General features: G+C 39.7%; 49 protein-coding genes and 6 tRNA genes (2 of these 55 cut by a window edge). 4 read left to right on the top strand and 51 right to left on the bottom strand.

All coding sequences use genetic code 11. From position 1 onward, the window contains the following. The 34 genes from rfbD to rpsU form a co-directional block, all read right to left on the bottom strand. Positions 1-288 carry the 5' portion of a dTDP-4-dehydrorhamnose reductase gene (gene rfbD / locus ACFQZX_RS15150; RefSeq protein ID WP_377116877.1) on the bottom strand. The gene continues 567 nt to the left of window position 1, outside the view, so only the first 288 of its 855 coding nucleotides appear in the window; the start codon lies at positions 286-288; its stop codon lies off the left edge, out of view. Positions 289-377: 89 nt separating this feature from the next. After that, on the bottom strand, positions 378-1,778 hold the full coding sequence (locus ACFQZX_RS15145) for a UDP-glucose 6-dehydrogenase (protein ID WP_377116875.1): 1,401 nt from the start codon (positions 1,776-1,778) through the stop codon (positions 378-380). Between the two features lie 73 nt (positions 1,779-1,851). Then, positions 1,852-2,796 carry a GDP-L-fucose synthase gene (gene fcl, locus ACFQZX_RS15140; RefSeq protein ID WP_377116873.1) on the bottom strand — a complete coding sequence of 315 codons (945 nt, stop codon included), beginning with the start codon at positions 2,794-2,796 and terminating at the stop codon, positions 1,852-1,854. Between the two features lie 674 nt (positions 2,797-3,470). After that, positions 3,471-4,631 carry a glycoside hydrolase family 26 protein gene (locus tag ACFQZX_RS15135; protein ID WP_377116871.1) on the bottom strand — a complete coding sequence of 387 codons (1,161 nt, stop codon included), beginning with the start codon at positions 4,629-4,631 and terminating at the stop codon, positions 3,471-3,473. After that, entirely contained in the window at positions 4,612-5,412 is an 801-nt protein-coding gene (locus ACFQZX_RS15130; RefSeq protein WP_377116869.1) for a WecB/TagA/CpsF family glycosyltransferase, read from the bottom strand. The genes ACFQZX_RS15135 and ACFQZX_RS15130 overlap by 20 nt, the downstream gene beginning before the upstream one ends. Before the next feature lie 11 nt (positions 5,413-5,423). Continuing rightward, positions 5,424-6,533: a glycosyltransferase family 4 protein gene (locus ACFQZX_RS15125; RefSeq protein WP_377116867.1), complete on the bottom strand. Its 1,110-nt coding sequence runs from the start codon at positions 6,531-6,533 to the stop codon at positions 5,424-5,426. Between the two features lie 47 nt (positions 6,534-6,580). Beyond that, the gene (locus ACFQZX_RS15120) at positions 6,581-7,633 is read right to left on the bottom strand and encodes an NAD-dependent epimerase (protein WP_377116865.1); all 1,053 of its coding nucleotides are present in this window, start codon (positions 7,631-7,633) and stop codon (positions 6,581-6,583) included. A gap of 52 nt (positions 7,634-7,685) precedes the next feature. Beyond that, positions 7,686-8,687, bottom strand: a complete 1,002-nt coding sequence (locus tag ACFQZX_RS15115; protein ID WP_377116863.1) for an acyltransferase family protein — start codon at positions 8,685-8,687, stop codon at positions 7,686-7,688. A gap of 37 nt (positions 8,688-8,724) precedes the next feature. Next, positions 8,725-9,231 (bottom strand): serine O-acetyltransferase, encoded by a 507-nt coding sequence (locus ACFQZX_RS15110; RefSeq protein ID WP_377116861.1) that lies wholly within the window; start codon positions 9,229-9,231, stop codon positions 8,725-8,727. Between the two features lie 13 nt (positions 9,232-9,244). Further along, positions 9,245-10,477: an O-antigen ligase family protein gene (locus tag ACFQZX_RS15105; RefSeq protein WP_377116859.1), complete on the bottom strand. Its 1,233-nt coding sequence runs from the start codon at positions 10,475-10,477 to the stop codon at positions 9,245-9,247. Positions 10,478-10,526: 49 nt separating this feature from the next. Next, a complete protein-coding gene (locus ACFQZX_RS15100) occupies positions 10,527-11,444 on the bottom strand; it encodes a glycosyltransferase family 2 protein (RefSeq protein ID WP_377116857.1) in 918 nt (305 codons plus the stop codon). 4 nt (positions 11,445-11,448) lie between these two features. After that, entirely contained in the window at positions 11,449-12,603 is a 1,155-nt protein-coding gene (locus tag ACFQZX_RS15095) for a polysaccharide pyruvyl transferase family protein (RefSeq protein ID WP_377116855.1), read from the bottom strand. Between the two features lie 5 nt (positions 12,604-12,608). Then, positions 12,609-13,667, bottom strand: coding sequence for a nitroreductase family protein (locus tag ACFQZX_RS15090; RefSeq protein WP_377116853.1), 1,059 nt, complete (start codon positions 13,665-13,667; stop codon positions 12,609-12,611). 1 nt (position 13,668) lies between these two features. Beyond that, on the bottom strand, positions 13,669-15,120 hold the full coding sequence (locus tag ACFQZX_RS15085) for a lipopolysaccharide biosynthesis protein (protein ID WP_377116851.1): 1,452 nt from the start codon (positions 15,118-15,120) through the stop codon (positions 13,669-13,671). A 158-nt stretch (positions 15,121-15,278) separates the two neighbouring features. After that, on the bottom strand, positions 15,279-17,675 hold the full coding sequence (locus tag ACFQZX_RS15080) for a GumC family protein (RefSeq protein ID WP_377116848.1): 2,397 nt from the start codon (positions 17,673-17,675) through the stop codon (positions 15,279-15,281). 8 nt (positions 17,676-17,683) lie between these two features. Continuing rightward, positions 17,684-18,508 (bottom strand): polysaccharide biosynthesis/export family protein, encoded by an 825-nt coding sequence (locus ACFQZX_RS15075; RefSeq protein WP_377116846.1) that lies wholly within the window; start codon positions 18,506-18,508, stop codon positions 17,684-17,686. 267 nt (positions 18,509-18,775) lie between these two features. Next, positions 18,776-19,087, bottom strand: a complete 312-nt coding sequence (locus ACFQZX_RS15070) for a DUF3467 domain-containing protein (protein WP_377116844.1) — start codon at positions 19,085-19,087, stop codon at positions 18,776-18,778. Positions 19,088-19,157: 70 nt separating this feature from the next. Continuing rightward, complete coding sequence (gene rpoC, locus ACFQZX_RS15065) at positions 19,158-23,447, bottom strand: DNA-directed RNA polymerase subunit beta' (protein WP_377116842.1); 4,290 nt, start codon at positions 23,445-23,447, stop codon at positions 19,158-19,160. A gap of 98 nt (positions 23,448-23,545) precedes the next feature. After that, positions 23,546-27,349: a DNA-directed RNA polymerase subunit beta gene (gene rpoB / locus ACFQZX_RS15060; RefSeq protein ID WP_377116840.1), complete on the bottom strand. Its 3,804-nt coding sequence runs from the start codon at positions 27,347-27,349 to the stop codon at positions 23,546-23,548. A 216-nt stretch (positions 27,350-27,565) separates the two neighbouring features. Continuing rightward, positions 27,566-27,949 carry a 50S ribosomal protein L7/L12 gene (rplL, locus tag ACFQZX_RS15055; RefSeq protein ID WP_095703543.1) on the bottom strand — a complete coding sequence of 128 codons (384 nt, stop codon included), beginning with the start codon at positions 27,947-27,949 and terminating at the stop codon, positions 27,566-27,568. 67 nt (positions 27,950-28,016) lie between these two features. Beyond that, the gene (gene rplJ, locus ACFQZX_RS15050; RefSeq protein ID WP_377116837.1) at positions 28,017-28,535 is read right to left on the bottom strand and encodes a 50S ribosomal protein L10; all 519 of its coding nucleotides are present in this window, start codon (positions 28,533-28,535) and stop codon (positions 28,017-28,019) included. Positions 28,536-28,537: 2 nt separating this feature from the next. Next, a complete protein-coding gene (rplA, locus tag ACFQZX_RS15045; protein WP_377116835.1) occupies positions 28,538-29,236 on the bottom strand; it encodes a 50S ribosomal protein L1 in 699 nt (232 codons plus the stop codon). A 23-nt stretch (positions 29,237-29,259) separates the two neighbouring features. Next, the gene (rplK, locus tag ACFQZX_RS15040; protein WP_377116833.1) at positions 29,260-29,703 is read right to left on the bottom strand and encodes a 50S ribosomal protein L11; all 444 of its coding nucleotides are present in this window, start codon (positions 29,701-29,703) and stop codon (positions 29,260-29,262) included. 170 nt (positions 29,704-29,873) lie between these two features. Beyond that, positions 29,874-30,416, bottom strand: coding sequence for a transcription termination/antitermination protein NusG (gene nusG / locus ACFQZX_RS15035; protein ID WP_377116831.1), 543 nt, complete (start codon positions 30,414-30,416; stop codon positions 29,874-29,876). Positions 30,417-30,429: 13 nt separating this feature from the next. Continuing rightward, complete coding sequence (gene secE, locus ACFQZX_RS15030) at positions 30,430-30,624, bottom strand: preprotein translocase subunit SecE (protein WP_377116829.1); 195 nt, start codon at positions 30,622-30,624, stop codon at positions 30,430-30,432. A 21-nt stretch (positions 30,625-30,645) separates the two neighbouring features. Next, positions 30,646-30,716 (bottom strand) — tRNA-Trp (locus ACFQZX_RS15025). Positions 30,717-30,837: 121 nt separating this feature from the next. After that, positions 30,838-32,025, bottom strand: coding sequence for an elongation factor Tu (tuf, locus tag ACFQZX_RS15020; RefSeq protein WP_377116827.1), 1,188 nt, complete (start codon positions 32,023-32,025; stop codon positions 30,838-30,840). A 62-nt stretch (positions 32,026-32,087) separates the two neighbouring features. Continuing rightward, a tRNA-Thr gene (locus ACFQZX_RS15015) sits at positions 32,088-32,159 on the bottom strand. 99 nt (positions 32,160-32,258) lie between these two features. Beyond that, positions 32,259-32,331 (bottom strand) — tRNA-Gly (locus ACFQZX_RS15010). Between the two features lie 82 nt (positions 32,332-32,413). Next, positions 32,414-32,494: transfer RNA gene (locus ACFQZX_RS15005), tRNA-Tyr, on the bottom strand. Between the two features lie 63 nt (positions 32,495-32,557). Continuing rightward, positions 32,558-32,630 (bottom strand) — tRNA-Thr (locus ACFQZX_RS15000). A 237-nt stretch (positions 32,631-32,867) separates the two neighbouring features. Next, positions 32,868-33,215, bottom strand: coding sequence for a ribosome hibernation-promoting factor, HPF/YfiA family (hpf, locus tag ACFQZX_RS14995; protein WP_377116825.1), 348 nt, complete (start codon positions 33,213-33,215; stop codon positions 32,868-32,870). Positions 33,216-33,227: 12 nt separating this feature from the next. Then, a complete protein-coding gene (locus ACFQZX_RS14990) occupies positions 33,228-34,142 on the bottom strand; it encodes a tyrosine-type recombinase/integrase (protein WP_377116823.1) in 915 nt (304 codons plus the stop codon). 94 nt (positions 34,143-34,236) lie between these two features. Further along, entirely contained in the window at positions 34,237-34,428 is a 192-nt protein-coding gene (rpsU, locus tag ACFQZX_RS14985; RefSeq protein WP_095703533.1) for a 30S ribosomal protein S21, read from the bottom strand. Positions 34,429-34,570: 142 nt separating this feature from the next. Here rpsU and ACFQZX_RS14980 point away from each other — a divergent pair, with 142 nt between their 5' ends. After that, on the top strand, positions 34,571-35,872 hold the full coding sequence (locus ACFQZX_RS14980) for a sensor histidine kinase (RefSeq protein WP_377116820.1): 1,302 nt from the start codon (positions 34,571-34,573) through the stop codon (positions 35,870-35,872). Here ACFQZX_RS14980 and ACFQZX_RS14975 read toward each other — a convergent pair. The 9 genes from ACFQZX_RS14975 to ACFQZX_RS14935 all read right to left on the bottom strand — a co-directional run bounded on the left by ACFQZX_RS14975 (position 35,869) and on the right by ACFQZX_RS14935 (position 44,509). Beyond that, the gene (locus tag ACFQZX_RS14975) at positions 35,869-36,549 is read right to left on the bottom strand and encodes a carboxypeptidase-like regulatory domain-containing protein (RefSeq protein WP_377116818.1); all 681 of its coding nucleotides are present in this window, start codon (positions 36,547-36,549) and stop codon (positions 35,869-35,871) included. The genes ACFQZX_RS14980 and ACFQZX_RS14975 overlap by 4 nt on opposite strands. A 108-nt stretch (positions 36,550-36,657) precedes the next feature. Then, complete coding sequence (locus ACFQZX_RS14970; RefSeq protein ID WP_377116816.1) at positions 36,658-38,625, bottom strand: M1 family metallopeptidase; 1,968 nt, start codon at positions 38,623-38,625, stop codon at positions 36,658-36,660. 139 nt (positions 38,626-38,764) lie between these two features. Beyond that, positions 38,765-39,109, bottom strand: coding sequence for a Spx/MgsR family RNA polymerase-binding regulatory protein (locus tag ACFQZX_RS14965; protein WP_377116814.1), 345 nt, complete (start codon positions 39,107-39,109; stop codon positions 38,765-38,767). A 12-nt stretch (positions 39,110-39,121) separates the two neighbouring features. Continuing rightward, positions 39,122-41,518 carry a TonB-dependent receptor domain-containing protein gene (locus ACFQZX_RS14960; RefSeq protein ID WP_377116812.1) on the bottom strand — a complete coding sequence of 799 codons (2,397 nt, stop codon included), beginning with the start codon at positions 41,516-41,518 and terminating at the stop codon, positions 39,122-39,124. Positions 41,519-41,606: 88 nt separating this feature from the next. Continuing rightward, positions 41,607-42,167, bottom strand: a complete 561-nt coding sequence (gene pth / locus ACFQZX_RS14955) for an aminoacyl-tRNA hydrolase (RefSeq protein ID WP_377116810.1) — start codon at positions 42,165-42,167, stop codon at positions 41,607-41,609. Positions 42,168-42,217: 50 nt separating this feature from the next. Next, positions 42,218-42,613 carry a four helix bundle protein gene (locus ACFQZX_RS14950; protein WP_377116808.1) on the bottom strand — a complete coding sequence of 132 codons (396 nt, stop codon included), beginning with the start codon at positions 42,611-42,613 and terminating at the stop codon, positions 42,218-42,220. A 61-nt stretch (positions 42,614-42,674) separates the two neighbouring features. After that, entirely contained in the window at positions 42,675-43,253 is a 579-nt protein-coding gene (locus ACFQZX_RS14945) for a 50S ribosomal protein L25/general stress protein Ctc (protein WP_377116806.1), read from the bottom strand. Between the two features lie 95 nt (positions 43,254-43,348). Further along, entirely contained in the window at positions 43,349-44,293 is a 945-nt protein-coding gene (locus tag ACFQZX_RS14940; protein WP_377116804.1) for a ribose-phosphate pyrophosphokinase, read from the bottom strand. A 145-nt stretch (positions 44,294-44,438) separates the two neighbouring features. Further along, positions 44,439-44,509, bottom strand: a tRNA-Gln gene (locus ACFQZX_RS14935). A 226-nt stretch (positions 44,510-44,735) separates the two neighbouring features. Here ACFQZX_RS14935 and ACFQZX_RS14930 point away from each other — a divergent pair. Together ACFQZX_RS14930 and ACFQZX_RS14925 are read left to right on the top strand one after the other, a co-directional pair. Beyond that, positions 44,736-47,885 carry a protein O-mannosyl-transferase family gene (locus ACFQZX_RS14930; protein ID WP_377116802.1) on the top strand — a complete coding sequence of 1,050 codons (3,150 nt, stop codon included), beginning with the start codon at positions 44,736-44,738 and terminating at the stop codon, positions 47,883-47,885. Positions 47,886-47,981: 96 nt separating this feature from the next. Then, positions 47,982-49,358, top strand: a complete 1,377-nt coding sequence (locus tag ACFQZX_RS14925; RefSeq protein ID WP_377116800.1) for a serine hydrolase — start codon at positions 47,982-47,984, stop codon at positions 49,356-49,358. 92 nt (positions 49,359-49,450) lie between these two features. Here ACFQZX_RS14925 and ACFQZX_RS14920 read toward each other — a convergent pair whose 3' ends face one another. The 8 genes from ACFQZX_RS14920 to ACFQZX_RS14885 all read right to left on the bottom strand — a co-directional run bounded on the left by ACFQZX_RS14920 (position 49,451) and on the right by ACFQZX_RS14885 (position 57,090). Beyond that, complete coding sequence (locus tag ACFQZX_RS14920) at positions 49,451-50,407, bottom strand: acetyl-CoA carboxylase carboxyltransferase subunit alpha (RefSeq protein ID WP_377116798.1); 957 nt, start codon at positions 50,405-50,407, stop codon at positions 49,451-49,453. Between the two features lie 74 nt (positions 50,408-50,481). Further along, complete coding sequence (locus tag ACFQZX_RS14915) at positions 50,482-50,619, bottom strand: hypothetical protein (RefSeq protein ID WP_377116796.1); 138 nt, start codon at positions 50,617-50,619, stop codon at positions 50,482-50,484. Positions 50,620-50,915: 296 nt separating this feature from the next. After that, positions 50,916-52,373, bottom strand: coding sequence for a glycoside hydrolase family 30 protein (locus ACFQZX_RS14910; protein ID WP_377116794.1), 1,458 nt, complete (start codon positions 52,371-52,373; stop codon positions 50,916-50,918). A gap of 32 nt (positions 52,374-52,405) precedes the next feature. After that, the gene (locus ACFQZX_RS14905; RefSeq protein WP_377116792.1) at positions 52,406-53,146 is read right to left on the bottom strand and encodes a ThuA domain-containing protein; all 741 of its coding nucleotides are present in this window, start codon (positions 53,144-53,146) and stop codon (positions 52,406-52,408) included. A gap of 159 nt (positions 53,147-53,305) precedes the next feature. Next, positions 53,306-53,695, bottom strand: a complete 390-nt coding sequence (locus ACFQZX_RS14900) for a DUF3037 domain-containing protein (RefSeq protein ID WP_377116790.1) — start codon at positions 53,693-53,695, stop codon at positions 53,306-53,308. Then, on the bottom strand, positions 53,673-54,467 hold the full coding sequence (locus ACFQZX_RS14895; RefSeq protein WP_377116788.1) for a HipA family kinase: 795 nt from the start codon (positions 54,465-54,467) through the stop codon (positions 53,673-53,675). The genes ACFQZX_RS14900 and ACFQZX_RS14895 overlap by 23 nt, the downstream gene beginning before the upstream one ends. Before the next feature lie 68 nt (positions 54,468-54,535). Further along, positions 54,536-56,722, bottom strand: coding sequence for a TonB-dependent receptor (locus ACFQZX_RS14890; RefSeq protein WP_377116786.1), 2,187 nt, complete (start codon positions 56,720-56,722; stop codon positions 54,536-54,538). Between the two features lie 50 nt (positions 56,723-56,772). Continuing rightward, positions 56,773-57,090: a hypothetical protein gene (locus ACFQZX_RS14885; RefSeq protein WP_377116784.1), complete on the bottom strand. Its 318-nt coding sequence runs from the start codon at positions 57,088-57,090 to the stop codon at positions 56,773-56,775. A 138-nt stretch (positions 57,091-57,228) separates the two neighbouring features. Here ACFQZX_RS14885 and ACFQZX_RS14880 point away from each other — a divergent pair, with 138 nt between their 5' ends. Beyond that, on the top strand, positions 57,229-57,671 hold the 5' end (the start) of the coding sequence (locus ACFQZX_RS14880; protein WP_377116782.1) for an AsmA family protein. 1,981 nt of this gene lie beyond the right edge of the window; 443 of the gene's 2,424 nt are visible here — the first part of the coding sequence; it begins with the start codon at positions 57,229-57,231; its stop codon lies off the right edge, out of view.

Here is a 57,671-nt window from a genome sequence, read left to right as displayed (position 1 = left end):
AACATCATAAGAATTGCAAAGCGCAGCAAGGTTTTCCACCCCCGTTTTATTAACCGCATAAGCCGCGTCTTTTTCGCTTTCAGCCTTATCTACCGCGGTATAGGCTGCGCAATTGATACAATAAGCAGGATTATATTTAATAAAAAGCTTTTCAATAGCTTCAGTATCTATTATGTTTGCCTCAGCCTTCTCAGGGAATATATAACCGCTAAGGTTATCTTCTCCTACTACTTTTTTTAAACATTGGCCCAATTGACCCGAAGCGCCGAAAACTATTTTATTACTCATAAATCCTATTAAAGTTACAAACAAAAATAGCACCCATATGCATAAATACATTAATGGGTGCTATTTTGTGTTAGGCAAGTAATTAAAAACTACTCCCTGCCTATGGTATAAACCTTAAAGCCAATTTCTCTAAGTTGTTTAACGTTAAGTAAGGTTCTGCCATCAAATACAAATGCAGGCTTTTTCATATTGTCGAAAATACGTTGCCAGTCGTAATCTTTAAACTCATCCCACTCGGTAAGTATAGCAATAGCATGTGCATCTTTACAAGCCTCATACGGATCTGTAATAACAGTTACCAGTTGCTTGTTTATATCACCTGGCCTTGAATTCAGATAATTCAAATCTTCATAAACCTGGCTTTCCGGAACCTTTGGATCATAAACCGCTATACCAGCCTGCTCGTGCAGCAGGTCATCGGCAACATAAATAGCTGCAGATTCACGGGTGTCATTAGTGTCTTTTTTGAAAGCCCATCCTAAAAACGCGATCTTTTTACCAGATACGGTGTTATATAAGGTCTTTACAATCTTATTGGCAAATCTGCGCTTTTGGTGATCATTCATAATGATCACTTGCTCCCAGTAATCGGCAACTTCGCGCAGGCCGTATGACCTGGCTATATAAACCAAATTCAAAATGTCTTTTTGGAAACAAGAACCCCCAAAACCTACCGAAGATTTTAAGAATTTAGGGCCGATGCGGCTATCGGTACCAATTGAGCGGGCTACCTCAGATACATCAGCACCAGTATGCTCACATAATTCAGACAGTGAATTTATTGATGATACCCTTTGTGCCAAAAATGCATTCGCTGTTAATTTAGAAAGCTCTGAAGACCAAAGGTTGGTAGTAAGGATTCTCTCTCTTGGAACCCATCTTGCATACACATCTACTAAAGCCTGAATAGCTTCTTGCCCTTCTTCGGTAGTATCACCCCCGATAAGTACACGGTCTGGAGCATGCAGGTCTTCTATCGCTGTGCCCTCCGCTAAAAACTCAGGATTTGAAAGTATCTGGTAATTGACACCATTACCGGTGTTCAGTAAAATGCTTTTTACGGCTTCAGCAGTTCTAACTGGTAAAGTTGATTTTTCAACAACTATTTTATCGGTTTTAGAAACACGAGCAATCTGGCGTGCACAAAGCTCAATATATTTAAGGTCTGCCGCCATACCCTTGCCAGAACCATAAGTTTTTGTAGGTGTGTTAACAGAGATAAAAATCATCTCGGCCTCATCAATAGCCTTATCAACATCGGTTGAAAAGAACAGGTTCCTTCCACGGGCTTCGGCTACAACTTTATCTAATCCTGGCTCATATACTGGTATATTTTCAGTATCAGGATCATTCCAGGCATCAATACGGGCCTGGTTTAAATCTACTACAGTTACTTTTATGTCTGGGCATTTCTGTGCAATTACAGACATGGTTGGTCCACCAACGTAGCCAGCGCCGATACAGCAAATATTGGTAATCTTTTTAGTCATAAAATAAATGGTATTTCTTGTTGATATTTTGTACTATTTTTTGGTAACCTTAACCTGTTACAAAGAAAGTTAGTTAGTTAGTGTTGTATACGCTTGTTTTACTTAGAAAATCCTGATAAGCTAAAGCAATCCCTTCAGTTAGTTCAATCTTATGTGTCCACCCCTTACTATGCAGTTTAGTTACATCCATAAGTTTGCGTGGTGTGCCATCTGGCTTAGAGGTATCAAATAATATGTCCCCTTCAAAGCCAACGATGCCTTTAACAAGTTGGGCAAGCTCTTTTATTGATATGTCTTTCCCAGTCCCGACATTGATCAAACCCGGTTCGTTATAATCCTGCATCAGATATACGCAAGCCTCTGCCAAATCATCTGCAAATAAAAACTCCCTGAGCGGAGAACCGCTACCCCAAATGGTAACATTTGGAAGCCCTTGTTCTTTAGCTTCATGAAACCTTCGGATTAATGCAGGTAAAACATGTGAGTTTTGGGGGTGATAATTATCGTTATAGCCATACAGGTTGGTTGGCATTACTGAAATAAAATTACACCCATACTGATCGCGGTAAGCATCGCACATTTTGATGCCCGCAATTTTTGCTATCGCATAAAATTCGTTGGTAGATTCAAGTGGCCCTGTTAACAAGTATTCTTCTTTCAATGGTTGAGGTGCCATTTTTGGGTAAATGCAACTTGACCCTAAAAACATTAATTTTTTTACTCCAGTTAGATAGGAGTTATGGATTATATTATTCTGTATTTGTAAATTATCATATAAAAACTCTGCCCGGTAAGTATCATTAGCAATTATACCTCCAACCTTGGCCGCTGCCAAAAAAACATACTCAGGCTTTTCTTCCGCAAAGAAACTTGCTACTCCCTCTTGGTTACGAAGATCAAGCTCCTTAGACGTTTTTGTAATAAGGTTATTGAATCCTTCCCTCTGCAATTCACGATATATGGCAGATCCCACCATCCCACGATGGCCCGCAATATATATTTTTGAGTTTTTTTCCATCCAATTTTAAGTGAATTTCAATAATAACCTCTACACTTAATTAACAACTTAAGTATTTCTACTGTTTAATTATTGCATACAATAATAACAATTAAATCACGCTTATACTTATTACCTTACTTACAAATTAAATTAATATCTAAATAATTCTAATTGTAAGTTGCTTTAATACTATTATCTTACAATCAATATTTGACTAACCAATTATCTGTTTTAATGGAGATACTGAAAGTGTTAAACTTGCTTTCCGGGTATCCATTAATTGCCATTGTATAGTAAGATTTGTTTCTGAAAAAAAAATTGTTTTCTTTCAGAGTACAGCATAACTCCATATTGATAGTTTACTACTTAGCTGCAAATCATGTTATACAAATACTTGAGTTACTTTGATACTGCTGGCCAAAAGCCCCACAAAATATCTACTCCCCTGGCGATAATATCCAACCCAATATGAGTTGTAAGCACTGTTAAAATGATATCCTTTTCAAACCATCTAAGGAGGGGATATAAGACAAAACCTGATAACTATTTTTTAATCATTGCAAGTACTTCTTTCTAAGCAATTTGCAATAATAATAAAAAACACCCTAAAATATTGTATTATTTTTTACAAAGCAATAGACAACTTCAAACCTTCGTAAAAAAGTTAACAATTTGTTAAAAACAATTAAAATTTACTGCTTTTTTTGATAAAGTTTTAATTTGGAAACGGTGTTTTGAAAGATGACATCCTGATCCTGATAGAAACGCTTAAAATCATCAGCACTTACCTGACCTTTATATACGCCCCAAAAGCTTGTCGCGCTATAATTTCCCCATAAAAAGATATAAGACAGTCCAGAGTTCTTAACAAGAGGGAGTAGCGTTTGCGTCCACCAGTTTCTTGAAGGTACTGCTTTAAATCCAACTTCAGTAAGTGCATACGGCTTATTTTTATTTACCCCAATATTTTTTAACATGGTTATCATCGGTAAAGCCCGCTTTTTGAAATTACTGCTTGAAATTGCGCTGCTGGCATCATCTTCAATACCAGTTTTACTTTCCTGCTGATATATATCAACCCCAAGCAAATCGGCATAGTTATCACCAGGATAACGTTCTAAAAAGTCGCTTTCAGATTTAAAAGTACCTGTAGAATACACATATAAAAGATTATGTACATTATGCGCTTTAAAATAATCTACCGTATAACGCCAAAGTTTAACATACTCCTCTGGAGTACAGCTATTTCTGCCCCACCAAAACCAGCTACCAGTGTTTTCATGGAAGGGCCTGAATAATACAGGTATTGGCCTGCCCGAATCGTCTTTAAGCTCATTAAAATAGTTTGCCAGTCTATTTAACCATTCGTTATAAGTTTTTAAAACATTCGGATCAGAAAAAATTGTTCCAACCGTTCTTTTAACCCTTTTACTTTTTACCCACATTGCCGGGTTTACCGGATTATTAGCATGCCATGAAAAAGTTATGATTCCACCTCTCTGATAAACCTCACTTACATATTCCTTGATCATTGCAAAAGACACTTTTGATACATTAGTTTCTTTACCAAGTTCGAGGTAACCTAAATCAAAACCATATACTGCCGGATAATCTCCAACAAGCTCTCTGATGTCTGATCTATTTCGGAGATTTTTCCATCCTACTCCAGCGGAAATATCATCCTGATGCCCAAACATGATTTTGTTTTTCGGCAGATTAAGAAGATTGCGATATAAGTTTACGGTTTCAACCGTAGCACTTCCATCAATTGGTGTGTTCTGTGCATCTACTGATAAAACACAATTCAAACCGAATATTAGTGTCAGAAAAAATTTAACTGTGTTTGATCTCATCTGCAAATGGATTCTTATAAGTGTTATATTTTTGCTTAATAATTTGATTAAAGAAAGGCAGGCTTTCTACAAGGTACCTTTTCCATAACCGGCCAGGTTCCTTAGACAAACGAAATAACCATTCAAGATGTAATGTCTGAAGAAGTTGCGGAGCCCTTTTTATAGTACCGGCTTCAAAATCTATTGTAGCACCCAATGCCATAAACAAATCAATACTTTTCAGTCTTTCTTTATATTTCATTATCCACTTTTCCTGTTTAGGAGCCCCAACGCCTACAACCAATACATTTGCGCCAGAAGAATTAATTATATTTATAATTTCTTCACATTCATCATTATTCTTTTCAAATCCAAAAGAAGGAGAATGTGCCCCTACAACCATATTCCATCCAACCTTATTATTAATATTAACTTTTGCTATATCGGCTATACCTGGCCCAGCTCCTAACAAAAACAACCTGATATTCTTATTGTTCTTATGAAAGTTATAAAATGCCGGAAGCAAAGATGAACCAGGTATAACTTCATAAAAGCTTTTACCCAAAAATTTTGCTGCAAGATTTACTATTTTACTATCGCAAATTATCCAATCAGAATTTTTATAACACTCATAAAAGTTTCGATCAGACTGTAATTTTACCAAGTGATCAACATTTGGGGTCACCAAAACTCCACTTGTCAGTTGTTTCAATAGGTTTGTTTTTGAGATATTACAGATATCTATATTTAAAATTTTTATAGTATCCACATTTGCCACTACATTGGTATCTGTTACTTGCATCTTAAGAATATCTATATGTTTTGATATGCATTAAGCAATGAATGTTTAACAATATCTTCTGTAAAATTGTTGATAACCCGATGGTATACCATATCTGAGTAGTTTTGCCATTGACCGGATTCCCACACATCTGAAATAACCTTTGCATAAAGCTTAGCATCAAACTCCTTAACTACTAAGTTACTTTCACCAACTATACTTTCATTGAAACCGGCAGTACTTACCACAGGTACTAAACCAGCTCCCATAGCCTCTGTAAGAGAATTAGAATGGCCTTCCCGTTTCTCTTTTGATGGAAATACAAAGAAATGGGCTTGCTTTAAGTATGTGTAAATCATATCAAAGTCCATTCTTCCATGAAATTTTATTCTGGCATTGTCAAGGTTATAATACTTTATACGCTGAGTAAGCTGCTCATGGTAACTGGGCTCGTATCCACCTATGATATCTAAGTGAAAGGGCATTTTTTTAATGTTTAACTCGTTGCATACCTCAATAATGAAATCAACATTTTTGTCGGGTACAACACGCCCAAAGTAAACAAGTTGTATTTGGTCAAATCGTCTGACAGGATTACTTCCAGAGATATATTTGTCAAGGATATAATTAGGATAATATACTGATGGTTTATTTAGATGATCTTGTATAAAGGTTACATAATCCAGTCCTTGGCATAATACTAGGTCAGCGTTTTTTAAAGTGGATAGCATAAACTTTTTGTATCTGCTACCTCCCTCATTATAAGCCTCTATCATTCCACCATTGCGTATCTCGTATATGGTTTTAATACCTATAAACTTTGCTGTTTTTATGAGCAGGTTTTCAAAATAAATCTGATTTAGATAAAATCCTGCTACATGAAACACACTATGCTTATTCCTTAGAAAAATCGATACAGATTTGATCCAAACGCTTAATAGCGTAAAAATGAACATTAATCCACCCAACTTAGAAAATGACTTTCTGGCTGGCTTTTCAATAAGTATTATTTTATAACCTGCACTTTGTAATACTGCCATAGTTTTGCGGCAGCCTGCTTCGGCACCTCCGTTTTTATATCCCTTGATAGTGCTACCGATTGGCGCATAAAATATTACCGATCTTTTATCACTTATACCCATTGAAATACTTATAAAAATTAATTAATATAATATAAACAGAGGATTTTTTATTTGATGTAAAACTCCTTATACCATTTTACAAATTCACCTATACCTTCTTTCAATGAAGTCTTAGGTTTATATCCTACCTCGTTTATCAGCGGGCTTACATCAGCATAAGTTGAGTATACATCTCCTGCTTGCATCGGTAAGTATTGTTTTACCGCTGGTATCCCTAATTCATCCTCCAATATGGATATAAAATCCATGAGTTGTACGGGTGAATTATTACCAATATTATATATGGCAAAGGGAGCAGAAGAATTGGATGGAAGGGGATTTACTTCAAAATTGTTTGCCTGATCCTTTGGTAGTTTAGGGATAACGCATACAATTCCTTCAACTATATCACTTACATAAGTAAAATCCCGCCTCATATCCCCGTGGTTAAATACAGATATTGGCTTCCCATCAAGTATGGCTTTTGTAAATAACATAGGCGCCATATCTGGGCGCCCCCATGGTCCATATACTGTAAAGAATCTAAGGCCAGTTACAGGTAACTGATATAAGTGACTATAAACATGTGCCATTAATTCGTTACTTCTCTTTGTAGCTGCATACAAAGATACAGGATGATCTACCGGATCATCTGTTGAGAATACTTCCTTTTTATTTAAACCATATACACTTGAGCTGCTCGCATAAACTAAATGGCCCACTTTATATTTTCTGCTTGCTTCCAGTATATTTAAAAAGCCCGAAACGTTACTTTTAACATATGCATGCGGATTTTCTAAACTATACCTAACACCTGCCTGTGCTGCCAGGTTAACAACTACATCAAATGATTCCTTTTTAAACAAATCATTAATTGCGTCTTCATCTTCAAGTAACAGCTTTACAAAACGATAATTATTATGTTTTTCACTTTTCACCTCTTTATTATATTCAATTTGATCAGCTGGTATTCCAGAGGCCTCTAATCTGCCAAACTTTAACCCGACATCATAGTAATCATTAATAGAATCAATACCCACTATCTGATGTCCGTCCAATATTAGACGTTCAGTTAAATGATATCCTACAAAACCCGCAGTACCGGTTATTAATATTTTCATTTATTGATGTGTTTAAGGTATTTAGAATTTATATAATGATGATTATTAGCTTTTATGGCTTTAACCTTGATAAAATAAACGTTAGGAGAAAATTGTATATCCATGCTAATAAAAGCGATTGCAAGAATATGATGATGATGCTTTTCAGGTATATAGTATCAAACACAAATTTGGCGTTAATATTGAAAACCAGCATGTGAATCAGGAAAAGAGCATAAGAAAATCCGGTCACCCAAAATATTACTTTCTTTACCACATCAATTGAACTAGCCATTTTATATGCCAATACAGCAACACAGAAATATCCTGCAAATGAAAATACATCATTAAGGTTTTTACCGTAAAATGGCCAATACTTAACCATGACAAACATGATTAAATAGGAAATTAAGCAACCTAACACCCACAGCCAATTTTTAATCTTCTCCATGTGATTTAAAAGGCCCGTTTGCGCTACAACCATTCCCAAAACGAATTCCCATAAATACTGAAGAAAAAAACTATTCCAAACCCTTAATGAACTATAGCCAAGTATAGCTACAATCAAACTATATGATAATGATAATAAAAGAGATATGGTTAAAGCGTGTAATGGTTTCAATTTCACTGTAAAAGCCTTAATCAAGGGAAAGAGTAAGTAAAATTGAATTATTGTAGAAATAAACCAAAATTGGGTACCATAACTTCCTACATATTTTTCTATAAACATTTTATATAGAAAAATATGACTTAAGAAAGCAGGCCAACTTGGCATATATACTTTAAATAGAATGCTCAGGCAAAAAATTAAAACAATAGTAACATAATAGGGAATCAATACTGAGACGAACCGTTTTTTTAAAAAGGAAAAATATCCCTTATAAGACGAAAATGTGAGTCCAAAACCTGATGCAAATATGAATAAATGGACGCCGCCACCACCAAGATTAGCAAGTTGAATTACAACTCCCGGCAGCCCTACGGTTTTTATTATGTAGTGATAAAATACAATAGTTAATATTGCAAATCCACGTGCAAAACTAATAAAATCATTCCTTTGGATTTTGGCCGGCATTATTTTAAATTAACTGAATCTTACGTGTAATTATTAATTATACATCCGCCTGAAATTCACTTTTAATGACTTTAGCCGGATTACCAACAGCAACAGAAAAGGCTGGAATACTCTTGACTACCACAGATCCTGCTCCGATTTTCACGTTATTACCAATAGTAATCGCCCCTATAAGGCAAACATTTGCCCCAATATCAACATTGTCCCCAATCACAGGGCAAATATTTGTTCCATCTTTGTTACCAATAGTTAAACAATGCCTGATTTTCAGATTTTTGCCGATTATAGTATGTTTATTAATTACAATCGACTGAATGTGCCATATTTGAAATCCGCTTCCGATCGTAGTGTCGTAAGGTATTTCCATACCTAAAATCCATTCAAATATTATTTTATAAAAAATCAGGTACGGCAGAAATAATATTTTAAGAATTTTTTTTCCTTTGACAAAGTTGGCAATCCTGAAAAAACAAGTAACTATTCGACCTTTTGTGTTTCCTTGGTTCGCTTTCCAGTCTTGCAAAACGAATTTTATAAATCCCATTTATCTGATTTTACTAATTTTGCATAGCTGTATTATACTTGAGGGCCAGCTGCTGTTGCTCTCCTTCTTTCTTTAGGCGCTTTCCTTTTCTTACTTCATATAATAAAATCGCAACCACCATCGAAAACGGTATCGTAGTAACTCGCAATAAACAACCAGATGCCAAAGTGATAATAATGAATGATATGAAGTTGATATAAAATATATTTAAGTTTGTAGGGCTATATTTCTTTATCAAAGCCTTTGTTCGCCATATACTTACAATAAATCCAAACCAAATTGTTAATCCCAGCAAACCGAATGTATATGCAATTTCAAGGTAGTCGTTGTGTGCATGTATAATACTGAACTTCGCTAATAATAGCTTCCGAACCCCAAATACGCCGTTCCCAAACAAGAGTGATAGATTGCCTTTAATCCATGTTTCCCAAACTAAAGTATAAAAATCACTTCGTCCAGAACCATAGGAGCCGTCATCTCTCCCTTGAAACATTTCATCAAACCTCGTTACGAGTGAGTCGCCAAATTTTGACCAGGCAAACCCAACTGCTATAATGATCACTATTATAGATCCAATTACCTCGTAACTTTTCAACTTAGTTTTCAGATAGCTAAAAATAAAGGGTAAGCAAAGCGCTAAACCAATTATTGTGGTACGCCGCAATGATATCATTATGAGTATGCATGCAAATCCAATCGCTACAGATTTCCACCTTTCATAAAAACACATTAATATCAAAGGGATAAGGAACAATAATGGAAATGAGGCCGTATCTCCTCCACCCAATTTTTCACGATCAAAAAAAGATGCCTCAAGTAATTGTTTTAAAACAGATATGATATATGTTATAATATACCAGCGCATTAAAAAAAGGTTAAGCGAGTATCTTAACAAACTTTCGTAAAAGTAAATCAAGACTGATAACCACTCTATAGTTCTTATGTACTGCGAGTAAGCTGATAACGGTACGCTTTCATCTCCGAAAATGAAAACGATAATGTATATAACCACTATTGACACTAATAAAGCTGTATTTACCGTTACTTGATTCCAGTTTCGCTTTTTTAGTAAAATGCTACGCCACATTAAACCAATAATGCCAAGGTGAATTAACTGTATAGGCAACCGGATAAAAGAATTTGTAGTTTCATCCCGGGGTAAAAACAGCTCCAAGACATTAGTCACACAAAGCAACATCAGCACTGTGTTAAAGACCGTAAACTTGGATTCAGTTTTTCTTTGCATTATTAATATATAACAATTTTATTTAGCACGAACAAAGTATCCTTACTTATTAAGCATTAGAATAACGGATTTTAAAGTCCATGTAAAACTTAAATGTTCGTTTATATAAATTTATCAGCCAAGACGGGCAGCTGACCAAAGTTTTAACTGTGTAAAACTCCTTTTTATATAGCTTTGTGTACTTGAATTTATTAAATAGGTTTCGGCTCTCTTTTTTATATAAACCCAATGCATAACGTTTAGCTACAGTAAGCCCTTTGCGTGCAAGGTATTCATTTCGGTAAAAGTCTCCTTCTTTATAAAGGTCAAACCAGGTTTCTTTACAAGTATCAAGCTTATCTGTGCGCAACCTGATGCCGCTATGTATATAATTATATTTTGCAAGCACTTTAGGGGTAAAGGCAAGGCGATATTTATCAGCTATTTTTGCCCACATAAAGGTGTCCTGGCCAGCAACCATTCCAACCGGAAACCCTCCAACATTTTGAAATACTTCTTTTCGTACAATTGTTGCAGAGGTCCAGGAGATGATCTTATTAAGACAAACCTTGAAATAGTCTTCAACCACACCCTCACCAATGTCATCAATTTCTATTTCACTTTTGTTCTTATAAATAACCTCATAATTAGCAGAATACATACCGCATTGAGGGTATTTATTTATCAAGAGACTCATTTCCATAAGATAATCCGGCTCCCAAACGTCATCTGCATCTAAAAAGGCTATTAAATCATATTTAGCTTTGTCAATTCCATAATTACGTGCAGAAGATACACCGCCATTCTCTTTTGAAAAAACCTTTACCCGTTCGTCGTGTACAAATTTAACACGTTCTAAGCTATCATCAGTAGAACCATCGTTAACAACAATGATCTCAAAATCTGAGAGTGTTTGTTTTAAGACCGATTCAATTGTAGTTTGTATATAACTACCCTTGTTGTATAAAGGAATGATTATGCTGAACATGCTTTTATTTTTCTAACACCTCAAATACCTGATTCCACATTTGTTTAGAAAGCTCTTTCTGTTTTGCAGACATAGCCTTCAGATTTTCAATAATCTTGTTTCTTGAAGTATCTTCCAAAATCATATTTATTTTATTTTTAAGATTATCAGTCTCAAAATCTTTCTTGCCGATAAGGCCGTCTGCGTAATTATAATCCTGCATAAGGGCCTCATATTTATGACTCCATCCAACACATAAACATGGCACTGCCTGAGCTAAGGCACTTACTAAACCATGAAACCTGGAAGTAATTACAGCCTGCGATTTACCAATTATTCCTTTAACATGTAAAGAATTGTCTTCTATTAAAATTTTAACATCTGCATTATATTGCTCATTAACGGCTTCAGCTAGCCTTAAATCCTTTACTCCTTCATGTATCAGGAAAAAGGGTTTCTTTCCTTTTTCCTTAATTATTTTACATAAGTTATTAAGAAAATCTATGTACTCTTGTCTGCTTGCAAAAACTCCGGATTCTACAACTTTATTATTAGGAATAATCGCAACTTCCATTGTATCAGCATCAAAAGTAGCGGGGACAACTCCGGTTATTAAATTTGTAAAGTCTGGCTTCAGAAACGTATTAGCATCATTAACTTTTACTCCCCTTAAGTATTTTAAAGAATACTCATCACGCGCAAAAATTAAATTTGCATTTTCAATGATGATCTTCATTTCACGTTGGATGTTCTTATCTTCAAACTTACCAAAAGCCTGAGGGAGCACTATCACCTTTTTCCCTTCTTTTCTCCACTTTACAATCTTACTTGATAGACGATACTTGGCATTTTTATAACCCCAATAATCACCATAAGCAAAGCCTGAACCATCTAAAACTACATCAATTTCACTTTCAAGTATATAGCCTTTGTTTCTGCGTATCGCTTTTGGAACCAGGCCCATTAATTTTCCTATTGCTATACCTCTATTACGTATCTTTTCAATCTCAAATTTTGTATAAATACCAACTTCGCGTTGCTTATGTATTGGTGCATTTTTTGTTTTTTCCATTACAAATATGGTGTCTGGAAATCTCTTTTTTACTTGCTCTAAAATTGCAAAGAGCATAAGCTCAGCACCCTTGTTATGAAACTCTACACCTCTAAGTTCTACGATCATAATGATTATAAATTATACTTTGAAAAATCTTGTAGTGATCTTTTTTCAGAAAAAGCTACCATTCCCTCCGGATCCGCATAACCAATTCCAATACACATAATTGGGCGCTGATGCCTTTCTAACTTCAAAAAGTTTGACATTTTTTGTTCACGTTCTTCAATGTCGGGCCAATTGATTGCGCAACTGCTCAAGCCTAAGGTTTCTAATGCAAACATAAATGACATTGATGCTAAAGAAGCATCTATATAAATTACATGGCGATCCCGTTCCTCAAAGTATGCGTCTAAATTACCTACCAACACAACAAATACAGGTATCGACTGCCCGTAACCCGCGGTACCCATTGGGAGTGTTACTGCTTTTTTAACTAGTTCAGGATCATCTATTATACGAAAGGTAAATGGCTGACGGTTACATGCACTTGGTGATTGGCTTGCAGCTAAAAGGGCTTTATCGATTAAATCTCTTGGTACTGGCTTATTTAAAAACCAACGCACAGATCTTCTTTGCTTTGTTAATTTATAAAACTCTTCGTATGATATTGAACTTTTGTCATGATCCTGGCGATAATATGGAACTGATTTCGGAACATCTTTTTTGAACATCTCGGTGGAAGCAGAAGTTATTGTTTTAAACCGCTCATATTGTGTTGCTACAAAAGGGTCAACCGATGCCGATATAAAATACTCAGACAGTACATCATAAAACCATTTTAATTGTGGGTTTGAATTATGAGCTGTTATATCCCAAACTCCCGTTAAACTATCTATAGTTTCTTTGATATAATCCTTTGCAAATACAGCGCGCTTTGGCCGCATCAACAATCCTTTTTCTATACGGTGTGTGTTTCTGACAAGAAGAAAATAATTTGCCTGTAATTGTTTTGCATCACTTAAATGCTTAACTATACCAGCTAAAACTGCCTTATTTTCCCTTGCGAAACCTGAGTCAAACAAATAATACAAAGTGGATAAGAAAGTTGACCTATAGCATATTTTAGCTAGCGTCGCTTTAAAAAACTTGGATTTGTACTGTCTTAACTTTTTCAGGATCTTACCTATCATATTACTTATTTTTGGCAACCTTTAATTCTTTAAACTCCGATATTATTAAGTCTTTCATCATCAAATAAATTGTCAAACAATATATTAACATCATTAAAAGCCCTACAAGGATATAATTGACATGCTGGTTTTGAAATAAATAATATCCTACTATAAATGCTGCAAATGAGGCTACCCATGAATACTTAACAGCATTGAGAAACTCCATGGTGCCAAATTCAATTTTCAGCAAACGATTGAATGTATATTGAGCAAGTATTACTGCAAATATTTTATTAAGGAGAACCGCCCATGCAGCCCCGATAATCCCATTGTAATAGATGCCGACAATCAATGTAGGAATGTAAATTAACGATTTGAATATTTGCAGATTCATTTCTAAGGCGGCCCTTCCCATACCTCTTATTAATGCCGTATTACTATTAACAAGTAAATGCATCATAACGGATAACGCCAATATTTTTAATGGGTATACAGAGCCGCTCCATTTGGCACCAAATAAGTTAATAACTATAGGTTCTCCTATAACTAACAATAAAAGCATAATCGGGTTAATTACAATGCTATTATAATTTACCACCTTTAAATAATAACGTTTTAATGCGCTTGAATCTGATTGGATTTTTCCATATAATGGATACATCACATTGTTAACCACTTGTAATAGCCGCCCCCTAAACGCATCAGTGAGAGTAAATGCAAATGTATATATACCTAATGCCCCAGGGCCAAGTAAACGGCCAATTAATAAATAATCTACGTTATTCATCAGATAACCAATAATATTTGTAAAGGTAGCATATATACCAAAGCCAAAAATTTCCTTGAATGCTTTATTATCCCATATGAATTTAGGTTTCCAACGAGTAGTGGCAAAATAAAGCGGCATTGCAATTACAATGTTTGCAACTGAATTAAATACCAAAGCCCATACGCCGGCGCCTAAAAAGGCCAAGCCCAAGGATAAGCATCCAGCAATAATGTTTGATGTATTATCAATTATTGCTATCCGCTTAAAATCCATTCGTTTTGTAAGTTGAGTTTTATGTATAAGATTAACTGGGCTCGCTAATATTCCCAAACTTATTACCGGTATAAGTTTTGTTAGTACCGGCTCGTGATAAAACATTGCAACAAGTGGACCTAACGCAAAACAAACAATGCTATATAGGACTATAGAAAATGAGACCCCTGTCCAAAATGCAGTATAATAATGCGCATCTGTTAGAAGTTCCTCCTTTTTTTGTACTAACGCTGCAGAAATTCCAAGATCATTTAATATTTGGACAAACCCGGTAAACACAACTGCCATTCCAACAATTCCAAATTCCTTAGGTAAAAGCAATTTTGCTAAAACCAACCTAATACCTAATGTAAATGCCGTATTTATTATAAGCTGTATGGCATTCCAAAGAATTCCTTTTGCTACAGTTTTTTTAGAAGTATCCTCCATGATTTTTTTGCCAGCGTTGTATTAAAAGTGCATGATAATCATGCTACAATCTAAACAAGGATAGTATTATCTATTCGTATAGATCAATATGATCTTAAAAACTTAAATAAGTGAAAAAGCATGTAATAATTACCTTTGCTTATGTAATTTATCTACCATTAACTTCTAAAAATTTTCTTAATCCAACTGTTATTGCTTTTTTGTGATTCGCTTTGATGGTATTCCCCGTATCCATAGCCATATCCATAGCCATAGCCATAGCCATAGCCATAGCCGGTTGTAACTTCTATATCATTTACAACTATACCCATACTATTTATCTTCTTAGTAGAATATAAATCTTCAATTATATTCAATTGGCGTAGCTGCGTATATTTATGCCTTACTATATAAATTGTTAAATCTGCGTATTCAGATAATACCATAGCATCAGATACAAGCCCAATTGGCGGAGCATCTATAATTATATAATCAAATTTTTGCTTTAACTCAGCCACCAACTCAGCAGTACGCCTACTAAGTATGGTTTCTGTTGGATTAGGTGGTAGCGGGCCAGAGCTTATTAGCCACAGATTTTCATTAAAACCGGTTTGGGTGATAATATCTTCAGACTTGATTTTATCTGAAATAATGTAATTAGTGAAACCTTGGGTGCTTACCATTCCCATCTTGGTGGTCAAGGTAGGTTTACGAAGATCAAGTTCCATTAAAACTACCTTTTTACCCATAAGGCTCAAGGAAGATGCTAAATTAATGGATGTAAATGACTTACCTTCACCAGACATGCTTGATGTAAAAAGTATAACATTGCTACTGTCTGTTTTTATAAAGAAATTAAGATTGGCCCTCAAAGCTCTGAATTGCTCTGCTATCGCAGAACGCGACTCCTTGGTAACTACTAAATTTAATCCATCTTTATTATGGCTAATTTCACCAACAATAGGTACTTGAGTAGCTCTTGAAATATCTTCTTTATTAAGTATTTTGTTGTTTAATATGTCAAGTACGTATATCCTTAACATTGGAAAAAGCAATCCTAATATGAAAGCCGCCGCTATAATCAGCATCTTTTTGGGACTGTAAGGTAATACCTCAGATTTAGGTGGATCTATTACTCTGGCATTTGATATATTTGATGTTTTCGAAATAGCTGTTTCTTCTCTTTTTTGCAATAAAAACAAATATAACTGTTGTTTTATTTGCTGCTGTCTTGATAAGTCAAGATAAGTACGCTCTTGTTGAGGCACTCGCTCTATTTGTTGCTCAAGTTGGCCAGTAGTATTTTTTAAATTATTCTTGCTTATTGTCAAAGACCTCTTTGTGTTAGCCAGATTAGTCAACATATCATTTCTTAATCCTTCAAGCCGTTGATCCATATTTTTAACATAAGGATTATCTTCAGTAGCGGTAAGTAACTGTCGATCACGTTCTAAAAGCAAATTGTTATATCGATCTATTAACCCAGCGAAAACTGGGTCTTCAGGCAATACTGAAGTTGGAACAACTCTTTTATTGTTATTGCTTTGAAGGTAATTCTGCAAAGCAGATAAAATGCTTAGCTGAGTTTCAACTTTTGATAATTCATCAACGTTTTGGCTGGTACTTGTTACCAGCAATTCAGATTGTTTTGTAATATCAGCTAATTTACTTTTCTGTTTAAATTGTTGAATGTTCCCTTCAATATTTCCAAGTTCTTTGCTTACTACAACAAGTTCGTTCTGTATAAAAGAAATTGTGCTGTCGGCAATTTGGTTTTTATCTTGTATATTTTGTCCAATATATTCTTCTATAAATTTTTTAAGTATATCCTCACCTTTTTTTGGAATGGGATATTTTAGCTGAATATCTATAGCCGTGGAAGTCTTATTTGGGGTTTCTGCAGTAAGTTTACTTAAAAGAAATGCAACTTTACTATCAGGCGACATAACGTCAAATACATATTCACCATCCTGCTTATTTTTAGGATTCCTTGTAATATTTAAAACTCCAACACCATTGACTATAAATGGTTGGTTAAATACTACGTTTTTTGTCATGCTCTCACCCGAAATAGCATCTTCATAAGTTATATTTAACTTATTCTTATTTATAACAATATTAAATGTAGTGGCTTTGATTGTGTCGCTTGGTGATACTATATTAACCTTAAAGGGAGAATTATATATTTCAGTCCTTCTGATGGCGCCGGCACGATAATAAGTTATATTCAAATTCAAATCATCTACTACAGAACGCATTAAATGATTAGTAGTCAGAATTTCCACTTCATTATCAACATTGCTTTTAACATCAAGCAATCCACTTAAGTCGCTCAGCACATCAGCAGCAGCAGCGCCTGCGTTTCCACCTTTTTTATCGTCTTGAACCAATATTTTAGCATTTATATTATAATCAGGTGTTGCATACCTTAAAAATAAAAATGCAGCTAGCAGACACACGAACAGGCTTATTAGAAAAACCCACCAATTTTGCAGCATTTTTCCAAAAAAAAGCTTTGCGTCAAAAGGTTTTTCGTCGTCAGTTTGATTTAATAAATATTTGTTATCAGAGTTCATAAACAGATTTATTTAACAACACGAATAAGAATTACCAAAAGGGCGGATAACAATGAAGCTCCTATTGTTATGTTGCGATTCCTGACAGCATCTGTTGTAGCAATTTTTTCTTTACTCGGCTCTATGTATAGCACGTCGTTTTGTTTTAAATAATAGTATGGAGATTTAAATATATTTGAAGAATTTAAGTTGAAACGAGTAAATTGTTTGTGTCCGTCAGCCTCACGAATCAATAAAATATTTTCTCGTTTACCATATATAGTAAGATCGCCGGCCAAACCTATAGCATCAAGTACTGATACCTTTTCATTAGGTAGTGTATAAGTAGCTGGACGAGCAACTTCGCCTATCACTGTAATTTTAAAGTTAGCAAATCTCACCTGAACTGATGGACTTTTAAGATACTTAGAGGCGTTTTCGCGGATAAGTTCTCTAACCTGAAAAGTTGTAAGTCCTACAACCTTTAGTTTACCAAGCAAAGGCATTTCAATATAACCGTCTTTATCCACAAGGTATCCAGTTACCTGTTGTGTCCCTATACTTGATGCGGAACTTGCTCCTATTGATAAAGATGATGGGGCTTGGTTGACAATTGACGAGTTGGTTGGATCAATAGTCTGTATCGATATGTTCAAAATATCATCAGTCTGAACAACTGGATTAGTGAAATCTGCCGAGTTTAGGTTAATGTTATTTAACACATTGGTCGAATCAGGAAGATCTTTAAAATATTGAATATTTTTATTGATTTTGCAGGAGGATGCTGCCAGAAGGAATACTAAGGAAAGAAAAGTTAATATTCTACTCGTATTCCATTTTAAATGTTTATTCATGTAGCTTTACTATGCGTTAAATATAAGTTTAACTGTTGACAAAAGTAGTGTTTGTCTTTTATTTTTTCTCAAAAAAAAAGTTTATTTTTATTTTTATTTTAATTAAGAAGTCCTTTTATTGAAGATTCAATTGGAAAAGCTAAGTTTTATAGAATATTTTTCAACTTAAGCATTTCATTTAACTACACTTTAATTTAATGATTAATTTTTGATTACATTATATAATTAGCTGACTAAGCAAATAATTTTTACCGATACATTAATCAATTAAGCCTGCCCCATTGTTCCTCCGAAATTCATCGGAAAGGCGGGTGGGTCATTCTGAATTTTAATGCGTCCATGAGCTGCTTCAAACTTTTCTACGTTATCTCCCAAAGCACTTAATAAGCGTTTAGCATGCTCGGGTGTAAGCACTACTCGTGATTTTACCTTTGCTTTTGGAACACCAGGCATCACACGTATAAAATCGAGCACGAACTCTGAACTGGAATGGGTGATTATTGCCAGATTGGAATAAACCCCTTCAGCCACTTCTTCAGACAGCTCAATGTTTAATTGATTTTCGTTTTGTTCTTCCATAATAGTAGTAGTAAATAGCAAAGCCTTCTATATACATAGAAGGCTTTGTAAAAGTATTCAAAAAAAGTTATTATGCTTCAACTTCTTCTGTTTTTGAAGCCATAAGGCGATCAAATTCTTCCTGTGAACCTACACGAATGTTTTCATAATCGCGCATACCGGTACCAGACGGAATAAGGTGACCAACAATTACGTTTTCTTTCAGGCCAAGCATGTTATCTCTTTTACCTGCTATCGCGGCTTCGTTCAGTACTTTGGTGGTTTCCTGGAACGATGCTGCCGATATGAACGACTTGGTACCTAACGATGCCCTGGTAATACCTTGCAGCATTGGGCTTGAAGTTGCAGGTATTGCATCCCTTACTTCAACCAGTTTCATATCGCGGCGTTTAAGAACAGAGTTTTCGTCTCTCAATTTACGCAGTGAAATGATTTGTCCTGCTTTTAAGGTAGTAGAATCACCCGGATCAACAACAACTTTTTTGTCATAGATGTCATCATTCTCAGTCATGAAATCCCAGCTGTCAACAGCTTCTTTTTCAAGGAAACGAGTATCACCTGCGTCTTCAATAGCAACTTTCTGCATCATCTGGTGCACAATCACTTCAAAGTGCTTGTCGTTGATTTTTACACCTTGCAAGCGGTAAACCTCTTGTATACCATTCACCAGGTACTCCTGCACTGCTGCAGGGCCTTTAATGGCAAGGATGTCTGAAGGAGATATAGAACCATCAGACAATGGCATACCAGCTTTAACGAAGTCGTTATCCTGTACAAGAATGTGTTTTGAAAGCGGTACAAGATATTTTTTTACCTGTCCGTCGCGGCTTTCGATAGTGATCTCGCGGTTACCGCGTTTTACACCACCAAGCGTTACCACACCGTCAATCTCGGTTACCACTGCAGGATTAGACGGGTTACGTGCTTCGAATAACTCTGTCACACGTGGTAAACCACCCGTAATATCTCGCGTTTTGCCTGTCGAACGAGGAATTTTTGCAATTACCTGTCCGGTTTGCAGTTTGTCGCCTTCATCAACAGCAATGTGCGCACCTACCGGGATGTTGTAACCCTTAACAACATTACCTTTATTATCTACTATCTGGATAGAAGGGTTTTTAGTTTTATCTCTTGTATCGATAATAACTTTTTCGCGGTGACCTGTTTGCTCGTCCGATTCTTCGCGGAAAGTTACACCTTCCAATACCGATTCGAATTGAGCGATACCTGCAAACTCAGAGATAATTACCGCGTTGTACGGATCCCATGAGCATATACGGTCGCCTTTAGTAACGGTTGCTCCGTCTTTAATATACAGGTATGAACCATAAGGAATGTTATTAGTAACAATTACCTTATTGGTACCTGGCTCAATGATGCGGAACTCGCCAGAACGGCCTAATACCACATCCACTTTATCGCCTTCGTCAGTTGTGTACTCTACTGTACGCACATTTTCAAACTCGATGATACCATCAAACTTAGCGTTTATCTGAGATTCAGCCGCGATGTTTGATGCGGTACCACCCACGTGGAAAGTACGAAGTGTTAACTGTGTACCCGGCTCACCGATAGACTGTGCTGCAATTACACCTACTGCCTCGCCCATTTGCACGCGTTTACCGCTTGCAAGGTTACGGCCATAACATAAAGCACAAACTCCTCGCTTGCTTTCGCAAGTTAATACCGAGCGGATCTCAATACCTTCAAGCGGAGAGTTTTCCACTTTTTTGGCAACTTCTTCGGTGATATCTTCACCTGCAGGAACAATCAGTTCGTTAGTTATAGGGTCATGCACGTCATGCAGGGCGGTGCGGCCAAGTATACGATCATATAATGGCTCAACAATGTCCTCATTATCTTTCAGTGCAGTTGTATAGATACCGCGTAAGGTACCGCAATCAACTTCACCTACAATCATATCCTGGGCAACGTCATGTAAACGACGGGTCAGGTAACCGGCATCCGCAGTTTTTAACGCTGTATCAGCCAAACCTTTACGGGCACCGTGAGTAGAAATGAAGTACTCTAATACCGACAACCCTTCTTTGAAGTTTGAAAGAATAGGGTTTTCAATAATTTCACCTCCAGAGCCTGATTTCTGTGGCTTAGCCATCAAACCACGCATACCTGCCAACTGGCGGATCTGCTCTTTAGAACCACGTGCTCCCGAGTCAAGCATCATATAAACAGAGTTGAAACCCTGGTTATCGTTGCTCAGGATGTCCATTACGTTAGCAGTTAAGCGATTGTTGATACGTGTCCAGATATCGATGATCTGATTATAACGCTCATTGTTGGTAATGAAACCCATGTTATAGTTGTTCATTACTTCCTCAACCTCTTTAGAAGCCTGGTCAATCAGTTTAACTTTTTGTTCAGGGATGTTAATGTCTTTAAGGTTGAATGATAAACCACCACGGAATGCCATCTGGAAGCCTAATTCCTTAATATCATCAAGGAATTGTGCTGCACGGGCCATACCTGTAGTTTTAACTACTTCACCAATAATATCACGAAGTGATTTTTTGGTTAACAGCTCATTGATATATCCTACCTCTTCTGGCACGTGCTGGTTAAATAACACGCGGCCTACAGTAGTTTCAATAATTTTATTTACAATACTGCCATCACGTTCTTTAACATTGGCTTTAACTTTGATAAATGCATGCAGGTCTATCTTCTTCTCGTTGTAAGCAATAATAACCTCTTCTGCAGAGTAAAAAGTTAAGCCCTGGCCTTTTACTACGCGGGTCTCATCGGTTTTACGGCCTTTGGTTATGTAATACAAACCAAGAACCATGTCCTGAGACGGTACTGTAATAGGTGTACCGTTAGCAGGGTTTAGAATGTTATGTGATGCAAGCATTAACACCTGGGCTTCCAAAATTGCTGCGTTACCAAGCGGTACGTGCACAGCCATCTGGTCACCGTCAAAGTCGGCGTTGAACGCAGTACAGGTTAATGGGTGCAGTTGGATAGCTTTACCTTCAACCAGTTTAGGCTGAAACGCCTGGATACCCAAACGGTGCAGCGTTGGCGCACGGTTTAGCAACACAGGGTGGCCTTTCAGTACGTTCTCTAATATATCCCAAACCAATGGGTCTTTGCGGTCAACAATCTTTTTAGCAGATTTTACTGTTTTAACCACACCGCGCTCAATCATTTTGCGGATGATAAACGGTTTAAACAGCTCGGCAGCCATGTCCTTTGGTAAACCGCACTCATGCAGTTTAAGGTTGGGGCCTACAACAATTACCGAACGTGCTGAGTAGTCAACACGTTTACCTAAAAGGTTCTGACGGAAACGGCCTTGTTTACCTTTCAGAATGTCTGAAAGTGATTTAAGAGCACGGTTACCTTCAGTTTTAACTGCGTTAACCTTACGTGAGTTATCAAATAACGAATCCACAGCTTCCTGCAACATACGTTTTTCGTTACGTAAGATCACCTCTGGCGCTTTGATCTCAATCAAACGTTTCAAACGGTTGTTACGGATAATCACGCGGCGGTAAAGGTCATTCAAATCTGAAGTAGCGAAACGGCCACCTTCCAATGGTACTAATGGGCGCAACTCGGGAGGTATAACCGGCACAATCTTAACGATCATCCACTCAGGGTTATTCTCTATGCGGGTTTTTGATCCACGGAAAGCCTCAACAACCTGTAAGCGTTTTAAAGCTTCGTTTTTACGTTGCTGAGAAGTTTCGTTTGCTGCCTGATGGCGCAGATTGTATGAAAGTTCATCTAAATTGATGCGCTTCAATAACTCCTCAAGCGCTTCGGCACCCATTTTAGCCACAAATTTTTGTGGGTCTTTGTCATCCAGGTACTGGTTTTCTTTTGGTAAAGTATCCAATATATCCAGGTACTCTTCTTCTGTCAGGAAATCCATTTTTGAGATTCCGTCAGCTTCTTTAACACCCGGCTGAATAACTACATATCTTTCATAATAAATGATCAGGTCGAGCCTTTTGGTTGGTAAGCCCAGCAGGTAACCAATTTTATTTGGCAACGAACGGAAATACCAGATGTGTGCAACCGGAACCACCAGGTTAATGTGGCCCATACGCTCACGACGAACTTTTTTCTCGGTTACCTCAACACCGCAACGGTCACAAACTATCCCCTTGTAACGGATACGTTTGTATTTACCGCAATGGCATTCATAATCCTTAACCGGACCAAAGATACGCTCGCAGAATAAACCATCACGCTCCGGCTTGTAAGTACGGTAGTTGATGGTTTCCGGCTTTAAAACTTCACCGCTTGAACGCTCCAGGATAGACTCGGGAGAGGCTAAACTGATAGTAATTGTGGTGAAATTACTTTTGATTTTATTATCCTTTTTGTAAGACATAGTCTCCTCTTTTTTTAATTATTGAATGAATAAATTACTGATTTATAAATTGAGGAACTGGTGTCATTCACTGATTCAGTCCCTCAATAATTCAATAATTATTCAAGTGTGATATCCAAACCTAAACCTCTAAGCTCATGAACCAATACGTTGAATGACTCAGGCACTGAAGGTGTTGGCAGGTTTTCACCTTTAACAATAGCTTCATAAGTTTTGGCACGGCCGATAACATCATCCGACTTAACGGTAAGTATCTCCTGCAGGATGTTTGCTGCACCGAATGCTTCAAGTGCCCAAACCTCCATCTCACCAAAACGCTGACCACCAAACTGTGCTTTACCACCCAATGGCTGTTGAGTAATAAGCGAGTACGGACCGATAGAACGGGCGTGCATCTTATCGTCAACCATGTGGCCCAGTTTAAGCATGTAGATGATACCCACTGTAGTTTGCTGATCAAAGCGGTCGCCGGTTAAGCCATTGTACAGGTAAGTACGTCCGGATTCTGGCAAGCCTGCTTTTGCAATCCACTCTTCCACTTCTTCGTGGCTTGCGCCATCAAATATCGGAGTAGCGAATTTAACCCCAAGCTCTTTACCTGCCCAGCCTAATACAGTTTCATATATCTGGCCAAGGTTCATACGTGAAGGTACACCCAGCGGGTTCAACACAATATCAACCGGTGTTCCGTCTTCAAGGAAAGGCATGTCTTCGTCACGCACGATACGTGCAACAATACCTTTGTTACCGTGCCGGCCGGCCATTTTATCACCCACTTTAAGCTTACGCTTTTTAGCAATGTATACTTTAGCCATTTGTACGATACCTGATGGCAGCTCATCACCTACGCTGATGGCAAATTTATCACGACGGTACGCGCCAAGTTCTTCATTAACCTTAATGTTATAGTTATGAAGCAACAGTTTTATCTGGTCGTTTTTATCGTCGTCAGTTGTCCATTTAGATGGGTTGATGTTTTCGTAGTTCAATTCAGCCAATATTTTTTGGGTGAATTTAACTCCTTTAGCTACGTAAAGCTCTTTGTAAATGTTATAAACACCTTGTGATGTTTTACCATTTACAATTTCGAATAACTTATCAACTAAAGTGTTTTTAAGTTCTCTTACTGCTTTCTCGTGTTTAGCATCAAGTTTTTCCAACTGTGCTTTTTCTTCCGCCTTAGTAGTTTTTTTGGCACGGCTGAAAAGCTTAGTATCAATAACCACACCTGTAATTGAAGGTGGTGTTTTTAATGATGCATCCTTAACATCGCCTGCTTTGTCACCAAAGATGGCACGTAACAGTTTTTCTTCCGGTGAAGGATCAGATTCACCTTTCGGAGTGATCTTACCTATAAGAATATCACCTTCTTTAACCTCGGCGCCAACACGGATGATACCGTCTTCGTCAAGGTCTTTAGTAGCTTCTTCAGATACGTTAGGGATATCCGGTGTCAATTCCTCTTCACCACGTTTAGTATCGCGCACTTCAAGCTCAAACTCTTCTACGTGGATAGAAGTAAAGATATCCTGAGATACCACGCGCTCAGAAATCACGATAGCATCCTCAAAGTTATAACCCTGCCAAGGCATGAATGCCACTTTAAGGTTACGGCCTAAGGCAAGCTCACCGTTCTGGGTAGCGTAGCCCTCGCAAAGCACCTGTCCTTTTTCAACGCGCTGGCCTTTTTTAACAATCGGCTTAAGGTTGATGGTAGTACTTTGGTTGGTTTTTTTGAATTTAGTTAACAAATAAGCTTTGCTGTCACCATCAAAAGATGTTAAACGATCAAGCTCATTGCGATCATATTTTATAACTATCTGGTTAGCGTCTACATACTCAACTACACCATTGCCTTCGGCATTGATTAGTGTACGAGAGTCTTTAGCCACGCGGCCTTCCAAACCTGTACCTACAATTGGCGCCTCAGGGCGCAAAAGCGGCACAGCCTGGCGTTGCATGTTTGAACCCATCAAGGCACGGTTAGCGTCATCGTGCTCAAGGAACGGAATAAGGGATGCAGCGATAGACGTGATCTGGTTAGGCGCAATGTCCATCAAATCCAGTCTTTCCGGCTCAATAACCGGGAAGTCGCCCTCAAAACGTGCTTTAACACGCGGAGTTGCAAACTCACCCTTGTCATCGTAAACCGCATTGGCCTGGCCTATTGTCTTACCGTCTTCATCTTCTGCAGACAGATAGATAACCGGCTCGTCAACCTGAACTTTACCATCAACCACTCGTTTATACGGTGTTTCTATAAAGCCTAAGTTGTTAATTTTAGCGTGAACACAAAGTGATGAAATCAAACCGATGTTCGGGCCTTCCGGTGTTTCAATAGTACATAACCTACCGTAGTGGGTATAGTGTACGTCGCGCACCTCGAAACCTGCACGCTCACGTGACAGACCACCCGGACCAAGGGCCGACAGACGACGCTTGTGCGTGATCTCTGCCAATGGATTGGTTTGATCCATGAACTGTGATAACTGGTTGGTTCCGAAGAACGAGTTGATCACAGAGGATAATGTACGCGCGTTGATCAGGTCGGTTGGTGTAAATACCTCGTTATCGCGAATGTTCATACGCTCGCGGATGGTACGTGCCATACGCGCTAAACCTACCCCGAACTGAGCGTAAAGCTGCTCGCCAACGGTACGTACACGACGGTTTGATAAGTGATCGATATCATCCACCTCAGCTTTTGAGTTGATAAGTTTGATCAGATATTTAACAATCGCGATGATATCCTGCTTGGTTAATACTTTGATCTCGTCAGAAGTATCCAGCTTTAATTTACGATTGATGCGGTAACGACCAACGTCACCTAAATCATATCGTTTATCAGAGAAGAATAACCTGTCAATGATACCGCGGGCGGTTTCCTCATCAGGTGGTTCTGCGTTACGCAGCTGACGATAGATATGCTCTACCGCTTCTTTCTCTGAGTTTGAAGTATCTTTTTGTAAAGTGTTATATATAATAGTATAATCACCGCTGGTGGCTGCATCTTCCTTGTTAAGGATGATGGTTTTTACACCGGCATCAATGATCATATCGATATGGTCGTCTTCCAGTACGGTTTCGCGCTCAAGGATGATCTCATTACGGTCGATAGATACCACTTCACCGGTATCCTCGTCCACAAAGTCTTCAACCCATTTTTTAAGCACCCTTGCAGCAAGCTTACGGCCTATATATTTCTTAAGGCCTGATTTGCTTACCTTCACTTCGTCGGCCAGCTCAAATAACTCTAATATATCTTTATCAGAGTCGTAACCAATGGCACGCAGCAGTGTAGTAACCGGGAATTTCTTTTTACGGTCAATATAGGCATACATCACGTTGTTAACGTCTGTAGCAAACTCAATCCATGATCCTTTGAAAGGTATTACACGGGCAGAGTACAATTTTGTACCGTTGGTGTGGCGGCTTTGGCCAAAGAATACACCTGGTGAACGGTGTAACTGTGATACAATTACACGCTCGGCGCCGTTGATAACAAATGTACCTTTAGGTGTCATGTAAGGGATAGTACCCAAATAAACGTCCTGTACAATTGTTTCAAAATCTTCGTGTTCAGCATCGTTACAGCTTAATCGAAGCTTTGCTTTTAATGGCACACTGTAAGTTAACCCGCGCTCAATACACTCTCGTATATCGTAACGTGGCGGATCAATAAAATAGTCAAGAAACTCTAATACGAAGATGTTTCTTGAATCTGAAATAGGAAAGTTTTCTGCAAAAACCTTAAACAACCCCTCTTTGTAACGGTTATCTGAGGTAGTTTCCAATTGAAAAAATTCCTGGAAAGATTGTAACTGAACATCCAGGAAATCAGGGTAATCAAGTACCTTTCTGCTGGTTGCAAAGTTTACTCTTTGGTTATTATCGTTTGCCAAGGTGTTATAATTTTAATTTATTAAACCTGTATGAGATGTACGATCTGAGATATAAGATTTGAAACTTAAATTGAAACCTGCCTTGATTTTTGATAACCTTAGGCGGTCTCAAATCTCAGATCTAATGTCTCAAACCTTTTAATGACGTATATAAACAGCAATAGACCCCGACCAAAAACGGTCGGAGTCTGATGCTATTGTGTCCGGTGGGCTAAATTATTTAACCTCAACTACAGCTCCGGCTTCCTCTAATTGTTTTTTCAGAGATTCAGCTTCTTCTTTAGAAACGCCAGCTTTCAATTCTTTTGGAGCGCCGTCTACTAAATCTTTAGCTTCTTTCAAACCAAGGCCAGTTAAGTCTTTTACTAACTTAACAACTGCAAGTTTTTGACCGCCAGCTTCTTTCAAGATAACGTCAAATGCAGTTTGCTCAGCAGCAGCAGGAGCAGCGTCGCCACCATCACCAGCAGGAGCAGCAACAGCAACAGCTGCAGCAGCAGGCTCGATGCCATACTCGTCTTTTAAGATTTGAGCTAATTCGTTTACTTCTTTTACTGTTAAGTTAACTAACTGTTCAGCAAAGGCTTTTAAATCTGCCATTTTTATTTAAATTTTTACTTGTAATACTTTTTGTTGTTTAATTTCCAAACTTTTAAAGGTGTTTGGATTAACCTCTTTCCTGTAATGTTTTTACAACACCTGCAATAATGCTTCCGCCTGATTGAAGAGCAGAAACAACGTTCTTGGCCGGTGATTGCAGTAAGCCAATTATCTCGCCTATCAGTTGTTCCTTAGATTTAAGCTTAGTTAAGGTATCTAACTGATTGTCGCCGATAAAAACTGCCTGATCAATGTATGCTGCTTTTAAAACTGGCTTATCACCTGTTTTTCTCAGTTTCTTGATCAGCTTTGCCGGAGCAGTTGCTGATTTTGAGAAAAGTATTGATGAAGAACCTTTTAAAACATCATATATTGGGCTGAAATCGCCACCTGCAGCTTCCATAGCTTTTTTAATTAAGCTATTTTTAGCAACCTGCATAGTGATCTCGTTTTCAAAGCACTGACGACGGATTGAATTTACTTTTGCAACCGTAAGATCTGCCGTATCGGTAATATAAAAGTTACCGTACTCTTTGATCTGCTCAGTAAGGGCAAGAACAAGGTCGTGTTTTTCTTCTTTATTCATGATTATATCCCCGCTACTGATTTAGTTTCAATTGTAATACCTGGCGACATTGTTGAAGAGAGATGTATACTCTTAAAATATGTGCCTTTAGCTGCTGATGGTTTTAATTTAGAGATGGTTTGCAATACTTCTAATGCATTCTCATAAATTTTATCGGCAGAGAAAGATGCTTTTCCTATTGAAGTGTGGATGATACCGGTTTTATCAACCTTGAAATCGATTTTACCACCTTTTACATCAGTTACAGCTTTACCAACTTCGGTAGTTACTGTACCTGATTTAGGGTTAGGCATAAGGTTACGTGGGCCTAATATACGACCTAAACGACCTACCTTAGCCATAACGCTTGGCATAGTGATGATAATATCAACATCAGTCCATCCGCCTTCAATTTTGGCGATATAATCATCCAAACCTACGTAATCTGCACCTGCATCTTTTGCTTCTTGTTCCTTATCAGGAGTACAAAGCACCAATACGCGTACAGTTTTACCGGTTCCATGAGGTAAGGTTGCTATACCACGTACCATCTGATTGGCTTTACGTGGATCTACACCTAAACGTACATCAATATCTACAGACGAGTCAAATTTGGTATTGGTTAATTCCTTTACCAGGGATGCCGCTGCTTCTAAAGTGTAAGCTTTGTTCGCCTCAATTTTGGAGAGTGCCGCTTTTTGATTTTTTGTTAATCTTGCCACTGTCTTAAACTGATTTGTATAAATTAATTATTCCAGGGAGCTGTACCGCTAACGGTAATTCCCATACTGCGGGCAGTACCTGCCACCATTTTCATGGCTGATTCAACTGTAAATGCATTCAAATCAGTCATTTTATCTTTAGCAATGGTTTCTACCTGATCCCAGTTTACACTGGCAACCTTTTTACGGTTAGGCTCGGCCGAACCGCTTTTTAAACCTGTTGCCTCCAGCAGTTGAATAGCAACCGGTGGGGTTTTGATGATAAAATCGAATGACTTGTCTACGTATACAGTAATAACCACAGGTAACACTTTACCAGGACGATCCTGGGTACGTGCATTAAACTGCTTGCAAAACTCCATGATATTAACACCTTTTGCACCCAATGCAGGGCCAATTGGTGGAGATGGATTTGCAGCGCCGCCCTTTACTTGTAGTTTTACTAACGCACCGACTTCTTTTGCCATTTTTAATTTACTTTATTATAACTCAATGTTAGTAAGTGGAAGCTAAGTAACATTTAAGATTGTGATGGTATCAAGTACTCAGTATCAAGTATCAAGATGCCTATATTATTAATGTATCGTTGTTATATTTAAGAGCAATAATCTTGCTACCTGGAACTAACTACTTGATACTATTCTTTCTCTACCTGCATGTAATTCAATTCAAGCGGCGTACGGCGCCCAAATATCTTTACCATTACTTTCAGTTTCTTTTTCTCTTCGTTAACTTCTTCAATAACACCGCTGAAGCCGTTGAAAGGACCATCCATTACTTTAACGTTCTCGCCAACGTAATATGGTACATTCATTGTTTCGGCCTGGGTGGTCATCTCGTCAACCTTACCTAAAATGCGGTTAACTTCGGCCTGGCGCAGAGGGATGGCATTACCTGCCTTATCGCCCAAAAAGCCAATAACGCTATTAATGTTTTTAATAACGTGTTCCAACTCGCCATCAAGAGCGGCCTCCATTAAAACGTATCCCGGAAAGTAGTTGCGTTCTTTAGCAATTTTCTTTCCGTCGCGCATCTGATAATATTTTTCGGTAGGTATTAGTACCTGAGGTACTAAATGCGATATACCTAACCTGTTTATCTCTGCGTCTATATATTGTTTTACCTTCTTCTCTTTGCCGCTTATCGCCCTAACTACGTACCATTTTAATTGCTCACTCATCTATCTTTTATAATTAGGTTAGTGAAGTATAAAACTGATTAAGCAAATAACCAATTATCTGGTCCATACCAAAAATAACAAGGGCAATGATAATTGCAGCAACAAGTACCAATACAGCGCTGTTTTGCAACTCTCTCCAGGTTGGCCAGGTTACTTTCTGGGTCAACTCTATATACGATTCTTTAATATATTCAGCTACGCCTGCCATTTTAATGTTATTCGCTTAAAGCACGGGAACAAGGATTCGAACCCTGATCAAAGGTTTTGGAGACCTCTATTCTACCATTGAACTATTCCCGTGTATCAATTTCTGTTGTTCAGAAACTATACCTATTTGCTTATTGTGAATAAAGTACCGGGGTATGTTCCCGGTACTTTACACAAAAATTAACCGTTTTTTATACCATTTAAGGCATTTAGATTATGCTAATATTTCAGTTACCTGACCAGCACCTACAGTTCTACCACCTTCACGGATAGCGAAACGTAGACCTTTTTCCATCGCGATAGCGTTGATCAGTTTTACTGTGATTGTAACGTTATCACCTGGCATAACCATTTCTACTCCTGGCTCAAGTGAAATTTCACCTGTTACGTCAGTTGTACGGAAATAGAATTGCGGACGGTATTTGTTGAAGAATGGAGTGTGACGGCCACCTTCTGCTTTTGATAATACGTAAACTTCAGCTTTGAAATCTGTGTGAGGAGTTACTGAACCCGGTTTGCAGATAACCATACCACGACGGATATCAGTTTTCTCAATACCACGTAACAATAAACCTACGTTGTCACCAGCTTCACCACGGTCAAGGATCTTGCGGAACATCTCAACACCAGTTACGGTTGATTTCAAGTTCTCAGCACCCATACCCAGGATGTCAACAGGCTCGCCTGAGTTGATAACACCACGCTCGATACGGCCAGTTGCTACAGTACCACGACCAGTGATCGAGAATACGTCTTCAACAGGCATCAAGAATGGAAGATCTGTCAAACGTGGAGGGATTGGAATGTAGCTATCTACAGCATCCATCAGCTCCATGATTTTGCTAACCCATTTTGGATCGCCGTTCAAGCCACCAAGAGCTGAACCCTGGATAACTGGAATATCATCACCTGGGAACTCGTAGAATGATAATAACTCACGAACTTCCATTTCAACAAGCTCTAACAACTCTGGGTCGTCAACCATGTCAACTTTGTTCATGAACACTACAAGAGCAGGTACACCTACCTGACGAGCCAACAGGATGTGCTCGCGAGTTTGTGGCATCGGACCATCAGTAGCAGCAACCACGATGATAGCACCATCCATCTGAGCAGCACCAGTAACCATGTTTTTCACATAGTCAGCGTGACCCGGGCAGTCAACGTGTGCATAGTGACGGTTAGCAGTTGAATATTCAACGTGAGCGGTATTGATTGTAATACCACGTTCTTTTTCTTCAGGAGCAGAGTCAATTGAATCAAATGAACGAGCTTCTGATAAACCTGCGTCAGCTAATACTTTAGTGATAGCTGCGGTAAGGGTTGTTTTACCGTGGTCAACGTGACCGATTGTACCGATGTTTAAGTGCGGCTTACTGCGGTCAAACTTTTCTTTTGCCATGATTTATTTTGTTTGTAGGTTAATTTACTTTATAAACTTAAAAATACTACTTAAAGTATCTGAGCCAACAATGGGATTTGAACCCATGACCTCTTCCTTACCAAGGAAGTGCTCTACCCCTGAGCTACGTCGGCTTTTTAGTTAGTTCATTTGTTACTGGTTTAGTAGTTCATTGGTATCTTTTATGCTTAGCACAAATGAACTAATGAACCAAGCAACCTTTGAACCATCCGAGCGGAAGACGAGGTTCGAACTCGCGACCTATAGCTTGGAAGGCTATCGCTCTACCAACTGAGCTACTTCCGCTTTTAAATCAGTTAGCAGTTCCCCGTTAACAGTTGGCAGCTAACTGCTTACTGCAAACCGGCAACTGCCTACTGAAATTAAGTGGGGAGAGAAGGATTCGAACCTTCGTAGCCGAAGCAACGGATTTACAGTCCGTCCCATTTGACCGCTCTGGTATCTCCCCATTGTTAATTCCGGACGTATAATACTCAATTGGAAGCTAAGTATCATATTTCCGAAATAACAGAGCCTCCTATCGGGATCGAACCAATGACCTACTGATTACAAGTCAGTTGCTCTACCAGCTGAGCTAAGGAGGCTTAATTGTTACCATCACCTTTTGCTACTTCAGCATCGGGATATGGGTTGCAAATTAATTTGCGCTTATTATTCTGTTTAAAGAACCACCACTTTCGTGTTAGTGAGATGTGTTTAAGACCTCTCCGAAAGGGATTGCAAATCTACAAAAAATTAAAGCTGTACAAAATATTTTTGCAAAAAAAATCGGCAGGTTTATAACCCGCCGATTCCAGCAACTTTTTTGCTTTCATATATACTTAAAAATCATCATCTTCCGTAACAAGGGCCGCCTTTTTAGCAGCATCGGCAGCAATAGCTTTTTTTGTTTTATGTTTTGCTATTTGCTTCCTCAGGCTTTCAACCGCCAGGTCTGTGGCCTCTTCAAAGCTTTTACATTGCTCTTTGGCAAACATCTGGTTACCGGGTAGCATAAGCTTTATTTCCGTTATCTTATTTGCCTCATCCTCTACATTTTCCAGTTTTAAATAAACTTCGCCGCTAATAATATGATCAAAAAACGTCTCGAGCTTGTCTACTTTTTTCTGAATAAAATCAAGCAACTTGCTGTCTGCGGTGAAATGAATTGATTGCACTGTAATTTTCATTTTTCCTCCTTTTTATGCCTTTGGATGGGCTTGTTTATAAATAGATTTAAGTCGTTCTACTGAATTGTGGGTATAAATCTGAGTCGCGCTCAAATTGGCATGGCCAAGCAGCTCTTTAATAGCATTAAGGTTTGCGCCATTGTTTAAAAGAGTTGTTGCAAACGTATGCCGCAACACGTGCGGGCTTTTTTTATTTTGGGTTGATATGTAGGATAAATACTTCTGCACAATTAAATAAATAAGCTTTGGATATGCGTTAGCTCCTTTATCTGTAACGATAAACGTTAAGGAATTGTTATGAAAATTTTGATTTTTCTTCGCCTCAATGTATTGCCCTATCAATTCAAACAGTTCGTTATTAACAGGTAACAATCTCTGTTTATTGCGTTTACCCAAAACCTTTATGGTTCTTTCATAAGTATCAATATCATCTTCTTTGATACTTAATAATTCGGCAAGGCGCATACCTGTGCCAAAAAGCATTTCAATAACAAGCTTATCGCGCAGGCCTTTAAAGGTGTGCGGAAAAACCACATCTTCTTCATTATCAAGCCTGCCATCAAGCATGGCGGTTATTTTATCAGTATCAACAATAACAGGTAATTTTTTATCGGGCCTGGGGCTGCTTACTTTAGATGCCGGGTTTGCTGTAATCAGCCCCTGTTGCAACAGAAATTTAAAATACTTTCTGAGGGTTGCCAATTTACGGCTAACAGAACGGGCGTTTAACTTTTCATCCATTAATTGCACCATCCAGTTACGGATGTGGTGGTGGCTGACCTCTGAAGGATGTATAACTGAAGGTGTTGACCCGGAAGGGTTTAAATAGGCAATAAATTGCTTAAGGTCATTCTCGTATGCGGTTACAGTATGTGCAGAAAATCTTTTTTCGTGCTTTATATACTGAATGAACTTGTCTGAAAACATAAAAACTATTTGAACACCAGTGAAACTGAATGTACAAATAGTTTTTTTATGATGACAAGAAATTTGTTGAAATTCTTCTTACCGAAAAAAAGAATTAAACAGTCTCCTGGTTTAAACCTTGTTTGTAGATGGCGTTTTTAACTACGTGCCTGCGTGTTACAGATTTTTTTTCAAAAGCCTGACGACTGCGAAGTTCTCTTAAAACACCAGTTTTCTCGAATTTCTTTTTAAAGCGTTTTAATGCCTTATCTAATGATTCTCCGTCTTTTACGTTGATAATGATCATAATCCCAAATACCTCCTTTCAGGGACATCAAAGGTAGAAAAAATGTTTTGAATCTGAAATACAATAAATTATATTTTTTAAATGTGGCTGTGAGCAGGCATTTATATTACTGTTTACTAAATTTGAAAACCTAACCCCTACTATGTTAAAGTATCTTATATACCGGCTAAAGCCTCTTAAAGCATACTTAATTGGCAACACCGATGATTTTTCTTTCGAAAGCAGGATATTTCATTCATTTTCGGTATTTGTGCTGCTTACCTTGTTGGCCGAATTTATTTTTAATACATACATAGGCTTGTATGTATCTGCAGGCCTAACACTGGCAGCCATTTGTTTACAGTTACTTTTTTATTACCTGGCGCGATTTAAGGGCAAACTTAATTGGGCAATTACTTTCTCGGCTATTGAAATTAATATCATTACCGGCATTGGTTATTTTTTTAATGCAGGCCTTACAGGCTCAACCCTATTGCTTTTTGCCGCATCTTTTTTCATGATCATTTCTGTTGTAAACAAAAAGCAATGGCTCTTGTGGCTAATTGTCAATTTACTGCTTGTATGCGGCGTTGTAGCCTATGAATATTATTACCCGGAAACAATTAAACAACACTACAATTCACGTAATGAGCGATTTGCCGACAATATGATGTCATACTTTGCATGCATTGCCCTGTTATATATGGGCACCGCCACCATCCGTAACAGCTATATGCGGCAAAAGCAGCTTACCGATGAAAAGAACCTTGCCCTTGAATTGCTCAATGCCGAAAAAATAAAGCTGTTTTCTATCATATCACATGATATGCGTACTCCGCTGGCTGCCGTTCAGCAATATTTCAAAGTGCTTACAGAGTTGGATATGACTGACCGGGAACGGTTTGAAATTGAAAAAAGCCTGATGCAATCTATAAGCAGCACTCAGGATATGCTAAGTAACCTGTTGAAGTGGGCTAAAAACCAAATGGATGGCAGCATAGTACATTTACGCCCCGTGCCACTGGCACAACATCTTAACACCACCTCAGAAGTGTTTACGGCCATTGCAGCTAAAAAAGATATTTCGTTAACAACCTTTATTGCCAATGATGACACTGTAATAAAAGCAGACAGCGATATGCTGCAATTGGTTATACGTAATTTACTAAATAATGCTGTGAAATTTACGCCGCGCGGCGGCCAAATTGAGCTTAAAGCTACCATAACAGGTACCGAATGTGTTATATCTGTTGCTGATAATGGCACTGGCATACCATTAAGCATGCAAGCCGGGCTTTTTACATTAAACAGTGCAACTGCACGGGGCACCGAGAATGAGTATGGTACCGGACTGGGCCTTGTATTATGTAAAGATTATACCGAACTGCAAGGTGGCCGCATTTGGTTCACCAGTTTAGAAGGTAAAGGCACAACCTTTTATGTTTCGTTACCTGTAATTTATTAATTAAGCGGTTGTACTTCCCGCTTATCCGGGGGCAGGGCCATAAACTTTTTATAGCTGTCATTGATATACGCCACCATAGACTCCCGGTTATTGCTGCGCAGAAACTTATAGCTTGGTCGGTACATCGTCATGAAATTCTCAAGGTCCTTACCTTTCAATGGTACTATACTGCCTACATAAGAGCGGCTAAAGGCCGCATCAATCTGGCGTTGCTCTGCCTCATATCTAAAATACTTCTTAAGCTTGCGCGCCCGGCGGCCTTCTTTACTAAACCATGTTGAAGGCGATAGTACGTACACCTTACTTTTTTCATAAACCTCCGGATACTCAACCCTTGGGTTAAAATCAGGCCGGGTTGAGGTAATGGTCACCTGGTTCAAGGCGATACTTGTAGTAGCCAGCATCACTTTTTTTGGGCGCATATCAATCAGGTAAAGCGTATCTGCCGCATAACCCGGCGAGTTGAATATCAAAGTGTGGCCCTGTGCGGTTTGTATCTCAAATTTACCGTTCTTATCAGTTATTGATACCTGCCGGGTATTATTATCCCGTATAAACACATTATCTAAGGCCTTATTTGTCCCTTGTTCATAAACGGTTCCTTTTAACGTAGTTTGCGCGTGGCTTAAACCACCTAAGAACATTAAAATAATTGTAACGGAAAACAGACGTTTCATGGCTGATGTATTAGCTATTTATTAAACCTGCTTAAACCAATATGGTTTGCATGTAGAACGCTCTGAATATTAAAAAAACCCGGCGTTAACCGGGTTTTAAGCTATTTCTTACTTTTTCCAAACATTATTGTCGGGATTATAATCTGGTGATGCCTTATCAGGATCAAAAATTACCGATTGTATTTCTTCGGTAGATGGGTATTTCACAATAAAGCTATTGTTACGCTCCCATATCTCAACCGGTAAATTTAGGCGACTAACTTTCCCGCTTACGGTTTTAATTTCAAGTGTTGTAGGGAAAGGCATCTTTTCAAGATTATCCAATGTGATCAACGCACCTTTTGAGGCATCGCCACCAACATATTTAACATCGCGTACACCTATATCCAACCTCCAGTTATTAGTAAACCAACCTCTCCAGAACCATTGCAGGCTCTCGCCACCAGCATTCTCCATGGTACGGAAAAAGTCGTCGGGAGTTGGGTGTTTAAATGCCCAACGGTTTATATAAGTACGAAAAGCAAAGTCAAAGCGCTCTGGCCCTAATATCTGCTCGCGCAGCATACTTAACCCTAAGCCGGGTTTAAAGTATAACAGGATGCCGTTGTTATTTTCCTTCAGGTTTTCGGGATTGCTCATTACAGGCTCAAACTCAGGCCTGGTTATATAAGCGCCTATCTTTTGTACATCCTGCTTTTTACCGGCGTATTCGCCATTATTAAAGTCTTTTGTACTTAAGGTATTAATAAAAGTGTTGAAACCTTCGTCCATCCAACCATAAAGGCGTTCGTTAGAGCCTACGATCATCGGGAACCAGGTATGGCCAAATTCATGATCATTTACTCCCCACAGATCACCTTTCTTGGCCCTGTAGCTGCAGAATACTATGCCAGGATACTCCATCCCTCCTACTACGCCGGCAACGGCTGTGGCAGCAGGATAAGGATATTCAAACCATTGTTTAGAGTTATATTCTATCGATTTTTTAACATATTCGGTAGAGCGGCCCCAGGCATCGTTACCATTGCTTTCTACCGGGTAGGCAGAAATTGCTGTAGATTTTTTTCCGCTTGGCAGGTTCATCTTTGCTGCATCAATTATAAAGGATGCAGAAGAAGCCCAGGAAGCATCACGGGCATTCTTTATTTTAAAGTGCCAGGTAAGCTCTTTTTTGCCAGCCGGGCGCGAGGCCGCGTTAGTCACCTCATCAGCCGAACGTATAATTACAGTTTGGTCACTTTTTTCGGCAGCCGCCCAACGCTTTACCTGTTCAGGAGTATAAACCTCTGCCGGGTTCTGCAATTCGCCTGATGCGACTACAATGTGATTTGCAGGCGCGGTAATATTCAGGTCAAAATCACCGTATTCCAGGTAAAACTCGCTTGGGCCTGTATAAGGTAACATGTTCCAACCCTGTACATCATCGTACACATACATACGCGGGTACCACTGTGCAACGGTATAAATTTTCCCGTTTTTAGTATCCTGGATACCTGTACGGTCTGATCCATAATTCGGAACTATGAATGAATATTCAATAGCAAGCTTTATTTGCCCGCCATTGGCTTCAACTCCCTGTGGCAGGAATATCTGCATACGGGTATCGTTAATGATGTACTTAACATCGGTACCGGCTCCTTTACCACCAACCAGCTTTACCGATTTGATGTTATATCCGCCTTGCGACATATCCCCACGGCCACCATTACGACTGCCTGATGGAGGAATGATAGCTGAACCGCGGGAACCGTTTTTGAATAAGTTTTGATCCAACTGCATCCACAAAAAATCCAGTTTTTGCGGGCTGTTGTTGGTATAGTTAAGTACCTCTGAGCCAACAACCTCATTGGTTTGGTCGTTCAGTTTGGCATTTAGTTGATAATCGGCACGGTTTTGCCAGTATTTTGGGCCTGGCTGCCCATCAGCCGCGCGAAACTCCGAACCATTTTTGGTATAAAAGAATGGGGCAAAAGCGTCATGATAGTTGTAGTTGCTTACAGGCGCCTGCTGAGCCAGGGCTGCACTGCCAATAGCCATAGCGGCTATAGTGCAACCGGCAATCAGTTTCAGTTTCATAATTTATTAATGATTTAGTAAAAACAATGAGCAAGTATACAAATTATAGATTTGAGTCTATTACGAAATTATTAAGTGTAATAATTAAGTTACCGGTTAATACTTAACCTGTTAGTGGATGTATCCGATGCTTACTTATTTACTTTAATTCCTTTTCATATACTTTCTCATCAAAGCCAAAAAAAAGGAAGCCGTCTTTTTCAATAACCGGGCGTTTGATCATGCTGGTCTTTTCTTGCAGCAGCTTTAATGCGTCATCTTTAGTTTTGATATTATCTTTAACAGCCGGATCGAGCTGCTTCCAGGTAAGCCCCTGCTTGTTCATAAATTTTTCATACCCGGCTTTTTCGTCCCACTCGTTAAGCTTATCAGCACTACCCCCCAGCTTTTTGAAGTCGTGAAATTCATAAGGCACATTGTTGGCCTTTAACCAGTCGAGCGCTTTCTTTACGGTATTACAGTTGGTTATTCCATATACTTTCATACCGCTAAAATATCAATTTCTGGCGCCTCCTGCAGAGTCGTCATTATTTATTCCACGCTGATTTTTTTTGATGGATGCACTTAAGCTGCCAAACTTGTAGTTAAAGCCAAGGCCAATAGACCGGAAATTTTGATAATTGTAAGAAAAGTTGTTAAAAGCATCTGTCTTTGTGTAATAGTCAAGCTTAATAAACTTGCTAAAAGGCCCGTTCACATACAATGATACACTTGCCTTTTTATCAAACAGTTCTTTGGAAGCGTTAAAGCCATAGCCCAGATAGTAATTATCTGTACCTTGTAATAACACGTATCGGCTATCAAACCCTACGTTTACGCCTACCCGGTAACCACTATCAAATTTATAGCTGCTATTAGTAAACACATGCCCCTGGAAACCACTGTTGGTAAAAAACTCGCCATTGAACGAGCCTTTAAGCCATATACGTAACAACTCTGAGTTAACATTTAAATTAAATTTCGGTGTTATAGGATAATTCCAGTTTACATCAAGCCCTAAGGTTTTATTTTTACCCACGTTGGCGTAGGTATTGGTAGTAACGGTACCTTCAACGCTTGACAGGCTTTGAATAGTGTTATTAGCAAAGGCGTAGTTCATACTGATATTTAGCGACCCTTTGGTAAAGTTGCCGTAGCTTATCTCAAAGTTGTTGTTCACTGCCGGCCTAAGGCCGGGGTTACCCCTACTGATGTACTTGGTGTTTGTGCTGTCAACAAACGGATTTAGCTGCCATATTCCCGGGCGTTGTATACGCTGGGTAAAGCCAAAGGTTAAACTGCTGTTTTTTAACGAGCGCTGCATCGAGAACGAGGGAACAACGTTAGTATATGATTGATCGAGATTGGTACTTGTAGAAGTAAAATTAGCGTTGATGTCCGTATGCTCATACCTGGCGCCGGCTTTAAAAGTCCACTTGGTTAGCTTGAGGGTATAAGAATTATAAACGCTGTAAACATCCTGCCGGTAATCGAAATCATTAGCCTGGCCGCTGTTATTCATGTAATCCTGACTGGCTTCATCATACAGATCGGTATGGAAAGTACTGAAATTTTTGCGGTTGATCATTTTACCGCCCGCCTCGATATTCAGCTTTTTTAACGGCTGCACATAGTCTAACTGGGTGGTATGCTCTTTTGTACCGGCGTTGTTTGATTGCCTGAAATCGGTTGTATTACCCGGACTAACCAAAGAGAGCGATTCGTTGCCGTTATCGCTATATTTATAAGACATAGTAAGCAACTGCTCTTTATTTTTTCTGAAACCTAACTGATAGTTCAGCCCAAAGTCGGCACCATGATATGCGCCATCACCGTTGTTAGTGGTTGTATAGCTGTTTGAAACATCGCCGGTAGTTTCTGTTGTGTATTGTGTAGAGCCATTGATATTAGTTCCACGGTAATAATTGAATGTACCGGTTAACAGGTTAAGGCTGTCGGCTTCAAAACTTAGCTCGGTACTTACATAGTTATTGTTGCCCTTGTTAAACCTGCTGCCGTTTTGTATAACGGTTGATGGCTGTAGTAAAAAATCAGTTTGTTTGTAAAAATCAGTGGGGCGCTTTGGCCGGCTGCCTGTACCCGCATAAGCATTTACGCCAAACTTCCCTTTTTTAACCGTAAGGTTTATGTTAGCGCGCGGTCCCCAAATGCTGTTATAGTTGGCATTTACCGAACCGTTATAGCCTTCATCGCCTTTCTTTTGTGTGATGATATTGATGATACCGGCCAAACCTTCAGCATCGTACTTGGCAGGTGGGGTTGTAATCACCTCTATCTTTACGATATTGGTGCCCGGCATGGCCTTCAATATATCGCTTGGGTTACGCGCCATTAGGGCCGACTCTTTGCCGTTTAACAGGATCTTATAGTTACCGCTTCCTCTGAGCTGTATATTGTCGTTTACATCAACAGAAAGCAAGGGCACTTTCCTTATCATGTCCAACGCAGTGAGGCTTTTAGCTTCAGGGTCCGCCTGTACATCATAACTCAGGCGATCAACCTCCTGTTTCATTAACGGCTTGGCAGCAATTATGGAAACCTCTTTTAATTGACTATGAGTGGGCGCCATAAGCACACGGCCAATATCAAACACCTTTTTATCACCGCTTATATTAAACGTTTTACTACTGTATCCCATAAACACCAGCGAGAGTTTATAGGCTTTTGGAGCTACACCTGCGAGTTCAAAAGTACCATCATCCTTACTAAGCATGCTTTTAACCGGCGCATTGGTAGCGGCATCACTCAGCGCAACGGTAACGAAACCCAATGGTTTATTAACAGCCGAGTCGATAATCAACCCTTTAATAATGATATTATGAGAAACAGTTTGCCCAAAAGAAGTTATTGTGATAAGCAGACAGCTCATGGCCGCCAGAAGGAGTTTGTTCATTTAATAGTTTAGGTACAAGACACGCAAACCGGCGTTTACGTTGCACCAAAGAAACGCAAAAAAGCGTTCCAGCTACGTAACAAAGCTATTACTTGTTAAACTTGGTCATGGTAAGTTCGGTACCCACTGTAACGAAGCTCTTGATCATCTCTATTGAACGCTCTATTAAGGCTGGTAATTCAGGTTTTTCATCGTCGTCGAAGCCGCTTAATACGTAATCTACCTGCCGGCCTTTTGGAAAATTATCGCTGATGCCAAAACGCAGGCGGGCATATTCATTATTACCAAGTATAGCCTCAATATTTTTTAAACCGTTATGCCCGGCCGCACTGCCTTTGGGTTTAAGGCGCAGTGTACCTAACGGTAATGCCAGATCATCAACAATAACCAGCACATTCTGAACAGGGATTTTTAATTCCTTCATCCAGTGGTTAAGGGCTTTGCCACTAAGGTTCATGTAGGTGGTAGGTTTAATGAGGTGCAGGCTGCGGCCTTTATAGCTAACTTCGGTATAATAGGCCAAACGCATATTATAAAACCTGGCGTTTTCCTGTTTGGCGTATTCATCCAGCACCATAAACCCTATGTTATGGCGCGTATCCGCATACTCCGGTCCTATGTTGCCTAAACCAACGATTAAGTATTTCATTTGGAGAGCAAAGATAAAAGACGCAATGACAAAAGAGGAATGATTGACCTTTACAGATTATAAATACTGTTACTAAATGCAGTTATTTGCTTTTGCAGTAATTGAGTACGTGAAATTAACTCCTGAAGTTTCTCATGAGTAGCCAACTCACATTCCTCGGCAATGATAAGCTGAGTCTCTAATTCAAATGCGGATCCTAAGCTTATGGTTAAAAAATGACTAAACTCTTTACTGGATTTTCTTGCTGTGCCTTCAGCAATGTTTGAAGGAATAGAAACAGCTGATCTGTAAAGTTGGCTCGAAATTCCAAACTTGTGTTCATTAGTAAATTTTTGAGTAAGCGCATAAATATCTTTAGCTAATGCCACTGAGTCAATCCAAATTCTTAACTGTCTGAAATTGTGCTTCAACATGAATAAAATTATCTTTTGTCCTTGCTCATTCAATCTTTAATCATAAAAAAAGCGACGGTTTCCCGTCGCTTTTTAAAGTTATCAAAGCAAAATATTACTTGCCTTTTCCTTCTTGTTCTGCCTGGCGCAATGCACGTGAAGTAGTAACAGATACAATAGTATCTTCCTGCGCGTTAGTTATAGTAAGGTTAGGTACTTTAACGTCAGCAACACGTACTGATTTACCAACTTCAAGCTCTTCAATGCTCACTTCAATGTTATCCAAGTGATCTTTTGGAAGGGCTTTAACACGTAGCTTACGTAATTTCTGCACTAATTTACCACCCACTTTAACACCAGGAGATGTACCGGTTAATTTAACAGGGATCTCAATAGTTACTGGTTTGTTTTCGTCAAGCTCTAAAAAGTCGATGTGTAAAAGCTGTTCAGTTAACGGGTGGAACTGAGCATCTTTAATAATAGCCTGAGTTGTTTTACCGGCAACTTCAATGTCGATGAAATGAACAACCGGAGTATAAATCACGGCTCTCAAATCAGCTGCGGACACTGCAAAGTGGGTCTGGGTAGCACCACCGTAAAGTACTGCAGGCACTAAGCCCTGGTAACGCAGTTCTTTAGCGTCTCTTTTCCCTACGTTCTCTCTTGGAGAACCGCTAATAGCAATTGATTTCATTTTTTATTATTTGTATTCAAGCCATATCAACATGATATGGATATTTTAAATCTTATTAATGCTATGGACTATCAGCCATAGACTATCGACCCTGATTAATCTACCTTGAACAACTGGCTTATTGAGCCGTGCTCATTTACATTCATTATCGCTTTAGCAAACAGATCAGCAGTTGATAATACTTTTATCTTACTACTTTCCTGTTTAAGCGGGATGGTATCGGTAACTATCAGTTCTGTCAGGGCCGAATTCTCAATGGTTTCATACGCTTTGCCAGATAATACCGGGTGCGTACAAACAGCCCTCACTGATCTTGCTCCTCGCTCCATGATCAGGCCTGCTGCTTTGGCCAAGGTACCTGCCGTATCGCAAATGTCATCAATCAATACAATATCCTGGTCGGTAACATCACCAATAACGGTCATGCTTTCAATCTCGTTGGCACGCTTGCGGCGCTTATCGCAAATCACCACCTCTGCATTAAAATACTTGGCAAAGTTACGTGCCCTGTATGAACCACCCATATCCGGCGATGCGATGGTAAGGTTTTCCAAACCAAGGCTTTTTATATAGGGCACAAATATGATCGATGCATCCAAATGGTCTACCGGCACATCAAAAAATGCCTGTATCTGGGCTGCATGCAAATCCATTGTCATGATACGGTGAATGCCTGCCGCCACCAATAAATTAGCTACCAGCTTTGAGCCGATAGCCACGCGTGGCTTGTCTTTCCTATCTTGCCTTGCCAAGCCAAAATAAGGAATAACGGCTGTTATATAATGTGCAGACGCGCGACGGGCTGCATCTATCATCATTAACAGTTCCATTAAATTATCAGTAGGCTGGTGGGTTGATTGTATTAAAAAGACGTCGCATCCGCGGATCGACTCATCAAAATGGGGCTGGTACTCACCATCGCTAAAACGCGATATAGCTACCTGGCCCAATTCCTTTCCGTAAGAATCGGCTATCGCTTTGGCAATAGCGGCAGACCCTGAACCGGCAAATAGCTTAACTGTATTAAACTGTAAAGGCATCCTGATTTATGGTTTAAGATTTACGATTTTAGATGTGCTCCTTGTCTTAATCTTGTACATTAACCCTTAAAAAAATTTCGGATTTCTAACCTCCCGCTGAAACCTTTGTTTCAAAACGAAAGATCTGAAATCCGAACTTCTTAAGTTGCCCGACCAGGATTCGAACCTAGACAAACGGTACCAAAAACCGTCGTACTACCATTATACTATCAGGCAATCTCCTTTGGTTTGTAAGCCTCCCCGAAAAGGAATGCAAATATAAGACGAAATTTTACAAGTCAAAAGCAAAATTCAAAAAAAGTTAAGGCTGATAAAGTAACTACCTCATTATCCGTTAAAAAATGTTAAGGTTTTAGCTTTTAAATTATATGCCACCTATATATCGTAATGTTTTTACTAATTTCGGCTGCTTAAAAACCAGTTGCATCTGTAATCATCAGCAATGAACTATAATAAAATAAACAATATTTTCGGCTGGGCAGCCGGCATTGTTGCTACATTAACTTACATTTTAACCCTTGAGCCCTCTACCAGTTTTTGGGATTGCGGCGAATTTATAGCTTGTATATACCGCTTGCAGGTAGCGCACCAACCCGGCGCACCCTTATTTACCATGATTGGCAAAGTGTTCTCGCTGTTATCTATGGGGGATAATACAAAGGTTGCTTATTTTACCAATTTAGCATCAGCACTGGCCAGCGGGGCAACAATCTTATTTTTATTCTGGACCATTACCGCGCTTGCCAAAAAACTGATTGTAAAAGCAGGTGAGGAAATAGATACTACAAAAACCTTACTGATCATTGGCGCCGGTCTGGTTGGGGCGCTGGCTTATACCTGGTCTGATACATTCTGGTTTTCGGCTGTTGAGTCGGAAGTATACGCGCAATCATCACTTTGTACCGCCATAGTTTTCTGGGCAATTTTAAAATGGGAAGCCCATGCAGATGAGCCGCGTGCTGATAAATGGATCATTTTCATAGCCTATATCATGGGCCTTTCAATAGGTATCCACCTGTTGAATTTGCTTGTGATTCCGGCCATAGCACTGGTGATCTACTTCCGCAGATCTAACAACGTTACCACCAAAGGCACTATCTGGTATTTTATATTAGGATGTGTTACAGTGGCCATTATATTATGGGGGGTTATACAATTCACAGTTAAGGGCGCGGCCTTTTCTGATCTGTTTTTTGTGAATACCCTGGGTATGGGCTTTAATACAGGCGCTATCATATTTTATCTACTGGTTGTAGCTGCACTGGCTTTTGGCATCATTTACACTATAAATGCCAATACCATGTATTTATGGATAGCTGTTGTATGTTTTGTACTATTATTAGGCTTTAGCGCAGGCATTATCGGGCTGATAGCCGGCATAGCCCTATTAGCTATATCAGAGTATGTATTAAAGGTGCGAAAACAACGTGCAATACTTAACCAGGTGCTTACTTGTGCGGTGTTCATTTTATTTGGGTACAGCTCTTTTGTGATGATAGTTATACGTGCAAAAGCAGGCACCAATCTGAATAACAGCGACCCTGAAGACGCCTTTGCCTTGAACAGCTATTTAAACCGCGACCAATACGGTGATACGCCATTGCTATACGGCGAATACTTCGACTCGCAGGTTACCGACCAAACTAACGGTGCAGTTATTTATCGCCGTGGCGATACCAAGTACGAGCAGGCCGGCCACAAGCTGAACACTGTTTATGATAGGAACACACTGTTCCCTCGCATGTTTAGCCAAAAGCCTAACCACCCGGAATTTTACCGCATGTGGACTAACCTTAGCCCTGAGGAGCACCCCACCATGGCTACCAATCTTGGCTTTTTTGCCAGCTGGCAGGTTACCCAGATGTATACCCGCTATTTTTTATGGAATTTTGTTGGCCGTGCGAATGATATGGATGGCCAAACCAACCAAGGCCCCGATGGCAGCTGGATAAGCGGCTTTAACTTTGGTAAGGAATTGCCTACCAGCGTTACCGAAAGCAAATCGTATAACCGGCTTTACTTTTTACCGCTTATTATAGGTTTATGCGGAGTGGTGTACCACTTCAGGCGTAACCAGCGCGATGCAGGTGTGGTGACTGTTTTATTCTTTTTTACCGGCCTGGCCATTGTACTTTACCTTAACCAGGATCCATTACAGCCACGCGAGCGTGACTATGCCTATGCAGGGTCGTTTTATGCATTCGCTATCTGGATTGGCCTGGGTGTATTATTTATTGCCGATGTTTTAAGTAAAAAAATCAATGCAAAAACAAGTGCCATTATTGCTACTGTTGCCTGCTTGCTTGCTGCACCTGTATTGATGGCCAGCCAGGAATGGGATGATCATGACCGTTCTACCAAGCTTACCCCGCATGATATGGCCTATAACTATCTAAACTCATGCGCGCCAAATGCTATCCTGTTTACTTATGCAGATAACGATACTTACCCGCTATGGTATGTTCAGGAGGTTGAGGGCGTAAGGCCGGATGTGCGTATTGTTAACCTGAGTTTACTGGGGACAGACTGGTATATACGCCAGATGAAAACTAAAATGAACGAATCGGCACCGTTGCCTATCACCATGGATAACAATAAATTCAAGGCAGGCGTACGGGATATTATTCCTTTTAACGATGCCAAAGTTGAGGGTCCGATTGAATTGAAAGAAGTATTTGATTTTGTTACATCTGATAACCCGGCCTCAATGGTCACTTATCAAAGCGGCGAAAACACCAACTACCTGCCTACTAAAAACTTTAAGTTAACAGTAAATGCCGATGACGTAATAAAATCGGGCACTGTACCTGCGGATAAGAAAAACCTGATAGCGCCGCAGATGGACTGGACTTACCCGGGCAGGTATGTAACCAAGGATAACCTGGCTATGATGGATATCATTGCTCATAACAACTGGAAACGCCCTATCTATTTTGCTACAACAGTACCAAGTGACAATATGCTTGGTTTAGATAAGTATCTGTACAGCGAAGGTTTCTCTTACCGCCTGATGCCGTTTACACCTGATACTACGCATGCATCGCAGGAGAACAGCAATACGCTGATCATGTATAACAACATGGTTAACAAATATAGATACGGCAATTTTAAAACTGCTAAATACCTTGATCATGAGTCGATAACGCTGTTTTATCCATTGGTTACCCGTTTATTTTCAACCCTTGCAGATAACTTGTTGAGAGAAGGCCACCAGGACCTGGCAAAAAATGCGCTGAAAAAATATGATCAGCAAATGCCGGAGGAAATTACCTTATCTGAAGTAGCCATCCGAAAATTTTACATGGTTGAAACAGCGTATAAACTGGGCGAAACCGCGTTTGCTAACAAAACAACCACACAAATTGATAATTATGTGGCCGATCAGCTTAAGTTTAATTATACCCTTTACCAGCAAAGCGACCCGGCGCTTAACGGACGCGAAGTTCAGTTAGGGCTTTCGCTGCTGAACAGCCTGGATGGGCTTACCAAAGAGTATAAGCAAAATGCACTAAACGCTAAGATCAGCGCTCAACTAAAAGAATACAGCGCCAAATTTGGCAGCATGCTACAGCAACAACAACAGGGGCAGTAATTGATAGCTATTCATATTTTAAAAGCGGCTTTATGTAAAAGCCGCTTTTTTTATGCCCTGATGTAACAAACCGGTTTTGGCACAATCATATTCGATATGAAACACTGCTACCTTACTCTTATCCTATTACTTGCTGCAACAGTTACTTACGCACAAAACAAAGCTACGCTGATTGATACCATGCTGCACAGAACAAACCGGCTTGGGTTGTTCAAGGGCAATGTAATGGTAGTTGATAAAGGCAAAGTAATTTACAAAGCACCTATCGGTTTCACGGATGCATCTGAAACGCAACCGTTAACTACCGATTACCGCTTTCATATTGGTTCTATCGCAAAGGAATTTAATGCTGTTGGCATAATGTTGCTTAAAGAGGAAGGCAAGCTTGATCTTGATGATAAAGTTTCAAAATACCTTCCCCAACTGCCCAATTGGGCTGAAAAGATAAGTATCAGAAACTTATTGCAATATACCAGCGGCCTGCCCGATGTAAACTGGAAAACAGTAAGAGGCGATGCAGATAACATGGCCGACCTGATGAAACTAACCACCCTTGATTTTGAATCAGGAACACATTATGCTTATAACAACAATAATGTTTTTTTACAGCGCCGCATCATCGAGAAAATATCAGGCATGCCTTTCAATAAGTTTGTTGAAAGTAAGCTGTTGAAACCTGCCGGCATGAGCAACTCATTGGTAGACCCGGATGATTACACACCGTTAATGGCAAAGTCTTATGACAACAACCGTAAACAAGGTGCTCTGATCTACCCCATAACCGGCTGGACAGTTGTTACACTGGATGACTTTTATAAATGGGAACTGGCGCTGGAAAACTTCAAACTGATCAGTCCGGCATCAACACAAATTTTGGTTACACCTTTTTCTCCGGGAAAGCAATGCGGTTTAGGCGGCGGCACTATGCAAGGCAATCAACTGGTTTTTCATAAGCATGATGGCATCAGCGTACAATACCAGGCGTTACTGGTAGGCAACAAGCCAAAAGGCCGGATGGTTATCTTAATGTCTAATAACAAACAGAATAATATATTTGATATAGATAACGCAATAGAAGACATCCTCGATGGCAAGCCTTATGTTCAACCTAAAAAATCAATCCTTAAGGATTTTCAAAAGCAGATAGATACGCTTAGCGGTCACCAGATTCTGGCACTATACCATAAGCTTAAGCAAACCAATCCGGATGAATATGGCTTTAGTAATGAGACGACGCTTAATGAGATAGGTTATTCATTAATGAATGCTAAAAATATTGATGCGGCGATAACAGTTTTCGAGTATAATACTACTCTTTTTCCTCAGTCGGGCAATGTGTTTGATAGCCTGGGTGAGGCCTACTTGAACAAAGGTGACAAAGCAAAGGCGCTGGCTAATTACAAACGTTCCTTACAACTCGACCCAAATAACAGCACGGCTAAGTCTGTGATAGAGAAACTGGAGGTTAAATAAAGCGATTCATAAGAAAATCGTTATGAGTAACTCGCCTAAACAACAAAAGCGGCTATCGGCCGCTTTTGTTGTTTAATTATTTTGATAACATCTTAATCCTCTATTACCACTCCCATATTGCAGAACTTATCAATACGCTCTGCAACCAGTTCATCAATATTGCGCTCGCCGAGTGTCTTAAGGTCTTTAAGCAATTGCTTTTTCAGGATAGCAGCCATCGCTACCGGGTCCTGATGTGCACCCCCAAGAGGTTCTTTAATTACTCCGTCGATCAGTTTATTCTTAAACATTTCTGTAGAGGTCAGCTTCAGCATTTCTGCCGCACGCTCCTTTTGCTCCCATGTTTTAAACAGAATTGTAGAGCAGTTTTCCGGAGAGATTACCGAGTACCAGGAATTATCCAGCATCAATACCCTGTCGCCTATGCCAATACCCAAAGCTCCACCTGATGCGCCTTCGCCTATAATAACGCATATAACAGGTACTTTTAGCACAGCCATTTCCAGCAAATTGCGGGCAATAGCTTCGCCCTGTCCGCGCTCTTCGGCTTCAAGGCCCGGATAGGCTCCCGGTGTGTCAATTAAGGTGATAACTGGCTTGTTAAATTTTTCAGCCATTTTCATCAGCCTTAAAGCTTTGCGGTAACCTTCTGGGTTAGCCATACCGAAGTTGCGGTATTGGCGCTCCTTAGTATTACGGCCTTTCTGGTGACCTATAAACATGGCTGTTTGCCCGTTCATGGTACCAAACCCGCCTATAATGGCCTTATCATCTCCTACAGTACGATCGCCATGCAACTCGATGAAATCATCGCACATCAGCTCAAGATACTGTAAGGTATAAGGCCTTTCAGGATGACGCGATATCTGTACTTTTTGCCATCCGGTAAGGTTGGTGTATATTTCTTTTTTGGCTTGCTCCAGTTTAGCCTCCAATTCAGCTATAGTGGCAGACATGTCGAGTTTGTTTTTTTCCTCAACTTGTTTCACCTTTTCTATCTGCCCCTGTATCTCTGCCAGTGGTTTTTCAAAATCAAATGTAATCTTCATACAATTTTCCCGCCGCTAAATTAAATAATTCAAACGGCATATTGTTTAATTATCATTTTTTCAATCCCTGCAATTTATTTAACTGCAGTGCAGTAAGCAATGTGCGTGTTTAAGATGGCATTACTTAACTCGCCCAGGTATAACCCATAACGGTTACTATAGTATATAATAACACCTTCGTTCACTTTGTTTGTACAAATAAAGCGTCTCATACGCTATTTTTGATAAATCTATTGTGATAAGGGTTTTTCAAAGCCTTTAACTTCATCGTGTTCACGAACACACATGCGAACACAGTGAACACTCGTAAAACAATCATGATCAGGCACTTGATATAAGTGGTGACAGAACACTGTCACCAACCTTATTACAACAACCTGGTTCTTAATAATTACACAACGTGCTTAGGCCAAGCCGCTATGATAATGGTTGGATAGATGACCAAATCAAAAACGCCCCGGTATTGCCGGGGCGTTTTTGATTATGAAATTTTATCAACATTCATTCACTAATTAACTATCAATGTAGCTATTGAATGCGGCTCGCTAACAGTTTTGGCTGCCTGCCCTTTTATCCAGATGCTGTAATCTATCTTTTCATCTGTACGGTTCATTACCACAACGGCTATTTTACCATCGGGATTAAGGTAAGCCGTGCTCAACAGTTTGTCCCTGCTGGCTACACTGGCAATGCGCCTTGCCCCCGGCTGTATAAATTTTGAAAAATGCCCTATATAATAGTAAGAGTTGGTATACAGCAGTTGCCCGGTACGTGTATCGGCATGTACGGGTGCAAAACAAAAGTTGCCTACATGGTTAGGGCCGCCTTTCTCGTCAAGCAAAACGTTCCAGTCTGTCCAGGCTACTGTACCGGCGTTAAAATCATTTATCATAGAAAGGCCGTAACGCTCACCCAGGCTCCAGTCGTTAATGCGGTTAAAATCAAATTTCTCTATACATCCTTCGGTAAATATGAGGTTCTTATCAGGAAAGGCATCATGCGTTATACGCAGGCTTTCAAAGTTTTGCCCCGCGCCTGTCCATGTTTCATACCAGTGGAAACCGATACCCCAAACGTATTTGGCCGCCGCCGGATCTTCCAGTATTGTACTTGCACGCTGATAAAGCAGATCACGGTTATGGTCCCAAACAATCAGTTTTTTTGCTCCAAGGCCATTCTTTTGTAACGTTGGCCCTAAAAAGTTCTTTACAAAGTCACGTTCTTCTTCGGCAGTGTAATTACATGACTCCCATGTTTGTGTAGCCATAGGCTCGTTTTGTACCGATAGGCCCCATACAGGCATGCCCAAAGCTTCATAAGTTTTAATGAACTTTACATAAAAGTTAGCCCAGCTTTGCGCGTATTCGGGCTTAAGTTTGCCGCCGTGTAAAACATCGTTATTGGTTTTCATGAAAGCCGGCGGGCTCCAGGGCGAAACAAACATAGGCAGTTTGCCGCCTGCTGCCCGGGTAACTGCCTTTATAAACGGTATACGGTACTTTTTATCATGGCTTACATCAAAAGTCGACAGGTTTTTATCATTATTACTTACATAACTATAGCTTTCGCTGCTAAAGTCAGTGCTTTGTATGCTGGTACGGGCAAATGTGTAGCCTATTCCAGTCTGCTTGTTATAATAGGCATTCAAAAACTCCTGTTGTTTATCTTTAGGCAGTTTATAAAAGGTTTCGGCTGCGGCATCTGTTAATGCACCGCCTATGCCTATCATTGCCTGGAACTTTCTTTCCGGGTCTACAAACACCACTGTTTCCGTTTCGGGTGGTTGTGCTTCTGTAACAAATTTTAATTCGCCGGATGGCGCTAATCGCTTGTCCGAGCCCTTTTCGGTTACAAATAATTTAGCGGTTTTATTAACAGCAGAGTAGGGTTGCTTTGTAATGGCAGCCTGGCCAAAAGCCAGGGCAGACATAAGCAACAGATTACCTAATAATAATCCAGTTTTCATGTTAAATGCAGTTTTCAGGTATGTAGCTTGTTTTATTTTGTTGCACCGCCAAGCCAAAAGAGCGCATCCAGTATCAATTTGTCCTCAACCTCGTTATCAAATGTATGGGAGAGGTCTTTATTGGTTTTGTTTTCGTAGTCGATATCGTTATGGCCCATGTTCAGGTAGATCATGCGGTATTTTTTATTGGTCCATACCACAGGATAGTAACCGCTATGCCAAATCTCGTTTTGTTTAGGGCCGGTGCCTAACGGATAGCTGAGTGAATCTATCGAAACCAGCACATCTATATCCGGGTTCTTTTTAAGATCGTTTTGCCAGCGGTACCATTCGTTTGGTGAGGCTTTAAAGTTCACCGGCATGTTTCGGGTAGCTGGGTGCATACGGTCCTCTACTTTCATTACCGCAGATGTTGGCCTCCAGGTATTGCTGCCATACTGGCCCGATCCTAAAAATTCGTTGTGGTACCAATCCCAGTTTGATGGCACGGCAGATTGGTTGAGCGCGAAGGCTGCAAAGTGAAATCCCATCCATGCGCCGCCATTTCGCATATAGCGTTCAAATGCCGCCCGTTGCTTGGCACCTTCCGGCCGGGTATCTAAAAATATCACCACCTGGTAACGTGATAAAAACTTATCGTTCATGTTTTGCCAGTTACCGGTTGAATCGTAACTGAAATTATACCGCTTAGCGGCCTGCTCAAACCATTTGTTCGCCTCATGCAAAAAGCTGATGTGTCCCTGATCTTCTTTACCGGTGTAAAAACCAATCACCCGGAATTTAGGGTTGATGCTTTTTGTCTTTTGGCCGTAAGCAAATTGACACAGGCAAATACACATCAAACAGAAAAAAATAAACCGCTTGGTAAAAGATATAAGCATGAGGTATTAATGTTGGTTTAAATTTAAAATTACGAAATTTTAGTTCCGATATCAATCCTGCAGCACCAGTTGCTGGTACAACCGATCAACCACATCTTCGCCGCTTGTACAAAAGCCGGGATGCACTTTTGAAGTTTGCACTACGGTGCTCCGTGTTGCCGTAAGCCACCTGAAGCGCGATGGAGCATCCAGTTCGCCAATAGGGCCGCCATCAATGCCCCCATTGCAAATACGCTGAAAAGATTGAAGGTTTTTTTCGATAGTATCTATATCCAGATCCTTCGAAAAAGCCAGCAATCTTTGTCTGTCTATATGGTACCGCATCTTCAAAAACTTCTGCCTGGCGCAATAAACAATTACCCCCACATTAATAAACTCCTCGCGTTCTACCCTGGGCACAACACGTACAACGGCATACTCAAATAAGTGCTTGTCTTGCATTTTGTGCTTCCTTTACAAAAATAGCTGAGTTTGCGATCCGGGTGTTCAAGAACCGGGTATATACTTTGCGCTGATCATCGGCTGTTTCAAAAGAACGATCGGTAAGCCAGTCATCAGGAATGATAGCTACAATGGCCTCTATCAACTCCGTCGTCAGTATCGCTTTAAAGTCCGCATCAATATTATCCAGCTCAGCAGCGCGTTTTAACAGTACATGGTCTTTTATCTGCACAAAAGGCCGTATAGCCTGCTCTTCCCAATTATCCATGCTGTGATGGAAATACAGTGCCGCCCCATGGTCAATCAGCCAGAGTTCCTGGTGCCATATCAGCATATTGGTATTGCGTGCGGTGCGGTCTACATTGGTTAACAAGGCATCCAGCCATACAATCTGCGAAGCCAGCTTTTCATCAACTGTAGTTACCGTTGGATCAAAAGTTATGGCGCCCGATAAATAATGAAGCGCCAGGTTAAGCCCTACGCTAAACTTCAGGAGGTCCTGAATCTCTTCGTCGGCCTCGGTACGTCCAAAGGCTTCGTCGAGGTTCACAAAAACAAGCTCCGGTATTTTTAATCCAAGTTTCCGGGCTATCTCGCCACCAATCAACTCAGCGATCAGGGCTTTTGGCCCCTGCCCTGCCCCCCTGAATTTCAGCACATATAAAAAGTTGTCGTCTGCCTCGGCAATGGCCGGCAACGACCCTCCTTCGCGCAGTGGCGTTACATAACGGGTAACGTTAACGGTACGTAATTGCGGAGATAATTTGTTCATAAACTTTATGCGGCTAATATAGGAAATGTTTAAACGGCTTAGGGCTTGCAATTAACCGGTGCTGTTTGTTAAAGTTTAAACTTTATACCGCCATTTACCACAAAGCCGTCCAGCGGAGCGTATATATCCCTGAAAACAGGGTCAGTTATACTACCGGTGTAAATGGTATCAAAACGGGTTTGCCTGGTATCCGTCAGGTTTTCAAAATTGATAAATAAAGAGACCCGGCTCCATATCCTTTCGGCCATAAAGCCCGTTGTCCAATAAGCTTTGCCGGTTGAACCATCGTTCAGTTTTTGCCTGCTAAAGTAATAAGCCTCTGCTCCTATTTTCCACTTACCTTCAAGCTCATACATCAGTACATTGTTAATGCGGTGTTTTGATACCAGCGGGTAAGCGCTTATTACATCAAGCGTATGCTGGCTTACATCTGCATAAGTATAGCCAACAAATAGCTTGAAATTGTTATACCCCAGCTTTATGTTTGTTTCCATACCCTTGGTATTTAAATCGCCGCGGGGTTGCTGATATTGTAACTTATTGTTACCGGCAAGCTGCATTAATAGGATAGGGTTATTGATGCGGGTATAAAAAAACATGTGGTTGATGCTGAAGCTTACATTATTATCAAATAAAGCGGCCCGGTAATTAATATCCAAATTGGTACCGTAAGACCGCTCTGCCTTACTAACTGAAGCATCTATCGGGAGCACATTCCTGAATTGTATACGCTCGGCGTCTTCCGTAAAAACGTTTGGCGCCTTATAGCCTAACCCGCCACCTATACGGGTGGAAACTTTATCGCTGATTTTCCATAAAGCTGATAAACGCGGCAAAAAGAAAAAACCATATTGGTTATGATGGTCGGCGCGTAAACCAGATTCAAGTATGAACTTCCTTGATACATCCCAGGTGTTTTGTACAAATGCACCAATAACAGCGTGGTCATAATTGCGTAAGGGAAATTCACTGTTCCTATCTTCCCGAAAGTTATCGGTTATATAATTTATGCCGGTAATCCATTCCAGTTGTTGTTTTTTGAGCAGGTAATTCGCTTCGCTATAAGTAGATAGCTGCCTGCCGGAGAAACGGTAATCGGGCAGCGTTATGGAACGGTCAAACAGCCCTACGCTGTTTTTTATAGTTAGCCTGCTGCTTGTATCTGTTTGATAAGTAAGTTGTGCCTGTGTGCTGTACCTGCCCGTTCTGTTTTTCTCAAAATAGGTATGCTGTGCGTCGACCTTACCTTCAATGTAATGCAGATCGCCGCCAATGCGGTTCTCTGTAGTAGCATTAATGCCAATGTTAAGGGTGGTTGCATCATTGAGATACACATACAGCTTAGGGTTAAGCGTAAACCGGTTGAAACGAGGGATGGCGGTCAAATCGATATCGGCAGGGTCGTAGGCCGAGCCATGATTATAAGCCGCATAAACGGTGGCACCTGTTTTACCATATTTTTGCGCGTAAAAGCTGCTGGCATCCAGGCCGCCGGCCGATGTTCCGTTTAGTAAGAAGTTAAGCGACCTTTCATCTGTCGGCGTTTTTGAAACCAGGTTGACCAGGCCTGCTATGGCACCGCCCCCATAAAGTGTAGACGAAGAACCTTTGATCACCTCTACCTGTTTCAGATCTAAAGGAGCGGTTTGCAAAAGCCCCAACCCACCGGAGAAGCCCGAGTACAGCGGGAAACCATCCCTGATGATCTGCGTGTATTTACCATCAAGCCCCTGGATGCGTATACTGGAGTTTCCGCTGGTTGCGGATGTTTGCTGGGTTTGTATCCCGGTGCTTTCTGCCAACAACATGCGGATGTCGCCAGGTTTCATGTTTCCTTTTTCGTCAAGCTCCTCCCCGCTGATCACTTCTACCCTTGTTGGAATATTGGCAATGGTGCGACTGCTGCGTGTGGCAGCGATGGTAACCCCCTGCAATTCGCCTTCCTCGTCTTCTTTTATAGTCAGGAGAATAACCGGTACGTTTGTTTGGGTTACAGGGAACTGCAAGGTATCATTCCTGGTAATATATCCCAGGTATGAATATTTGATAATAACACGGCCATCGGGTACATTATTAAGTGTAATAAGTCCTGTTGAATCGGCCATGGCGCCAATGGCTGTATCTATAATCTGCGCTGTAGCGCCGGCCAAGGGCTGCTGCGTTTTAGCATCTTTTACTAAAGCGCTGAAAGTATTTTGCGAATAAGCAAAAGTGGTATATAAAAGTGCTGCCAGCAGCACATAAATTTTTTTCATGCATGTATAATATTAAGTTAACAAATAATTTGCCCATAAGGGCTTATAAGTTAACCTAACTGTGGCGGTTGCCAGATGGAGAGCGAAACCTTGGGTAATGACGGTTCCTGATAAGGCAGGTAAAGTTTTTCTGTATGCTGTTCGATGAGTAAATTGGTTATTATTACTTGTTTGTTAACAATAAAACCAACACAGCTGCCGCAGGAAAAGAATGGCGAACAGCCGGGGCATTTATCTTTTTCTGTTGATCTGCCGGCAGACTGATCGTTTTTTACAACTCCTTCGCCATTACATTGCTTATCAGCGCAGCAGGGCCTTGCCGAGAGCATAATAATGCATATTGAGAATATGATGCAAAGTAATTTCACGCCCAAAGATATTTATAAATTGAATATTACAGGCTTGTAATTACAATTAATTCACCCTCATATTTCGCTTGTTCTTAACCATTCTGTTACAATTCAAACAAATGGCAACATTCTTGTATTAAGTTGTAAAAGAATTAAATGCCGAAGTGGTTTAAAATTACGCTGAAAGTTATAGGCGTACTTGTTTTATTATTTATACTGACTATTGTAGGTGTTACCATGTACATATCCTTTAACAAGGCCAAGGTACTTAAAATGGTAAACGAGCAGCTTGATAAAAGCGTTGACGGCACCCTGGTTATTGGTGATATGAAGCCAAATTTTTTCCGTGGCTTGCCTGATGTATCCCTTTCACTTCAAAATGTACTGGTTCGTGATAAGAACTTTAACAAGCACAAGCATACATTGCTTAATGCTAAAAATTTCGACATTTCTTTAAATACGCTGGCATTGTTTAAAGGAACGATTGATATTAATCATATTACCATTAACAATGCTTCAATAGATCTTTTTACCGATAGCACAGGCTACAGCAACACGTCTGTTTTTAAAAAGGATAATAAAAAGGTTAAAGACAACCC

It is taken from the genome of Mucilaginibacter litoreus (assembly GCF_042676805.1).
GTDB lineage: Bacteria > Bacteroidota > Bacteroidia > Sphingobacteriales > Sphingobacteriaceae > Mucilaginibacter > Mucilaginibacter litoreus.
This window is presented reverse-complemented; position numbering and strand designations above follow the sequence as displayed.

Excerpts from the sequence above, each read along its gene's own strand:
- ACFQZX_RS15085 (WP_377116851.1), bottom strand. The coding sequence starts at position 15,120 with ATGGAGGATACTTCTAAAAAAACTGTAGCAAAAGGAATTCTTTGGAAT.
- ACFQZX_RS14945 (WP_377116806.1), bottom strand. The coding sequence starts at position 43,253 with ATGAAATCAATTGCTATTAGCGGTTCTCCAAGAGAGAACGTAGGGAAA.
- fcl (WP_377116873.1), bottom strand. The coding sequence starts at position 2,796 with ATGGAAAAAAACTCAAAAATATATATTGCGGGCCATCGTGGGATGGTG.
- ACFQZX_RS14915 (WP_377116796.1), bottom strand. The coding sequence starts at position 50,619 with ATGAGACGCTTTATTTGTACAAACAAAGTGAACGAAGGTGTTATTATA.
- ACFQZX_RS14890 (WP_377116786.1), bottom strand. The coding sequence starts at position 56,722 with ATGAAAAAAATTTATGTGCTGCTGGCAGCACTTTTATATACCACTTTT.
- ACFQZX_RS15105 (WP_377116859.1), bottom strand. The coding sequence starts at position 10,477 with ATGCAAAGAAAAACTGAATCCAAGTTTACGGTCTTTAACACAGTGCTG.
- pth (WP_377116810.1), bottom strand. The coding sequence starts at position 42,167 with ATGAAATACTTAATCGTTGGTTTAGGCAACATAGGACCGGAGTATGCG.
- ACFQZX_RS15090 (WP_377116853.1), bottom strand. The coding sequence starts at position 13,667 with ATGATAGGTAAGATCCTGAAAAAGTTAAGACAGTACAAATCCAAGTTT.
- rplK (WP_377116833.1), bottom strand. The coding sequence starts at position 29,703 with ATGGCAAAAGAAGTCGGTGCGTTAGTAAAACTACAAGTAAAGGGCGGC.
- rpoC (WP_377116842.1), bottom strand. The coding sequence starts at position 23,447 with ATGTCTTACAAAAAGGATAATAAAATCAAAAGTAATTTCACCACAATT.
- ACFQZX_RS14975 (WP_377116818.1), bottom strand. The coding sequence starts at position 36,549 with ATGAAACGTCTGTTTTCCGTTACAATTATTTTAATGTTCTTAGGTGGT.
- rpsU (WP_095703533.1), bottom strand. The coding sequence starts at position 34,428 with ATGATCATTATCAACGTAAAAGACGGAGAATCATTAGATAAGGCATTA.
- ACFQZX_RS14960 (WP_377116812.1), bottom strand. The coding sequence starts at position 41,518 with ATGAACAAACTCCTTCTGGCGGCCATGAGCTGTCTGCTTATCACAATA.
- ACFQZX_RS14940 (WP_377116804.1), bottom strand. The coding sequence starts at position 44,293 with ATGCCTTTACAGTTTAATACAGTTAAGCTATTTGCCGGTTCAGGGTCT.
- ACFQZX_RS15125 (WP_377116867.1), bottom strand. The coding sequence starts at position 6,533 with ATGGGTATAAGTGATAAAAGATCGGTAATATTTTATGCGCCAATCGGT.
- ACFQZX_RS15075 (WP_377116846.1), bottom strand. The coding sequence starts at position 18,508 with ATGAATAAACATTTAAAATGGAATACGAGTAGAATATTAACTTTTCTT.
- ACFQZX_RS14990 (WP_377116823.1), bottom strand. The coding sequence starts at position 34,142 with ATGTTTTCAGACAAGTTCATTCAGTATATAAAGCACGAAAAAAGATTT.
- ACFQZX_RS14970 (WP_377116816.1), bottom strand. The coding sequence starts at position 38,625 with ATGAAACTGAAACTGATTGCCGGTTGCACTATAGCCGCTATGGCTATT.
- ACFQZX_RS14925 (WP_377116800.1), top strand. The coding sequence starts at position 47,982 with ATGAAACACTGCTACCTTACTCTTATCCTATTACTTGCTGCAACAGTT.
- ACFQZX_RS15070 (WP_377116844.1), bottom strand. The coding sequence starts at position 19,087 with ATGGAAGAACAAAACGAAAATCAATTAAACATTGAGCTGTCTGAAGAA.
- ACFQZX_RS14965 (WP_377116814.1), bottom strand. The coding sequence starts at position 39,109 with ATGAAAGTATATGGAATAACCAACTGTAATACCGTAAAGAAAGCGCTC.
- ACFQZX_RS15115 (WP_377116863.1), bottom strand. The coding sequence starts at position 8,687 with ATGCCGGCCAAAATCCAAAGGAATGATTTTATTAGTTTTGCACGTGGA.
- secE (WP_377116829.1), bottom strand. The coding sequence starts at position 30,624 with ATGGCAGGCGTAGCTGAATATATTAAAGAATCGTATATAGAGTTGACC.
- ACFQZX_RS14895 (WP_377116788.1), bottom strand. The coding sequence starts at position 54,467 with ATGAACAAATTATCTCCGCAATTACGTACCGTTAACGTTACCCGTTAT.
- rplL (WP_095703543.1), bottom strand. The coding sequence starts at position 27,949 with ATGGCAGATTTAAAAGCCTTTGCTGAACAGTTAGTTAACTTAACAGTA.
- ACFQZX_RS15145 (WP_377116875.1), bottom strand. The coding sequence starts at position 1,778 with ATGACTAAAAAGATTACCAATATTTGCTGTATCGGCGCTGGCTACGTT.
- ACFQZX_RS14980 (WP_377116820.1), top strand. The coding sequence starts at position 34,571 with ATGTTAAAGTATCTTATATACCGGCTAAAGCCTCTTAAAGCATACTTA.
- ACFQZX_RS15110 (WP_377116861.1), bottom strand. The coding sequence starts at position 9,231 with ATGGGATTTATAAAATTCGTTTTGCAAGACTGGAAAGCGAACCAAGGA.
- ACFQZX_RS15130 (WP_377116869.1), bottom strand. The coding sequence starts at position 5,412 with ATGCAAGTAACAGATACCAATGTAGTGGCAAATGTGGATACTATAAAA.
- ACFQZX_RS15135 (WP_377116871.1), bottom strand. The coding sequence starts at position 4,631 with ATGAGATCAAACACAGTTAAATTTTTTCTGACACTAATATTCGGTTTG.
- ACFQZX_RS14910 (WP_377116794.1), bottom strand. The coding sequence starts at position 52,373 with ATGAAAACTGGATTATTATTAGGTAATCTGTTGCTTATGTCTGCCCTG.
- ACFQZX_RS15120 (WP_377116865.1), bottom strand. The coding sequence starts at position 7,633 with ATGAAAATATTAATAACCGGTACTGCGGGTTTTGTAGGATATCATTTA.
- ACFQZX_RS15095 (WP_377116855.1), bottom strand. The coding sequence starts at position 12,603 with ATGATCGTAGAACTTAGAGGTGTAGAGTTTCATAACAAGGGTGCTGAG.
- nusG (WP_377116831.1), bottom strand. The coding sequence starts at position 30,416 with ATGAGTGAGCAATTAAAATGGTACGTAGTTAGGGCGATAAGCGGCAAA.
- ACFQZX_RS14920 (WP_377116798.1), bottom strand. The coding sequence starts at position 50,407 with ATGAAGATTACATTTGATTTTGAAAAACCACTGGCAGAGATACAGGGG.
- ACFQZX_RS14930 (WP_377116802.1), top strand. The coding sequence starts at position 44,736 with ATGAACTATAATAAAATAAACAATATTTTCGGCTGGGCAGCCGGCATT.
- ACFQZX_RS15100 (WP_377116857.1), bottom strand. The coding sequence starts at position 11,444 with ATGTTCAGCATAATCATTCCTTTATACAACAAGGGTAGTTATATACAA.
- ACFQZX_RS14900 (WP_377116790.1), bottom strand. The coding sequence starts at position 53,695 with ATGCAAGACAAGCACTTATTTGAGTATGCCGTTGTACGTGTTGTGCCC.
- rplJ (WP_377116837.1), bottom strand. The coding sequence starts at position 28,535 with ATGAATAAAGAAGAAAAACACGACCTTGTTCTTGCCCTTACTGAGCAG.
- tuf (WP_377116827.1), bottom strand. The coding sequence starts at position 32,025 with ATGGCAAAAGAAAAGTTTGACCGCAGTAAGCCGCACTTAAACATCGGT.
- hpf (WP_377116825.1), bottom strand. The coding sequence starts at position 33,215 with ATGAAAATTACAGTGCAATCAATTCATTTCACCGCAGACAGCAAGTTG.
- ACFQZX_RS15080 (WP_377116848.1), bottom strand. The coding sequence starts at position 17,675 with ATGAACTCTGATAACAAATATTTATTAAATCAAACTGACGACGAAAAA.